This window comes from Amaricoccus sp. W119 (assembly GCF_047275745.1).
GTDB lineage: Bacteria > Pseudomonadota > Alphaproteobacteria > Rhodobacterales > Rhodobacteraceae > Amaricoccus.
Genome location: NZ_JBKQWU010000023.1, coordinates 1 through 56,334, shown reverse-complemented (window position 1 = coordinate 56,334; position 56,334 = coordinate 1). Strand labels below are relative to the sequence as shown.

Annotated in this window: 45 protein-coding genes and 1 pseudogene; 11 read left to right on the top strand and 35 right to left on the bottom strand. The window is 69.6% G+C overall.

Annotated features, from left to right (window positions below):
• Positions 1-106, top strand: a pseudogene (locus ACLJK8_RS13115) (IS5/IS1182 family transposase); the annotation flags it as partial.
• Positions 107-566: 460 nt separating this feature from the next.
• Here the strand turns inward: ACLJK8_RS13115 and ACLJK8_RS13110 are convergent.
• Positions 567-2,309: an alkaline phosphatase gene (locus ACLJK8_RS13110; RefSeq protein WP_413150728.1), complete on the bottom strand. Its 1,743-nt coding sequence runs from the start codon at positions 2,307-2,309 to the stop codon at positions 567-569.
• Positions 2,310-2,543: 234 nt separating this feature from the next.
• Here ACLJK8_RS13110 and ACLJK8_RS13105 point away from each other — a divergent pair, with 234 nt between their 5' ends.
• The 3 genes from ACLJK8_RS13105 (at position 2,544) to purU (ending at position 6,350) form a co-directional block, all read left to right on the top strand.
• Entirely contained in the window at positions 2,544-3,527 is a 984-nt protein-coding gene (locus ACLJK8_RS13105) for a glutathione S-transferase family protein (protein WP_413150727.1), read from the top strand.
• A gap of 64 nt (positions 3,528-3,591) precedes the next feature.
• The gene (gene ade / locus ACLJK8_RS13100) at positions 3,592-5,304 is read left to right on the top strand and encodes an adenine deaminase (RefSeq protein WP_413150726.1); all 1,713 of its coding nucleotides are present in this window, start codon (positions 3,592-3,594) and stop codon (positions 5,302-5,304) included.
• A 161-nt stretch (positions 5,305-5,465) separates the two neighbouring features.
• Positions 5,466-6,350, top strand: a complete 885-nt coding sequence (gene purU / locus ACLJK8_RS13095) for a formyltetrahydrofolate deformylase (protein ID WP_413150725.1) — start codon at positions 5,466-5,468, stop codon at positions 6,348-6,350.
• 139 nt (positions 6,351-6,489) lie between these two features.
• On the opposite strand, the gene modC is transcribed toward purU, so the two are convergent.
• The 5 genes from modC to ACLJK8_RS13070 form a co-directional block, all read right to left on the bottom strand.
• The gene (gene modC / locus ACLJK8_RS13090) at positions 6,490-7,617 is read right to left on the bottom strand and encodes a molybdenum ABC transporter ATP-binding protein (RefSeq protein ID WP_413150724.1); all 1,128 of its coding nucleotides are present in this window, start codon (positions 7,615-7,617) and stop codon (positions 6,490-6,492) included.
• The gene (modB, locus tag ACLJK8_RS13085; RefSeq protein WP_413150723.1) at positions 7,614-8,282 is read right to left on the bottom strand and encodes a molybdate ABC transporter permease subunit; all 669 of its coding nucleotides are present in this window, start codon (positions 8,280-8,282) and stop codon (positions 7,614-7,616) included. Before modB ends, modC begins: the two co-directional genes overlap by 4 nt.
• A gap of 10 nt (positions 8,283-8,292) precedes the next feature.
• Positions 8,293-9,048, bottom strand: coding sequence for a molybdate ABC transporter substrate-binding protein (modA, locus tag ACLJK8_RS13080; RefSeq protein WP_413150722.1), 756 nt, complete (start codon positions 9,046-9,048; stop codon positions 8,293-8,295).
• A gap of 8 nt (positions 9,049-9,056) precedes the next feature.
• Positions 9,057-9,857: a TOBE domain-containing protein gene (locus ACLJK8_RS13075; protein ID WP_413150721.1), complete on the bottom strand. Its 801-nt coding sequence runs from the start codon at positions 9,855-9,857 to the stop codon at positions 9,057-9,059.
• Between the two features lie 155 nt (positions 9,858-10,012).
• Positions 10,013-11,356: a dicarboxylate/amino acid:cation symporter gene (locus ACLJK8_RS13070; RefSeq protein WP_413150720.1), complete on the bottom strand. Its 1,344-nt coding sequence runs from the start codon at positions 11,354-11,356 to the stop codon at positions 10,013-10,015.
• 237 nt (positions 11,357-11,593) lie between these two features.
• Between ACLJK8_RS13070 and ACLJK8_RS13065 the strand changes: the two genes are divergently transcribed.
• Both ACLJK8_RS13065 and ACLJK8_RS13060 read left to right on the top strand, forming a co-directional pair.
• On the top strand, positions 11,594-13,390 hold the full coding sequence (locus ACLJK8_RS13065; protein WP_413150719.1) for a sensor histidine kinase: 1,797 nt from the start codon (positions 11,594-11,596) through the stop codon (positions 13,388-13,390).
• Positions 13,387-14,724 (top strand): sigma-54-dependent transcriptional regulator, encoded by a 1,338-nt coding sequence (locus tag ACLJK8_RS13060; RefSeq protein ID WP_413150718.1) that lies wholly within the window; start codon positions 13,387-13,389, stop codon positions 14,722-14,724. The genes ACLJK8_RS13065 and ACLJK8_RS13060 overlap by 4 nt, the downstream gene beginning before the upstream one ends.
• Here ACLJK8_RS13060 and ACLJK8_RS13055 read toward each other — a convergent pair.
• From ACLJK8_RS13055 to ACLJK8_RS13020, 8 genes are all read right to left on the bottom strand, one after another.
• Positions 14,688-15,917 (bottom strand): glycosyltransferase family 4 protein, encoded by a 1,230-nt coding sequence (locus ACLJK8_RS13055; RefSeq protein WP_413150717.1) that lies wholly within the window; start codon positions 15,915-15,917, stop codon positions 14,688-14,690. The genes ACLJK8_RS13060 and ACLJK8_RS13055 overlap by 37 nt on opposite strands.
• A complete protein-coding gene (locus ACLJK8_RS13050) occupies positions 15,914-16,882 on the bottom strand; it encodes a hypothetical protein (protein WP_413150716.1) in 969 nt (322 codons plus the stop codon). Before ACLJK8_RS13050 ends, ACLJK8_RS13055 begins: the two co-directional genes overlap by 4 nt.
• Positions 16,879-19,947 (bottom strand): P-loop NTPase, encoded by a 3,069-nt coding sequence (locus tag ACLJK8_RS13045; protein ID WP_413150715.1) that lies wholly within the window; start codon positions 19,945-19,947, stop codon positions 16,879-16,881. Before ACLJK8_RS13045 ends, ACLJK8_RS13050 begins: the two co-directional genes overlap by 4 nt.
• A 26-nt stretch (positions 19,948-19,973) precedes the next feature.
• The gene (gene fcl / locus ACLJK8_RS13040) at positions 19,974-20,999 is read right to left on the bottom strand and encodes a GDP-L-fucose synthase (RefSeq protein ID WP_413150714.1); all 1,026 of its coding nucleotides are present in this window, start codon (positions 20,997-20,999) and stop codon (positions 19,974-19,976) included.
• Complete coding sequence (gene gmd / locus ACLJK8_RS13035; RefSeq protein ID WP_413150713.1) at positions 20,992-22,083, bottom strand: GDP-mannose 4,6-dehydratase; 1,092 nt, start codon at positions 22,081-22,083, stop codon at positions 20,992-20,994. The genes fcl and gmd overlap by 8 nt, the downstream gene beginning before the upstream one ends.
• 98 nt (positions 22,084-22,181) lie before the next feature.
• The gene (locus ACLJK8_RS13030) at positions 22,182-23,036 is read right to left on the bottom strand and encodes a WecB/TagA/CpsF family glycosyltransferase (RefSeq protein ID WP_413150712.1); all 855 of its coding nucleotides are present in this window, start codon (positions 23,034-23,036) and stop codon (positions 22,182-22,184) included.
• Between the two features lie 62 nt (positions 23,037-23,098).
• The gene (locus ACLJK8_RS13025; RefSeq protein WP_413150711.1) at positions 23,099-24,355 is read right to left on the bottom strand and encodes a polysaccharide biosynthesis/export family protein; all 1,257 of its coding nucleotides are present in this window, start codon (positions 24,353-24,355) and stop codon (positions 23,099-23,101) included.
• Positions 24,356-24,397: 42 nt separating this feature from the next.
• Complete coding sequence (locus tag ACLJK8_RS13020; protein WP_413150710.1) at positions 24,398-26,785, bottom strand: carbohydrate-binding domain-containing protein; 2,388 nt, start codon at positions 26,783-26,785, stop codon at positions 24,398-24,400.
• 401 nt (positions 26,786-27,186) lie between these two features.
• Between ACLJK8_RS13020 and ACLJK8_RS13015 the strand changes: the two genes are divergently transcribed.
• Together ACLJK8_RS13015 and ACLJK8_RS13010 are read left to right on the top strand one after the other, a co-directional pair.
• Positions 27,187-27,723 (top strand): DapH/DapD/GlmU-related protein, encoded by a 537-nt coding sequence (locus tag ACLJK8_RS13015; RefSeq protein ID WP_413150709.1) that lies wholly within the window; start codon positions 27,187-27,189, stop codon positions 27,721-27,723.
• Positions 27,720-29,030: an O-antigen ligase family protein gene (locus ACLJK8_RS13010; RefSeq protein ID WP_413150708.1), complete on the top strand. Its 1,311-nt coding sequence runs from the start codon at positions 27,720-27,722 to the stop codon at positions 29,028-29,030. The genes ACLJK8_RS13015 and ACLJK8_RS13010 overlap by 4 nt, the downstream gene beginning before the upstream one ends.
• 66 nt (positions 29,031-29,096) lie before the next feature.
• Here the strand turns inward: ACLJK8_RS13010 and ACLJK8_RS13005 are convergent, their stop codons facing one another.
• Together ACLJK8_RS13005 and ACLJK8_RS13000 are read right to left on the bottom strand one after the other, a co-directional pair.
• Positions 29,097-30,887: an SGNH/GDSL hydrolase family protein gene (locus tag ACLJK8_RS13005; RefSeq protein ID WP_413150707.1), complete on the bottom strand. Its 1,791-nt coding sequence runs from the start codon at positions 30,885-30,887 to the stop codon at positions 29,097-29,099.
• Positions 30,888-31,107: 220 nt separating this feature from the next.
• Positions 31,108-31,395, bottom strand: coding sequence for a hypothetical protein (locus tag ACLJK8_RS13000; protein WP_413150706.1), 288 nt, complete (start codon positions 31,393-31,395; stop codon positions 31,108-31,110).
• Between the two features lie 309 nt (positions 31,396-31,704).
• Here ACLJK8_RS13000 and ACLJK8_RS12995 point away from each other — a divergent pair, with 309 nt between their 5' ends.
• Positions 31,705-33,402, top strand: a complete 1,698-nt coding sequence (locus tag ACLJK8_RS12995) for a hypothetical protein (protein WP_413150705.1) — start codon at positions 31,705-31,707, stop codon at positions 33,400-33,402.
• A gap of 21 nt (positions 33,403-33,423) precedes the next feature.
• On the opposite strand, the gene ACLJK8_RS12990 is transcribed toward ACLJK8_RS12995, so the two are convergent.
• The 19 genes from ACLJK8_RS12990 to ACLJK8_RS12900 all read right to left on the bottom strand — a co-directional run bounded on the left by ACLJK8_RS12990 (position 33,424) and on the right by ACLJK8_RS12900 (position 55,090).
• Positions 33,424-33,921: a hypothetical protein gene (locus tag ACLJK8_RS12990; RefSeq protein ID WP_413150704.1), complete on the bottom strand. Its 498-nt coding sequence runs from the start codon at positions 33,919-33,921 to the stop codon at positions 33,424-33,426.
• A gap of 54 nt (positions 33,922-33,975) precedes the next feature.
• Positions 33,976-35,247 carry a hypothetical protein gene (locus ACLJK8_RS12985; RefSeq protein WP_413150703.1) on the bottom strand — a complete coding sequence of 424 codons (1,272 nt, stop codon included), beginning with the start codon at positions 35,245-35,247 and terminating at the stop codon, positions 33,976-33,978.
• Positions 35,244-36,560 carry a TfuA-like protein gene (locus tag ACLJK8_RS12980; protein ID WP_413150702.1) on the bottom strand — a complete coding sequence of 439 codons (1,317 nt, stop codon included), beginning with the start codon at positions 36,558-36,560 and terminating at the stop codon, positions 35,244-35,246. The genes ACLJK8_RS12985 and ACLJK8_RS12980 overlap by 4 nt, the downstream gene beginning before the upstream one ends.
• On the bottom strand, positions 36,557-37,909 hold the full coding sequence (locus ACLJK8_RS12975; protein WP_413150701.1) for a YcaO-like family protein: 1,353 nt from the start codon (positions 37,907-37,909) through the stop codon (positions 36,557-36,559). The genes ACLJK8_RS12980 and ACLJK8_RS12975 overlap by 4 nt, the downstream gene beginning before the upstream one ends.
• A 168-nt stretch (positions 37,910-38,077) precedes the next feature.
• Positions 38,078-38,851 carry a TIGR02186 family protein gene (locus ACLJK8_RS12970; RefSeq protein ID WP_413150700.1) on the bottom strand — a complete coding sequence of 258 codons (774 nt, stop codon included), beginning with the start codon at positions 38,849-38,851 and terminating at the stop codon, positions 38,078-38,080.
• A complete protein-coding gene (locus ACLJK8_RS12965) occupies positions 38,851-39,762 on the bottom strand; it encodes a sulfite exporter TauE/SafE family protein (protein WP_413150699.1) in 912 nt (303 codons plus the stop codon). The genes ACLJK8_RS12970 and ACLJK8_RS12965 overlap by 1 nt, the downstream gene beginning before the upstream one ends.
• Positions 39,763-39,871: 109 nt before the next feature.
• Positions 39,872-40,669 carry a purine-nucleoside phosphorylase gene (locus tag ACLJK8_RS12960; protein WP_413150698.1) on the bottom strand — a complete coding sequence of 266 codons (798 nt, stop codon included), beginning with the start codon at positions 40,667-40,669 and terminating at the stop codon, positions 39,872-39,874.
• Positions 40,669-41,634 (bottom strand): ABC transporter permease, encoded by a 966-nt coding sequence (locus tag ACLJK8_RS12955; RefSeq protein WP_413150697.1) that lies wholly within the window; start codon positions 41,632-41,634, stop codon positions 40,669-40,671. The genes ACLJK8_RS12960 and ACLJK8_RS12955 overlap by 1 nt, the downstream gene beginning before the upstream one ends.
• Positions 41,634-42,737 (bottom strand): ABC transporter permease, encoded by a 1,104-nt coding sequence (locus ACLJK8_RS12950; protein WP_413150696.1) that lies wholly within the window; start codon positions 42,735-42,737, stop codon positions 41,634-41,636. The genes ACLJK8_RS12955 and ACLJK8_RS12950 overlap by 1 nt, the downstream gene beginning before the upstream one ends.
• The gene (locus ACLJK8_RS12945) at positions 42,734-44,290 is read right to left on the bottom strand and encodes an ABC transporter ATP-binding protein (protein ID WP_413150695.1); all 1,557 of its coding nucleotides are present in this window, start codon (positions 44,288-44,290) and stop codon (positions 42,734-42,736) included. Before ACLJK8_RS12945 ends, ACLJK8_RS12950 begins: the two co-directional genes overlap by 4 nt.
• A gap of 11 nt (positions 44,291-44,301) precedes the next feature.
• Positions 44,302-45,303, bottom strand: a complete 1,002-nt coding sequence (locus ACLJK8_RS12940) for a BMP family lipoprotein (RefSeq protein ID WP_413150694.1) — start codon at positions 45,301-45,303, stop codon at positions 44,302-44,304.
• Positions 45,304-45,427: 124 nt separating this feature from the next.
• Complete coding sequence (locus ACLJK8_RS12935; RefSeq protein WP_413150693.1) at positions 45,428-45,880, bottom strand: GNAT family N-acetyltransferase; 453 nt, start codon at positions 45,878-45,880, stop codon at positions 45,428-45,430.
• Positions 45,870-46,547 (bottom strand): tRNA (adenosine(37)-N6)-threonylcarbamoyltransferase complex dimerization subunit type 1 TsaB, encoded by a 678-nt coding sequence (gene tsaB / locus ACLJK8_RS12930; RefSeq protein ID WP_413150692.1) that lies wholly within the window; start codon positions 46,545-46,547, stop codon positions 45,870-45,872. Before tsaB ends, ACLJK8_RS12935 begins: the two co-directional genes overlap by 11 nt.
• On the bottom strand, positions 46,537-47,097 hold the full coding sequence (locus ACLJK8_RS12925) for a NifU family protein (RefSeq protein WP_413150691.1): 561 nt from the start codon (positions 47,095-47,097) through the stop codon (positions 46,537-46,539). Before ACLJK8_RS12925 ends, tsaB begins: the two co-directional genes overlap by 11 nt.
• Before the next feature lie 146 nt (positions 47,098-47,243).
• Positions 47,244-47,699, bottom strand: a complete 456-nt coding sequence (locus ACLJK8_RS12920; protein WP_413150690.1) for a universal stress protein — start codon at positions 47,697-47,699, stop codon at positions 47,244-47,246.
• A gap of 719 nt (positions 47,700-48,418) precedes the next feature.
• Positions 48,419-49,444 (bottom strand): tryptophan--tRNA ligase, encoded by a 1,026-nt coding sequence (gene trpS, locus ACLJK8_RS12915; protein ID WP_413150689.1) that lies wholly within the window; start codon positions 49,442-49,444, stop codon positions 48,419-48,421.
• 60 nt (positions 49,445-49,504) lie between these two features.
• Positions 49,505-51,115 (bottom strand): murein biosynthesis integral membrane protein MurJ, encoded by a 1,611-nt coding sequence (gene murJ / locus ACLJK8_RS12910; RefSeq protein ID WP_413150688.1) that lies wholly within the window; start codon positions 51,113-51,115, stop codon positions 49,505-49,507.
• On the bottom strand, positions 51,112-53,913 hold the full coding sequence (locus ACLJK8_RS12905) for a [protein-PII] uridylyltransferase (protein ID WP_413150687.1): 2,802 nt from the start codon (positions 53,911-53,913) through the stop codon (positions 51,112-51,114). Before ACLJK8_RS12905 ends, murJ begins: the two co-directional genes overlap by 4 nt.
• A complete protein-coding gene (locus ACLJK8_RS12900; RefSeq protein WP_413150686.1) occupies positions 53,894-55,090 on the bottom strand; it encodes a penicillin-binding protein activator in 1,197 nt (398 codons plus the stop codon). Before ACLJK8_RS12900 ends, ACLJK8_RS12905 begins: the two co-directional genes overlap by 20 nt.
• A gap of 100 nt (positions 55,091-55,190) precedes the next feature.
• On the opposite strand from ACLJK8_RS12900, the gene rsmI reads away from it, so the two are divergent.
• The gene (gene rsmI / locus ACLJK8_RS12895) at positions 55,191-56,084 is read left to right on the top strand and encodes a 16S rRNA (cytidine(1402)-2'-O)-methyltransferase (RefSeq protein ID WP_413150729.1); all 894 of its coding nucleotides are present in this window, start codon (positions 55,191-55,193) and stop codon (positions 56,082-56,084) included.
• Positions 56,085-56,119: 35 nt separating this feature from the next.
• Positions 56,120-56,334: YraN family protein (locus ACLJK8_RS12890; protein WP_413150685.1), on the top strand; the 215-nt coding region annotated here is incomplete at its 3' end.

Genomic DNA, 56,334 nt, shown 5'->3' with positions numbered 1-56,334 from the left:
GATCAAGCAGTTTCGAGGCATCGCCACACGCTACGACAAGGACCCGGAGAACTTCCTCGCCGCCGTCAAGCTCACAGCCGCGAGGATCTGGTGTCAGAGTTTATGAGTCGACGCCTTAGTTCGCGGCCGACCGACCCAAGGCTATGAACATTTGTCGTTCTTCCACCCAACCTGCACTGGGGTGTGCCATCGCCTAGCTCGCTCAGCGTGGGAGGAGCAGAACGGGCAGAGCGCCATCGGCCGCTTGGCCAGGACGAAGAAATTCGCCTCCGCCTTCAGGGCGGCGCCATCAAGCCCTCCATCTGCACGGTCTCGCCTTCGAGCGACTTGAGCTTGTCGGAGAAGCTGAGTCCGAGAACGCTGACCTCGCCGTAGAGTTCGTCGAAGGCGAGGCCGCCCGAATCTTCCGCGGCGAAGCCCGTGCCGGCCCCGAGAAGCGTGGAGCCGAGAGGCGCGGTGGAGCCGAGCTGGAAGCCGCGGCGGTCGGAGCGGGCTATCGCGGGTCTCCGGAACAGGTGCGCACGCGCCCCGGGAAGGCCGGGGCGCGTGGACCTCCTGGAGCGGGCCTAATTGCCCGGCTGCGACGGGGCGAGCGCCATCAGCTGGGCGACGATCTTGTAGACGTCGCTCTGCTCCATGTAGCCGCGGAACTGGTCCGCGCCGGCGCCGCTCGCCTGCAGCACCACGTCGTCGACGGCGTGAACCGCCGCATCGGCCGATTTCGGCAGGTTGCCCTCGCGCAGCACCGCGCCCGGCTGATCCTTGTACTGCTCGTTCGCGATATAGTCCTCGTTCCCGGTCTCGACCGCCGGTTCGAACGGGTTGTCGAGCTTCGGACCCCAGGTCTCGTAATGATCGGGGTAGTTGTTGGCGAACATCGCGATCCGGGGCGCCACGTTCAGGTCGTCCGGATAGCCGTCGCCGTTCTCATCCTGGTAGGCGAGGAAGCCCGCGTCGTTGTAGACGCCAACGCTCTCGCGGCCTTCGCCGCGGGCCGGGTCGATCGTGCCGACGAGCGCGTTGCCATGGGTGTGGTCGCCGGTCACGATCAGCAGCGTGTCCGGGTTCTCGGCGACGAATGCCTTCGCCACGCCGACGGCCTGGTCGAATTCGATCATGTCGAACATCGCCCGTTCCCAGTCCATTGGATGCTTCATCTTGTCGACCGTTGCGGCCTCGACCATCACGAAGAAGCCCTCGGGGTTCTTCGAGAGCTGCGTCAGCGCCGCCCCGGTCATCTCGACGAGGCCGGGCTGGTTCGGGAAGTCCTCGACGGTGCCCTTCTTCAGGAACTGCCGGTCGAGCGAGCTATCCATGTTGCCGGTGTGGAACATGCCGAGGATCTTGCCGGAGTTCGATCCCTCGGTCGCCGAGGCCAGCGTCGCCGCGTCGGTCGCGAGCGCGTAGCCGGCGTCCTGGAACTGCTCGATCAGGTTCTCGTCGTCCTTCCGCTTCGAACCCGGCGTGGACTGGGGCAGCAGATAGGCCGAGCCGCCGCCGAGGATCAGATCCGGCTGGCGTTCGAAGAGCATCGTGGCGATCTCGGCCTTGTCGGCGCGCTTGCGGGTGTGGGCGACCAGCGAGGCCGGGGTCGCATCCTGGATCTCGGCGGTCGAGACGATGCCGACCGACTTGCTCCCGGTCCGCGCCAGCGCCTCGGAGATGAGCTCGACCCTCGGATCGTCGAGGCTGTCCTCGGTCCGGTCGGCATAGACGCCGAGCGCGTTCACAGCCGACTTGTGGCCCGACATGTAGGCCGAGGCGGTATTGGCGCTGTCCGTCGCGATCGAGCCGGTCGAGGAAGTGCCGATGAAGGCCGCGTATTCGAGATCATCCATGTTGAGCCGGCCATCGGCCTTGCCCTCGGTCATGCCCTTCGACATCAGCCGCGCCGTGGTGCGGTCGGCGATGCTGAGGCCGTCGGCGATCATGAAGATCACGTTCCTCGCCACGGGCTCGGCCGGGGTGCCGTAGACCTCCCAGGTCACGGTCTTCACCTCGTCGCCGGCCTTCGCCTCGACGGTGTATTCGCCCGGCGCCGCGATCGTCGCCGCTTCGAGGCGAACGGCGGAGGCTTCGACGCCCTCCTCGCGCTCAATGAAGGTTAAGTCCTTGCCGAGCATCTCGGCGGCCGGCTGGCCGTTGATCGTCACGGAAACATCTTCGGCGGCGACGACGCCGTCGAACTCGACCTTCAGATCGAAGGGCGAGCCGGCGAGGATCGTCGCACGGTCGAGCGGCAGGATGGTCGCCGCCTGGACCGCGGGAACGAGGCAGGTGGTGGCGAGCAGGGTCAATAGTGCGCGCATGGGTCTTCCCGGTCTGTTGGGGTTCGAGAGACCGGCTACTCCCGGGCAATGACGCTTCCGCGACGGTTCCGTGACACTCCCGTGTCAGGCGAGCGCCGTTTCGCGCGGGCCTCCGCTCTCGCTCCGGTCGAGAAATCCGGGCCGACGGCGCGCGCGGGTCTGACTCCGGGAGTGGATCGGCCATAAGCTGACCGGAGCGCGGCGCCGCGGAAGAATCGTGCGAAGGGGAATGACATGCTGGTAGACGGCAAATGGACTGAGGACTGGCAGCCGGTTCAGGCGACCGACGAGAAGGGCGGTTTCGTGCGCCAGGTCTCGAGCTTCCGGAACTGGGTCACGCCGGACGGAGCCGCGGGGCCGACCGGCGAGGGCGGGTTCAGGGCCGAGGCCGGCCGGTATCATCTCTATGTCGCCTTCATCTGCCCCTGGGCATCGCGCACGCTGATCGGCCGCGTCCTGAAGGGGCTGAAGGAGGCGGTCTCGGTCTCGGTCGTCGAGCCGGCGCTGACCGATCAGGGCTGGCGGTTCGGAGACTATCCGGGCTCGATTCCCGACACGGTGAACGGTGCGACCTGGCTGCACGAACTCTATACCCGCGCGGAGCCGCGCTTCACCGGCCGCGCGACGGTGCCGGTGCTCTGGGACCGGGACCGCGGAACGATCGTCAGCAACGAATCCGCCGATATCCTGCGGATGTTCAACTCCGGCTTCGGCGAGCTGGCGCGCGGCGACATCGACCTCTACCCCGCCGATCTCGCCCCGGAGATCGAGGCGCTCAACGACCGGATCTATCCGGCGCTCAACAACGGCGTCTACCGGGCCGGTTTCGCGACGACTCAGGTGGCCTATGACGAGGCGTTCTGGGAGGTCTTCGCAATGCTCGACTGGCTCGAGGACGAGCTGGCGGGCGGGGGGCCGTTCCTGCTCGGCGAGCGGTTCACCGAGGCCGATATCCGGCTCTTCGTGACGCTGGTCCGCTTCGACGCGGCCTATCACGGGCTCTTCAAATGCAATCTGCGCCGGCTCGCGGATTATCCGCGGCTCTCGGCCTACCTCGCGCGCGCGCTGGCGCTGCCGGGAGTGCGCGAGACGGTGAACATGGACCACATCAAGCGCGGCTATTACGGGATCGGCAAGCTGAACCCGACCGGGATCGTCCCGGTCGGGCCGGATCTCCCCGATCTCGATCCGGTTCCGGCACCCGCCGCGCCCGCCTGACCGGTGGTGGAAGGCAGCGCGCCCGCCTATGCTGCGCCCCGGCATCAGTCGAGGAGAGCGCAGGGTGCATCAGGATCAGGGCGGCGCGCTGGAGCGCCGGATCGCGCAGGGGAGGGGCGACGAGCCCGCCGATCTCGTGCTGCGCGGGGGCAAGGTCTTCGACCTCGTGACCGGCGTGCTGGTCGAAGGTGATGTCGCGATCAGTGGCGACACGATCGTCGGGACCGAGGCGGAGTACGAGGGCCGCGAGGTGGTCGATGTCTCCGGCCTGACGCTGGTGCCGGGCTTCATCGACACGCATCTCCATGTCGAAAGCTCGCTCGTCACCCCCTTCGAATTCGACCGTTGCGTGACGCCGAGGGGCGTGACCACGGCGATCTGCGATCCGCATGAGATCGCCAATGTCATAGGCCTGGAAGGCATCCGGTACTTCCAGGAGGCGAGCGCCCACACGCTGATGGATCTGCGGGTCCAGCTCTCCTCCTGCGTTCCGGCGACCGACATGGAGACTTCCGGCGCGCGGATCGAGGCCGAGGATCTGGCGGAGGTCATGGGGCATCCCTCGGGAATCGGCCTCGCGGAATTCATGAACTATCCGGGCGTCATCCTGCGCGATCCGCGCGCGATGGCGAAGCTCCGGCTCTTCGAAGGCGGCCATGTCGACGGGCATTGCCCCCAGCTTTCGGGCAAGGATCTGAACGCCTATGTCGCCGCCGGCATTCGCACGGAACACGAGGCGACGACGGCGGAGGAGGCGCTGGAGAAGCTTCGCAAGGGGATGCGCGTGCTGATCCGCGAGGGGTCGGTCTCGAAGGATCTCGAAGCGCTGGCGCCGATCCTGAACGATGCCACCTCGGCCTATCTCTGCCTCTGCACCGACGACCGCAACCCGCTCGACATCGCCGAGCAGGGGCATCTCGACTACATGATCCGCCGCCTGATCGCGCGTGGCGCCTCGCCGCTCGCCGCCTATCGCGCCGCCTCGCTCTCGGGCGCCGAGGCCTTCGGGCTGCGCGATCGGGGCCTGATCGCGCCGGGACGGCGGGCCGATATCGTCGGTGTCCGGAGCCTCGAAGCCTGCGACGCGGAGGTCGTGTTCTGCGCCGGGCGCCGGGTGACGGAGGCGGCCTTCGCCGTGCGCGGCACCGTCGCTCCGGTCGGCCGGCGGTCGGTCAAGGCGCGGGTGCTGGCCCCCGAGGATTTCCGCTCCGCCGCGAACCGGGAGGAAACGGATGTGATCGGGGTGATCGAGGGCAAGATTATCACCGAGCATCTGCGCGAGCGGATCGCGATCGCCGACAACGACAAGCGCCCGGACCCGGCGCGCGATCTCGTCAGGGTCGCTGTGGTGGAGCGGCATGGCCGGAACGACAATATCGCGACGGGTTTCGTGAAGGGCTTCGGCCTCGGCGCGGGCGCGATCGCCTCGACCGTCTGCCACGATCACCACAATATCGCGGTGATCGGGGTCGATTACGCCGACATGGCGCTGGCGGCCAATCGGCTGGCCGAGATCGAGGGCGGGTTCGTCGTCGCGCGGGACGGCGCGATCCTCGCCGAACTGGCGCTTCCGGTCGCGGGGCTGATGAGCCTCGCGCCGTTCGAGACCGTGCGCGACGCGCTCGTCGGGCTGCGCGCGGCGGCCAAGGGTCTCGGCGTGACGCTGGAAGAGCCGTTCCTGCAGCTCGCCTTCCTCGCTCTCCCGGTGATCGCGGCGTTGAAGATCACCGACCGCGGGATGGTCGATGTGTTGAAGTTCGAGCTCATTCCCGGCTAGGGATACCCGCGCCCGGACCCGGGTTTCCGGCCGCGGAGATTTCCGGCGCCAAAGTGTCGGGATTGGAACAGCCGGGCTCGCGGTTTCCCCGCATGGGAAGCGCGGGCGCCATGCCGGGAAAGAGCGGCGTCCGTGCTATCGACGCGGCGTAGGAAGAGGCCATGAACAAGTACATCATCACCGTAGCCTGCCCTTCGCGGCGTGGCATCGTCGCGGCGGTCTCCGGCGCGCTCGCCGATCAGGGCTGCAACATCGTTGACAGCTCGCAGTTCGACGATCTGGAGAACGGCCGGTTCTTCATGCGGGTCAGCATCGTCTCGGAACAGGGCGCCACGCGCGCGGCGATCGAGGAGTCGCTCGCGCCCGTCGGCCAGACCTTCGACATGGAGGTCGCGGTCCATGATTCCGCCGAGCGGGTCAAGGTCATGCTGATGGTGTCGCGCTTCGGCCACTGTCTCAACGACCTGCTCTACCGTTCGCGGATTGGCGCCCTCCCGGTCGATATCGTCGGTGTCGTCTCGAACCATTTCGACTATCAGAAGGTCGTGGTGAACCACGACATCCCGTTCCACCACGTGAAGGTGACGAAGGCGAACAAGCCGGAGGCCGAGGCGCGGCTGATGGAACTGGTCGAGGAGAGCGGCGCGGAACTGATCGTGCTCGCGCGCTACATGCAGGTTCTCTCGGACGCGCTCTGCCAGCGCATGTCGGGGCGGATCATCAACATCCACCATTCCTTCCTGCCGAGCTTCAAGGGTGCGAACCCCTACAAGCAGGCGCATGAGCGGGGCGTGAAGCTCATCGGCGCGACGGCGCATTTCGTCACCGCCGATCTCGACGAAGGCCCGATCATCGAGCAGGACGTGGTGCGCGTCACCCATGCGCAGAGCGCGGAGGATTACGTGAGCCTCGGCCGCGATGTCGAGGCGCAGGTGCTGGCCCGGGCGATCCATGCCTATATCCATCGCCGGGCCTTCCTCAACGGCAACCGGACGGTGATCTTCCCGGCGAGCCCAGGAAGCTACGCCTCCGAGCGGATGGGCTGAGCGCGGGCCGAGCCCGCGCGGCCGCCGTCGCGGCCATGGGGAGCGCGCGGTGCGCGCGAGTTTCTTGCTGGAGCCGGGCCTGTTGGCCCGGCTCTCGACTGCTCTCCAGGTTAGCAAACCTGTATGAAGCCGGCTCGCCTCACTCCTCCGGCGGCGGGACGGTGGCGAGGGCGACCCCCTTGATCTGAGCGAAGATCGGCTGGCCCGGCGCGAGGCCGAGCATGTCCCAGGAGCGGCGGGTGATCCGCGCGAGGATGCGGGCGCCTTCGCCCTCCGCGCCGAGTGCGAGCACGATCGTCGTCATGCCGGCGGCCGGGCCGTCGCCCGTCTCGGCGCTCAGGATGCGCGCGGGAGGCATGTTCAGGATCGATGTGGCCGCCGGCGGGTCCCGCACCAGCGCCACGTCGGAGGCGGCGATCCGGACGCGGTGCGCCGTGCCGGGCGGGCCGAACGCGCCCGGCGCCAGCAGCGTCGCCCCGGAGACCGTGAAACGCGTGATGCCGTAGAGCGGGTCGTGGTCGAGCACCCGCGCCGCCAGAGTAACCGCCGCTTCGGGCAGGCGCGCGAGCGGCAGGTCGGGGCGAGCCTGCAACTCGGCGAGCGGGCCTTCGGCGGTGATCTCGCCTGCGCGCATCAGGAGAAGCCGGTCGGCGAGCCGTTCGACCTCGGCGATATCGTGGCTCACGTAGAGGATCGGGAGCGCCAGCGTGTCGCGCAGCCGCTCGAAATAGGGCAGGATCGCATCCTTCGCGAACCGGTCGAGCGCGGAGAGCGGCTCGTCCATCAGCAGAAGCCGCGGCTGCGAGAGCAATGCGCGGCCGACCGAGACACGCTGGCGCTCGCCGCCCGAGAGCGTCGCGGGCGCGCGGTCGAGCAGGGGGGCGAGGCCGAGCAGGTCCACCACCTCGTCGAACCGGAAGACTTCCCTCGCGCCGCCCCTGAGCGCGCGGCGGCGGCCGTAGTCGAGATTGCCGCGCGCCGTCAGATGCGGGAAGAGGCTCGCCTCCTGAAACACGTAGCCGATCGGGCGGCGGTGCGGCACGAGGAAGAGGCCGGGCCGCTGCCAGATCTCGCCGCCAACCGAAAGGAACCCGTCCTCGAACCGCCTGAGGCCCGCGATCGCGCGCAGGATCGTGGTCTTGCCGCAACCGGAGGGGCCGAAGAGCGCGGTGACGCCCCGGCCCGGCGCGTCGAACCCGGCATGGAGCCGGAACGTGCCGAGTTGCCCGGCGAACCGGGCCGTCAGTCCGGCGTCTTCGTCTTTCACCGCCCGATCCGCCGTGTGCGTTTCTCGAGCAGCATCATCGCCAGGATGACGAGGAAGGAAAAGATGAGCAGGCCGCCCGCGAGGATATGCGCCGGGCGCCATTCGCCGATCTCGACATACTGGAAGATCGAGATCGAGAGCACCTTGGTCTCGCCCGGCACCGCGCCGCCGATCATCAGGACGACGCCGAATTCGCCGAGCGTATGGGCGAAGCCGAGGACGGCGGCGGTCAGGAAACCCGGCCGCGCAAGGGGCAGGGCCACGGTGAAGAAGGCGTCGAGCGGCGAGGCGCGGAGCGTCGCCGTGACCTCGAAGGGCCGCTCGCCGATCGCCTCGAAGGCGTTTCGGATCGGCTGCACCACGAAGGGGAGCGAGGCCACCACCGAGGCGAGGACCAGCGCCTCGAAGGTGAAGGCGAGCGTCCGCCCGCTCCAGAGCCCGGCGATCCAGCCGCCCGGTCCTTCGGGGCCGAGCAGCAGCAGAAGGTAGAAGCCGAGCACCGTCGGCGGCAGCACCAGCGGCAGGGCGACCACCGCCGCCACCGCCTCCTTCCAGCGCGCCTTCGACCGCGCCAGCCACCACGCGAGCGGCGTGCCGATCACGAGCAGGATCGCCGTCGTGATCGTCGCGAGCCTGAGCGTCAGGAAGACCGGCTGCCAGTCCATGCCGTTCGCCTTATCCGGCCGCGGGTTCGGCCACCGGATCGACCGCGTAACCGAAGGACTCGATCACCTTGCGCGCTTCCGGACCTCGCAGGAATTCGAGGAAGGCCTTGGCCGCCTCGTTCTCGGCGCCGGTTTTCAGGAGCACCGCGTCCTGGCGGATCGGTTCGTGCATCTCGCCCGGCACGACCCAGCGCGAGCCGCCCTCGGCCTTGATGACCTGGCTGAGCGCGACGAAGCCGAGCGCGGCGTTGCCGGTGTCGACGAACTGGAACGTCTGGGCGATGCTCTGACCCTGGACGACCCTCGGCGTCAGCGCCTCGTAGACGCCGAGGCTTTCCATCGTCTGAACCGCGGCGGCGCCATAGGGTGCGGATTTCGGATCGGCGATGGCGATCTTCTCGAAGGAAGCGGCCTCGAGCGTGTCGGGGCCGGTCACGAGATCGGCCTCGGTGCTGTAGAGCACCAGCGTGCCGAGCGCGTAGGTGAACTGCGTGCCCTCGACGGCGAGCCCGTCCTCCACCGTCTTCGTCGGCCGCGTGTCATCGGCGGAGAGGAAAACCTCGAAGGGCGCGCCTTGCGTGATCTGCGCGAGGAACTGGCCGCTGGAGCCGAAGGAGAGCCTGGCGCTATGGCCGGTCGCCGCCGCGAAAAGCTCGGCGATCTCGGTCGCGGGCTCGGTGAAATTCGCGGCGACGGCGACCTGCGTTTCCTCCGCATGGGCGGCGGTCGCGGCGAGAAGCGCGAGCGTGGTCAGGAGATGTTTCATCGAAAACCTCATTCGACGGCGAGAATGATATGGGCGGGGTCGATCAGCGCCCGGGCGGGATCGCCCGGTGCGAAGGCGCGGGCGTCATCGGGAAGGACGGCGCAGAGGCTCTTGCCGGCGCCGATCCCGAGCAGGACTTCGGTTCCGCGCGCATCGCGTTCGATGGTCTCGACGATGCCCTCGATCTGGTTGCGGGCCACCGCGGGCGTTGCTGGCGCGGCGAGGCCGATCAGCGGCGCCTTGATGAGCGCGATCGCCGGGCGGCCGGGGAAAAGGCCGAGGTCGCGCAGGCTGCGGCTCGTCAGCGTGGTGACGAGCACCTGTCCCTCGGCGATCTCGAGCGCCACCTCGGCGCTGACCGGTTCGGCATGGGCGGCGACGATGGTGCCGCGCAACTCGTTTCGGGCGCTGGTGCGGAGGAAGCCGCCGAACATCAGCCGCGCGGCGGTGGCCCCCCCGGTCGCATCGTCTCCCCCGAGTTCGGAGTCGAGTTCGGGCGCGAGCGCGTTGAAGGCGCGGGCCATCTCGGTCTCGAGCCGGCGGAAGTTCCGGACCAGCGCGATCCCCTCGGGCGTCAGACTGGCGCCACCGCCGCGCCGGCCTCCGGTCTGTCCGGCGACGAGGGGGCGGCCGACGAGATTGTTCATCGCCCGGATCGCATCCCAGGCGGCGCGGTAGCTGAGGCCGACGGCGCGCGCCGCGCCGGAGATGCTGCCCTCGCGCCCGATCGCTTCGAGAAGCGCGACGCGCTGGGCGCCAAGGGGGATGCCCTCGGTTCCGGTCAGCGAGATTTCGGCGTGGATCGGCATGGGCTTTCGGAAGCTGGGATCGTTATGCGGTTCTTCCGCATAACGGATGCCACCAACCGCGCCGCGACGCAAGCGAAGCCATTCGCGTCAATTGGCCACGAGAAAAAGGCGCGCTCCGAAGAGCGCGCCTCGATTGATCGGGATCAGGCCGGGGATCAGGCGGCGACCGCAGCGCCTTCGAGGATCGGCTCGCCCTGTTCGTCGACCGCGACCTCACCGTTGAGCACGGCGTGGAGCTGGTCCTGGTCAAGCTCGCCTTCCCAGCGGGCGACGACCAGCGTGGCCACCGCGTTGCCGACGAAGTTAGTGAGCGCGCGGCATTCCGACATGAAGCGGTCGACACCGAGGATCAGCGCCATGCCGGCGACGGGGACGGCGGGCACGACCGAGAGGGTCGCGGCGAGCGTGATGAAGCCCGCGCCGGTGATGCCGGCCGCGCCCTTCGAGGAGAGCATGGCGACGAGGAGGAGCAGGATCTGCTGGCCGAGGGTCAGGTCGGTGTTGGTGGCCTGGGCGATGAAGAGCGCCGCCAGCGTCATGTAGATGTTGGTGCCGTCGAGGTTGAAGCTGTAGCCGGTCGGAACCACGAGACCGACGACCGAACGCTTCGCACCCGCCTTTTCGAGCTTCTCCATCAGCGAGGGCAGCGCCGCTTCCGAGGACGAGGTACCGAGGACGAGGAGGAGTTCTTCCTTGAGATAGCGGATCAGCTTCAGGATCGAGAAGCCGTTGAACCGGGCGACCGCGCCGAGGATGACGAGCACGAAGATGAGCGCGGTGAGATAGAAGGTACCGACGAGGAAGGCGAGGTTGACGAGCGAACCGATGCCGTACTTGCCGATGGTGAAGGACATCGCGCCGAAGGCACCGATCGGGGCCGCTTTCATCAGGATCGCGACGAGCTTGAACATCGGCTCGGTCAGCGCCTGCAGGAAGTTCAGAACCGGGGCGCCGCGCTCACCGACCAGCGCGAGGGCGATACCGAACAGGATCGCGATGAAGAGGACCTGGAGGATGTCGCCCTCGGCGAACGCTCCGACCAGCGTCGACGGGATGACCCCGGAGAGGAAGCCCACGATCGTCGTGTCATGCGCCTTGCTGGCATAATCCGCGACCGCCGCGCCGTCGAGCGAGGCCGGGTCGATGTTGAGCCCCGCGCCGGGCTGGACGAGGTTCGCGACGATCAGGCCGACGATGAGCGCCAGCGTGGAGAAGGTCAGGAAATAGGCGAAGGCCTTGCCGGCGACGCGTCCGACCTTGCCGATGTCCGACATGCCGGCGATGCCCGTCGTGACGGTCAGGAAGATGACCGGGGCGATGATCATCTTCACGAGCTTCACGAAGGCGTCGCCGAGCGGCTTCAGGCTGGCGCCGAGTTCAGGCGAGAAATGCCCGAGCGTCACACCGAGAACGATGGCGACGACGACCTGGAAATAGAGCTGGCGGTAGAGAGGCAGGCGGGGTCCGGTCTCCGTCGGTGCCGAATGGGCGATGTGCATGTGTTTCCTCCGTTCGGGCGGGGGTTCGCTCTCGGCGCGCCCCGCGATCCATGTTCCACGCCCGGGCCGGACGTACTCGACATAAAGCAAGCATCGTGCCAATTAGATTGGCTCCACGATTTCAATGCATGAACAACAGGTTAACTCCAGCGCACCGGATCGAAGGGCCGCAGCGGTGCGGAAATCCGCACCATCGCCGCTGGCGGGGGGCGAAATTCCGCACTATGATCGGCGGCCATGGAGAGCGTATCGCGTAGAGCGCCGGTCGCCGCCCCGTCACGGGTCTTTCCGAGGGCGTGGCTGATCGCGCTCGTCGTCGGCCTCGCGCTCGTCACCTCCCTCGCCGCGCTCGCCGGCCGGGTGGTCGAGCGGCGGGCGCTCGCGGCCGAACTCGCGCGGGCCGAGGCGGCCCTGCCGCTTGCCACCGCGGCGCTGTCGGCGGTGATCGAGAAGCAGCGTGTGGTGCCGGTCGTGCTCTCGCGCGATCCGGAGGTGCGGGCGGCGCTCGAAGACGCGGAGGCGGCGCGCGCGCTCGACCCCAAGCTCGCGGGCATCGCCGCCGAGGCGGGATCGGCCGTCGTCTATGTGATCCGGACCGACGGCATGACGATCGCCGCGAGCAATTTCGCCGAGCCGGACAGTTTCGTCGGCAGCGACTACGGCTTCCGCACCTATTTCACCCGCGCGATGCGCGACGGGGCGGCGGCGCAATACGCGCTCGGCACCGTGAGCGGGCGGCCGGGGCTCTATCTCTCGCACCGGGTCGATGGGCCCGGTGGGCCGCTCGGTGTCGTCGTGGTGAAGGTCGAACTCGACGGGCTCGAGGCGCGGTGGCGCCAGAGCGGGATGGTGGTTCACGTCATCGACATGCGCGGCGTCGTGCTCGCGACCAGCCTGCCCGAGCGCCGGTTCACCGCGACGCGGCCGGTCGGCAACGAGGCCGAGGCGCGGCGCGCGCTGCAGCTCGACGACCGCGCGATCCCGGTTCAGCCGATCGACTGGACGAGCGGCGGTTTCGCGCGGCTTGGCGGGCGGCTTCATGCGAGCGCGGGCGGGCCGATCGACGAGGCCGGGCTCGCCTGGCGGCTGATGCTCTTCGCGCCGGTCGGGCCGGAGGTCGCGGGCGCGGCCTGGAACGCGGCGGCCACGACGCTGCTCGCGGGCGTGCTCGGGCTCGCGGGCCTCTCCGCCCTCTGGCGCCGCCGGTCCCGCTCGCAGGAGCGGGCCCGGGCGCTCGCGGAGATGAACGCCGAGTTGGAGCGGCGCGTGGCGCTCCGCACCGACGAGCTTCGCGCCGAGATCGCCGAGCGCGAGAGCGCCGAGAGCCGGGCGCGACGCCTGCGCGACGAACTCGCGCAGGCGAACCGGCTCTCCATCCTCGGCCAGATCGCCGCCGGCGTCGCGCATGAGATCAACCAGCCGCTCGCCGCGATCCGCGCCTATGCCGATACCGGGGCGCGATTCGTGGAGATCGGGAAACCGGCGGAGGCGCAGGAGAATTTCGGCGCGATCGCGCGGGTCACGGATCGCGTCGGCAAGATCACCTCGATGCTGCGCGGCTTCGCCCGGCGCGGCGTCGGCCAGGAGCGGCCGATCGATGTCGAGGAAGCGGTCGACGGCGCGCTGGCGCTGCTCTCCGGGCGGATTCGCGAGGCGGGGGTGGAGGTCGTTCGCGGGCCTCGCCTGCCGGTCGATGTGCTCGCCGGGCGCATCCGGCTCGAACAGATCCTCGTCAATCTGCTCGGCAACGCGCTCGACGCGATGAAGGGCGAGGCGGAGCCGGAGATCGCCATCACCGTCGCCGAGAGCGCGAAGACCGTCGCGATCACTGTGCGCGACAACGGTCCCGGCCTCGGCCCCGAGGCGCGGGAGCATCTCTTCATGCCGTTCAACACCACGAAGGAGACCGGGCTTGGCCTTGGCCTCGTCATATCGGCCGATCTGGCGCGGGAATTCGGCGGCGAGTTGCGGCTCGACCCGGAGGATGGGCTACCGGGCGCCTCGTTCACGCTGACGTTGCGGAGGGCGGAATGAACCAGCCGGTCATGCTCGTCGAGGACGACCCGGATCTGCGCGCGGCGACGCGGCAGATGCTGATGCTCGCGGGTTTCGAAGTGCTCGCCTTCGAGGCGGCTCCTCCCGCGCTCGCCCGGCTCGACGACGGCTTCGAGGGGCCGATCGTGACCGATATCCGCATGCCGCGGATGACCGGCCTGCAGCTTTTCGACCGGGTGAAGGCGCTCGACCCCGATCTGCCGGTGATCCTGGTGACGGGGCACGGCGACATCGACCTCGCGGTCGCGGCGCTGAAGGACGGCGCCTATGATTTCATCCCGAAGCCCTTCGAGGCCGAGCGGCTGGTCAATGCCGCGCGCCGGGCGGCGGAGAAGCGTCGGCTCGTGCTGGAGAACCGGCGGCTCAGGGCGGCGGCGGCGGAACCGCCCGACGACGTGCCGCTCCTCGGCGATTCGCCCGGCATCCGCCACCTGCGCGAGACGATCCGGGGCGTCGCCGACATGGACGTCGATGTGCTGATCCTTGGCGAGACCGGCGCGGGCAAGGAGGTGGTGGCGCGTCTCCTGCACCACTGGAGCCCGCGGGCGCGGCATAATTTCGTGGCACTCAACTGCGGCGCGCTGCCCGAAAGCGTGTTGGAGAGCGAGCTTTTCGGCCATGAGGCGGGCGCCTTCACGGGCGCTCAGAAACGGCGGATCGGGCGGATCGAGCACGCGAACAAGGGGACGCTCTTTCTCGACGAGATCGAATCCTGTCCGCCGGCGGTGCAGGTGAAGCTCCTGCGCGTTCTGGAGACCCGCGAGGTGGAGCCGCTCGGCACCAACGAGCGTCGGGTGCTCGATCTGCGTGTCGTCGCCGCGACCAAGGTGGATTTCAGCGATCCGGTGGCGCGGGGGACGTTCCGCGAGGACCTCTATTACCGGCTGAACGTGGTGACGCTGCGCATTCCGCCGCTGCGGGAGCGGAAGGAGGACGCGCCGCTCCACTTCGCGCATTTCGCCCGCGCCGCGGCGGAGCGGTTCGGGCGTCCGGTGCCCGAGATCGGCCCGGCGGTGGCCGCGCATCTCGCGGGGCATGACTGGCCGGGCAATGTCCGCGAGTTGGCGCATTATGCCGACCGGGTGGTTCTCGGCGTGGAGGGGCCGGCTCCCGCGCGGATCGCGGGCGCCGCGCCGGAACCGACGCTGCCCGAACGGGTCGAGCGGTTCGAGGCGGAGGAGATCCGCGCCGCGCTCAGGGCGAGCGGCGGCGATGCGCGGGCTGCGATGGAAAGCCTCGGCCTGCCGAAGAAGACCTATTACGACAAGCTCCGCCGCTACGGCATCGCCCGGACGGATTTCGCCGAGGGCTGATCCATCGCGTCGAGAAGCGCGGCGAAGCGTATGGCGCGGTTCTCCCAGCCGTGATGCGCGCGGATGTTGGCGAGCGCGGCGCGGGAGGTGGCGGCGTAGGCCTCTGGATCGGCGAGACGGATAAGCGCCTCGGCGAAACCGGCGGTGACGAGTTCGGGCGGGCCGACATCGACGAGGATGCCGCCACCGGTGGGCAGGATCTCGGCGGAACCCTGATGATTGAGGGCCACGACCGGCATTCCGCGCGCGAGCGCTTCGAGCACCACATTTCCAGAGGTATCCTGCAGGCTCGTGAAGGCCAGCACATCCGCCTCGGCATAGGCCGCGCGCATCGCGGCGAAGGGCAGTTCGCCCCGGATCGTGAGGCCGGGAATGCCGGCGGCCTCCGCGCGTATGCCCTCCAGCATCTCGCCGCCGCCGACCATGGTGAAGTCGAGGGCGCCGGGATGCATCGCGGCGAGCCGGCGCGCGATTGCGATGAGGAGGCCTGGAGCCTTGCGCGCCTCGAACCGCCCGACCCAGATCACCCGGAGCGGGCGCGGGGCTGTGCGGGGCGCCGCGGCGATGGTGCCAGGCGCGACGGCGGTCTCGAGCATCCGGTGAAGCTTCCCGCCCCGGGTCAGCGGCGCGAGGCGTGCCTCGGTCTCGGCATTGGCGGTGAGGACGAGAGAAGCGCGGGCGAGCGCGAGCCGGACAACGGGGTTGAATCGCAGCGCGGCCTTCATCCGCCCGCGCCAGAGCTGGCGCGTCCAGCCGTCGCCATAAAGCGCGGCGAGCGCCGCGGGTGGCGTCTGGCCGCCGCCGGCCGGCCCCCAGAGGAAGCGCGGGCCGGGGATGGCGCAGAGGAGTCCGGGGAAATCCACCGCGTTATAGGTCACGTGGTGGATGTCGGTGATCCGCTCCCGCCAGACGATCCAGGCCGCGTAGGGCAGGACCGCGATCTGCCACAGGATGTAGTAGAGCTTCATCAGCCGGTGCCGGTGGTCGAGCCCGGCGAGGAACGGCAGATCGAAAGTGCGGAACGAGAGCCCGTCGCCGGCCCGCCCCGCGAGCGCCGCGCGGTGATGGCGGCGCGTGAGCACGACCCGCTCGCGCCCGGCGTAGACGTCATGCGCCCAATGCCAGCCGACGTAGGGTTCCGATCCGGCGCCGGGGTCGCAGGCGAAGCAGGAGAGCAGGAAGCGGCGGGTCATGGCGCCGGCGCGGGTTCGAACGGGTCGCGAAGCCTCAGCGCGCGCATCGCGCCGTGGTAGCGCGCCTTCGCCCGCTCGCCGCGCTCGAACTCCTCCGGGCTGATGGGTTCGAACGGCAGGAGCCTCGTTGGCGTGAGCCAGGGCGCGCCGCCCCGCAGAATGCCCCGGCGGGACGCTTCCACGAGCCAGTCCTTGGCACCCGAACTGCCGTGGAAGCATTTGAGCCAGCGCACCGGTTCGAGCCGCAGGAGCTCCGGCCCGCCCAGCCCCGCGAGCATCAGAAGCCGCTTGCCCGCCGTGCGCTCCCAGCAGGCCCAGGCGGTCGGGTCGAGATAGCCGCCGCCCATTCGCGCCGCGATCATCGCCCAGAGGATCGATTCGACATGCGCGACCCGCGGCAGGCTCTCGCCGCCGATCCGCCCGATGGCCTCGTCGATCCACTCCCAGGGCAGCGCGCCGTGCTGCGCCACGCCGATATCGGTGTGATGCGTCAGCGCGTAACCGGCGCGGAAGGCGGCGCGCACCACATCCGGCGGCAGCAGGCAGTGGCGGGTCTGCCGCATGAGCAGGAGACCGCCCGGCGGGGTCGCCTCGAAGGTGAAGGGGTTCGGAAAGACGATGTCTGGATCGAGGACGATGGTGGTTTCGCCCGGCTCGGTGAAGAGCGTGGGATCGGTGATCTTGCGCCAGCACGGGTGGCCCCGGCGGAAGGCCCGGACGCGCGGATGGTCGCGGAACACCTCCTCGGCGCGCGCGTCGCAGTCATGCGCGTCGTGGACCGCGCGCGGCACGCCGGGGGGCAGGCGGTCGAGAAGCTCGGCATAGGCGCGCTTCTCTGCCGACCCGTCGGTCAGGACCGTGACCCGGATCTCGTCACGGCAATTGGCGATGAGCGAGGCGAGCGCGAGTTCCGCGCAGCCGAGCGCGTCGCGGCCCGCGACCATGCAGACGGAATGTCGGATCAAGAGGCGATCTCCGCTTTCGGATCGTTGGCGTCGCCCGCGAAACGGAGCCAGTCGCCGAGCCGCGGCCGGTAGGCGGCGAGCAGCCCGGAGACGACGAGCGCGACGGCCCAGGCGACCGCCTGCGCGGTGACGACGCCCCGGACGCCATGCGGCAGCGCGGCGGGCATCAGCGCGACGAGGGTCAGGAGGGCTGCGAGATTGGCGGCCAGAACCGCGCCGGTGCGCTCGCGCGCGCGCAGCGTCACGATGAAGGCCTGCGCCGCGACCAGGCTGGTGGCGCCGCAGCCGCCGATCGCAACCAGCACCGGATCGATGGCGTAGCCGGCGCCGAAGAGGCGCGGCCCGATCCCGGTCCAGCCCGCGACCACGGCGAGCGTATAGGCCGCGGCGCCGCCGGCGAGGGTGAGAAAGGTGGTGATGATCGTCGCCGGGTCGGGACGTGCGCTTCCGGCGAGATGGCGAAGCAGGATGAGGCTCGCCACGGAGGCGACCTGCAGCAGCGGCATGAAGACGAGCGCGAGCATGCGAAGCTCAGCCGAGGCGGCGAGTCCGAGCCAGAGCGGCAGGATCAGGATCGGACCGCTCGTCTGCGCCCAGTTCACCGCCTCCGCCCCGAGCGCCCAGCGGCCATAGCGCAGGTGCCGGGCCGCGAGATCGCGCGGCGCCGGGTCGGTTCTCGCCGGCCAGCGAAGGCGCGCGGTCAGAAAGACCGAGGAGGCGGCGGCGGCGAAGCCGCTGGCGAGGATCGCGCCGGTGACGCCGAGCGCGCCGAAGGCCAGCATGGCCCCGATGGCGCCGAGCGTCGCCCCGGCATAGATCAGCGTCGCCGCGAAGGAGAGGTCGGGCCGCCCGAGCGAGAAGGCCATCCGGCGCAGCAACCAGAGGTGCAGCACGAAGGGCGCGACGGCTGCGAAGGCGGCGAGGGCGGCGCCCACGGGTCCGGCACCGAGCGCCGTCGCGAGCACGGCGAGCAGGAGGGCGCCGGCGCCGCAGGCGAGGCCGAAGACTACCGACCAGCGACCGAGCAGCAACTGGTGATCGCTTGGGAGGGCCCGGCGCAGCCGCCCGGCGGAGAAGACCACCATCGGCTCGACCAGGCAGGTCTGGTGCACGATCGCCGCGATGAAGAAGAAGGTGGAGGCGACGGTATAGGCGCCGAAGGCCTCCGGTGCGACGGCGCGGGCGAGCAGGAGTTGCGAGGCGAGGTTGGTGAGCGCGAAGGCCGCCTGTTCGCCGAGAACGAGGAGCGGCGCCATCCGGCGCGGACGGGCCGCGCGCCGGCCGCTCACGCGCCCGCTCCCGCGTGGTGGGTGTAGTGCCGAAGCTCTTCGGGCCGGACGTCGGAGAGCACCGCTCCGAGCAGGTTCCGGGCGAGCTCCGGATCGTCGCGCAATATGCTCCGGAGCGCCTGGCCGGGCGTCACGCCCCAGCGCGCGACCGCGACCCAGCCGTCGAGCACGGGCAGCGCGCCGCGCGCATGGGCGGCATCCTCCAGCGCGGGCAGGTCGAGGATGATGAAATCGAAATGCCCCCGCTGCCCGTCGAGAACCCGCGCCAGTCTCTCGCCGTAGATGTAGAGCGGCGCGGCGGCGGCGCCGCGCGCGGGCAGGAAGGTGAACCCGCCCTCGCCACCGGCCAGATGCGGCCCGGCGGGGCCGGCGGAAGCCGCGAGATCGGCGAGCGTCACGGTGGCGCCATTGCCGAAGGTGGTCCCGAGCCCCGTGCCCCGCAGGTCGGCGTCGATCAGGAGCACCCTCAGACCCTCCGCCGCGAGCAGGGCGGCGAGATNTCACGGTGGCGCCATTGCCGAAGGTGGTCCCGAGCCCCGTGCCCCGCAGGTCGGCGTCGATCAGGAGCACCCTCAGACCCTCCGCCGCGAGCAGGGCGGCGAGATTGGCGGCGGCGAGCGACTTGCCCTCGCCGGCCCGGGCGGATGCGATGCCGAGGACCGGCGCCGATCCCGGGCCACCGCGCCGCTCGGCGCGGGCGCGGATGAAGCGCAGCGTCTCGGCGTAGCGGCAGCGGGGATGATCCGCCGCGACCCGCCAGACCGGATGATCGGCGAGACCCTCGCGCGTCCCCGCCCCGGGCAGTCGCGGGAGATAGCCGAGGAAGGGCTGGCCAAGGGCGCGGCGGAGTTCGTCGCCGGTCCTGAGCGTGTCGTCGAGATTCTCGCGCGCGAGCGCGATCCCACCGCCGCAGGCGAGGCCGAGGAAGAGGCCGAGCGTCAGGATCATGAAGGGCTTCGGCCCGGTCGGCTCCATCGGCGGCACCGCGTCGCTCAGCAGGCTCGCGCGAAGCTCCGCCGGATCACCGCTCCGATCCGTTTCGCGAAGCTCGGCGAGGGCGCGGGCATGGGCGGCGCGGTCGCTCTCGAGCAGCTGTTCAAGTTCGCCGCGCCGGACCATCGCCTCCTCGAACCGACTGGAATCCCGCGAGGCGGCGACGATCTCCGCCTGCCGCGCGGCCACGGCGGCGCGCAGTTCGGCGATGCGCGCTTCGAGGGCGACGCGGCGGTCCGCGGCGGCCGCGGCGATCTCGGCCTCGCGCCGGTCGACATAGGCCCCGGCGACGGCGTTCGCGAGCCGCGCGGCGCCTTCCGGGTCCGACGCGCGCGCGTCGATGATGAAGATGTGCGATCCCTCGATGCGCGAGACCCGGATCGACTGGCGCAGGCGCTCGTCCATCGCGCGGGTATCCTCCGGCGCGCCGGGCAGGGCGGCGGAGCCGAGCCGCGCGACGACCTCGGCGGCGAGTTCCTTGGAGCGGATCACCTCGAGCTCGTTGCGCAGTTCCGCGTCCGGGATCGCGCCAGGTCCCTCCGCGAGACCGGCGGCGAGCGGCGACGGGCGGCTCATCAGCACCATCGCATGCGCCTCATGGACCGGGCTCGACAGCGCCTGATAGACGAGCGCGAGACCGAGCCCGGCGGCGCCCGAGATCAGGAGCGCGCCCAGATGGCGGCCGGCGAGCAGCCTGAGCCGCCGCAGGTTCGGAACGCCGTCGTCCTCGACCGGAGGCGGCGGCGCGTCGCCCAGCCGGTGCCGCGGGCTCATCGAATTCATGGGTTTCTCCCGATCCGGCGCGGCCTTCAGGCCAGCGCGCTCCTGGCCTCGCCGCGGGTCTGGCGGGTGGTCTCGTGCGCTGCCTCGCGCGTGGTCTCGCGGGCCGCCTGTTCTTCGAACCATCCGATGACGGCGCGGATACCCTCCTCGAGCGTGATCCGGGGGCGCCAGCCGAGGCTGCGGAGCCTCGATATGTCGAGAAGCTTGCGGGGGGTGCCATCGGGTTTCGTCGGGTCGAAGACGAACTCGCCCTGCCAGCCCGAGAGCCGGGTGACGAGCTGGGCGAGGTCGCGGATCGCGATATCCTCGCCGACGCCGACATTCACATGCTCCGGCCCCGACCAGACCTTCATGAGATGGACGAGCGCGTCCGCGCAGTCGTCCACATGGAGGAACTCGCGCCGGGGCGTGCCCGAGCCCCAGACCTCCAACCGGTGCGCGCCCTGGACCCGCGCCTCGCGCGCCTTGCGGATCAGCGCCGGCAGCACATGGCTGGTTGCGAGATCGAAATCGTCGCCCGGGCCGTAGAGGTTGGTCGGCATCGCCGAGATGAAGTCGGCACCGTATTGCGCGCGGTAGGCCTGGCAGAGCTTGATCCCGGCGATCTTCGCGATCGCATAGGCGTCGTTGGTCGCCTCCAGCGGGCCGGTGAGCAGCGCGTCCTCGGCGATCGGCTGCGGCGCGAGCCGGGGATAGATGCAGCTCGATCCGAGGAAGAGCAGCTTCTCCACCCCGGCCTCATGGGCGGCGTGGATCAGGTTCGCCTCGATCATCAGGTTGTCGTAGAGAAAATCCGCCGGCGCCGTCGCATTCGCGAGGATGCCGCCGACCTTGGCCGCGGCGAGGAAGATGGCATGCGGCCGCGTCTCCCGAAGGAAGGCCTGGACCTCGGTCTGCCGCGTCAGATCGACGCCGGGCCGGGGCGCGGTCACGATCTCGCAGTCCTCCGAGCCGAGCCGGCGCACGAGCGCGGAGCCGACCATGCCGCGATGCCCGGCGACGAAGACGCGCTTGCCGGCGAGGTTGTAGCGGACCGGCATCGGCTCAGCCATTGCTGCGCCGGCGGGCGAGCCGGATCACCTCGGCGGGGGCGGCGTCGAATTCGCCGAGCTCGGCCGCGACCATTTCCGCGACCAGATCCTCGAAGCGGAGCTCATGGCGCCAGCCGAGCTTCTCGCGCGCCTTGTCCGGCGCACCGATCAGGAGATCGACCTCGGTCGGGCGGAAATAGCGCGGATCGACCTCGACGAGGCAGCGCCCGGCCGCGTCGTAGCCCTTTTCCTCCACGCCCTCGCCCGCCCATTCGAGCGCGATGCCGACTTCACGGAAGGCGAGGTTGACGAAATCGCGCACCCGGTAGCATTCGCCCGTAGCCAGCACGTAGTCGCCGGGGTGAACCTGTTGCAGCATCAGCCACATGCCGCGCACGTAGTCGCGCGCATGGCCCCAGTCGCGCTGGGCGTCGAGATTGCCGAGATAGAGCCGGTCCTGCTGGCCGTGCGCGATCGCCGCGACGGCGCGGGTGATCTTGCGGGTGACGAAGGTCTCGCCCCTGAGCGGGCTCTCGTGGTTGAAGAGGATGCCGTTCGAGGCGTGGATGCCATAGGCCTCGCGGTAGTTCACCGTCATCCAGTAGGCATAGAGCTTCGCCGCGGCATAGGGGCTGCGCGGGTAGAAGGGCGTGGTCTCGCGCTGCGGAACCTCCTGGACCTTGCCGTAAAGCTCCGAGGTCGAGGCCTGATAGAAGCGGGTCTTCTTCGTCAGCCCGAGGAGCCGGATCGCTTCGAGGAGCCGCAGCGTGCCGATCCCGTCGGCGTTGGCGGTGTATTCCGCCGTCTCGAAACTGACCTGGACGTGGCTCTGCGCGCCGAGATTGTAGATCTCGTCCGGCTGGGTCTCCTGCACGATGCGGATGAGATTGGTCGAATCCGTGAGATCGCCGAAATGCAGGATGAACCGCGGATCGCCCTCATGCGGGTCCTGGTAGAGATGCTCGACACGGGCGGTGTTGAAGGAGGAGGAGCGGCGCTTGACCCCGTGGACGATGTAGCCCCGGGAGAGCAGGAACTCCGAGAGATAGGCGCCGTCCTGGCCGGTCACGCCCGTGATCAAGGCGACCTTCGGTTCTGTTCCCAAGTCGATGTCTCCTTTGCTCGCGGGCTGGCCCCGGTGGGCGGATATGTGCGCGGATCGGTGCGCGCGGATCGGTTATCGGTGAGGATGGTTGACGAAATTCAAACGCCGAGGTCTTCGCCGTGCCGGTGAACCGCGGCGCGGAAGGTCCAGACCGGCGCGGCGCGGAGCCCGCGGGCGAGCAGGCCGAGGAAGGGGAGGAGCGTTCCGAAGTAGCGGCGTGCGAGCCGGGGCTGCTGGATCAAGCGGTAGATCCACTCGCCGCCCGCGACCTGCATCGCCTTCGGTGCGCGGCGCACCTCGCCGGTGCCGTAGTCGAAGGCGGCGCCGACACCGAGGAAGGTCGCCGGGACCTCGGCGATGGCCTTCGCCATCCATTTCTCCTGCTTCGGACAGCCGAGGCCGACGAAGACGATCCGGGGCGCGAAGTCGTTCAGCGCCCGGACGATCTCCGGGCTCGGCCCGTCGCCCTCCACGACCTTTCCGGGCGCGAGCATCAGCACGTCGCGCCGCCGTTCCGCCGGAAGCCGCTCGGCGAGGCGCGCGAGCGTCGCCTCGTCGCCGCCCACGAGCGCGATCCGGGCTCGGCCCTGCGACAGCACGGTCTCGAAGACATCCGAGCCGGTGATCCGGGACACGCGCGACCCGGAAAGAAGCGACAGGAGCCAGGCGAAGGGCTGTCCGTCGCAGATCGAGAAGGCGGCGCCCCGCATCGCATCGGCGAGCGCCGGGTCGCGTCCGGCGCTGACCAGCATGTGCACGTTGCAGACCGCGATCATCCGGCCCCGGACCGGCGCGGCGCCGATCCGGTCGATGAGTTCCGGCATCTCCCCGAGGAAGAAGCGCATCCCCGCCCGCGCGTTCCCGAGGCTCTCGTCGGTCTCGAGGACCGGGTCGTGCCGCCGCGCGGCTGGCCAGCGGCCGGACTCGATGATGGGGGAGGTCCAGTCGGTCATTGCCGTCTCCTCTGGGGGGATGGGTGGGGCCTGGGTGGCGCTTGGGGGGACGCGCCGAGGGGTCAGCGCGGGGCCAGGTCGAGCGTGACGTGGATCAGGTCGCCGGGCCTGAGGATGGGGTCCTCGCCGGCCGGGACCGCGCTCGCGGGACCGGTCCCGCGGCTCACCTCGATCTTCGCGGGACGCGCGCCGGGGGTTTCGGAGGCGTAGTCCGAGAGATAGGCGAGCGTCTTGTGCGCGGCCCCGAGCTCCGCCCGGATCGCGGTGAGGCTCACGATCTCGGCGCCGAGGGCTTCGATCGCCTCCTCGCGCGCGCGGAGCCCGCGCTGGGCGCGCTGGTTGCCGATGAATTCCTGCTCGCGCTCGATGCTGGCGAGCCGGGCCTGCGTCTCCCACTGGCTCGAGCGGGCGAAGAGCAGGCCGCGCCGCGAATCGGCGAGCCGGGCCTGGGTGACGGTACCGCCGCGGGCGGCCTCGCTCAGCCGGGCATATTCCTCCGCGTCGGCCTCCGCGCCATCCGCCTCGGCGGCGAGCTGGCGGGTCAGGGCCGTGTGTTCGGAGGCGGCGAGACCGGCGGCCGCGTCGAAATAGGCGAAATCGGCGCGGACGCGCTCACGGCGGACCGATCCGGTCAATCCTTCGAGGACGGCCGGTCCGGTCTTGCCCACGCCCTCTTCCGCCGTCCGGTCCGGGCCCGGGCCGGGCGTCGGCGCCTCGGCGATCTCCGCGCGCAGCCGGTCGATCTTCGCCTGCGACGCCAGGGCTCGGGCCCGGAGGTCTTCGAGCTGGCTTCTGAGCGCGATCATCCGGAGCGCCGGGTCCTCGGAATCCTCGACCGGCGAGGTCCCTCCCGCCAGTGCGATCACCTGTCGCACGGTCAGACCGGGCACGAAGTCATGCGCCCCGGGCCGCCGTACCGCGCCATCGACATAGACCGGCCGGTAGCCGCGCAGGCTGACGCTGACGAGGCTCGGATGGACATGCTCGGCGCTGCTGAGGCCGCGGTCGTTCGAGACCGGCAGGGCCGTCATCGCGATGCGCTGGCGGATCTCGTCGGAAATCTCGCTGAGCGCGCGGCCGGCGGCGGGCATCACGCCGGCGAGCGGCACGACGATCTCGCCGTCGATATTGACCGGCATGCTCTCGCGGATATTGGCGCGGCCTGCGACGCGGAGCTCCAGCACGTCGCCGGGCTGCAGGCGGTAGCTTTCGGCGCTGGCTGTCACCGGGAGAAGGACGAATGCGAGCAGGGCGAACGCGAGCGGAGCGGCGGCGCGGGCGCGGTTCCGTGCCATGGATCTGGCCCTGGGTCCGACCATGGATCTCTCCCTGCTGGACGCGTGATTGCGTCTCCGTCAGGGCTAGAGAAGGAAGGTTAACCCATCGTTTCGGGGCAGGAGCAGCGCATCGTCGAGGATCTCGACGCTGCCCTCATGGATCGCGCTGACCTTATGGCCGTTGTAGGTGACCTCGCCGATATAGAGATTGCGGTCCCTGCCGGCGCCTTCCCAGGCGTCGTTGACGAATTCGATGCGCGCGCTGACGGCGTCGTCGGGGCCGAGCGCGCCGCGCAGGACGATCTCCTGCCATTCCCCCGCCACGCGCGAGGCACTGACCGTGAAGGTCTGGGCGGGCCCGCCATTCACCGAGAGCCGGAATTCGGGGTCGCCCGCGTGGGAATCGCCCGCGACCCGGAAGATGAGCTCATCCGCCGCCTCCGACGTGTCGAAGGTCAGCGTGCCGTTGGTCACGAGATGGGCGACGTTGGACGCGGCGTGGCCCGTCGAGGTCGCGGTCGCCGCGTCATGGGTCTCGCCGTTCACGGTCAGGTCGCGGAGATAGAGGTTGCGATCCTTGCCCGGCCCCCCCCAGGCGTCGTTGGTGAAGGTGACGGAAACGCTGTCCGGGCGGCCGCCGAAATCGCCGGTGCCAAAATCGCTGGTACCAGAATCGCCGGTGCCGAAATCACCCGTGATGGTGATCTCCTCCCATTCGCCGCGCGCGTGGGAGGCCGAGGTGCCAAGGCCCCGGTAGACGACACCATCGACCGTGACGTCGAACCGGGGATCGCCGTCCCACGAATCGCCCGCGACCCGGAGCACGAGGGTATCCGGGGCGACGGTGAGCTTCGCGAGGCCGATGCTCCCGTCGCCGTGCGCGTCGATCGCGAAATACCGGAACGAATCGGTCCCGGAGAAACCGGCGGCGGGTGTGTAGGTAAAACTCCCGCTGGCGGACAGGCTGACAGTGCCGTTCGCGGGGCCCGCGAGAAGCAGCGCCTCGGTCCCGAGCGTGCCCGTCACCGCCGTGCCGATACGGGTCACGACGGCGAGGCTTTCGCCCAAGGAGACATCGTAATCCGCGAATCCGGCCGTGAGGAACCCGGCGTCCGCGAAGCTTGAGAGATCGGGCCGGTAGAGGAAGCGGCTCGCCGCGTCCATCTCCGACCCGGCGAGTTCCGCCGTTCCGCGCAGGTAGCGGTCCTCCCAGGTGAAGCGCAGGTCATCCGCCGCCTTCGCGACATAGGTATTGCCATCCCAGTTGACGCGCTCGACCGCGCCCGCGACACCGTTCATCCCCTCCCCGGTCATGACGATTGTGTTGCCGGTGACCGTGACGTCCCGCAGCGCATGCGCGCCATGGGCGCCGTCCGCGCGCGGGCTCTGCTCGAGCCCGATACCCTGGCCGATCGAGGAGACGACGAGATTGCCGGTGACCGAGATCCCGTCCGAGGAGGTCGCATAGATGTCGGAGCCCCAGTAGCCGGTCGTATAGCCGTTCCGGTTGTTGTCCCTGACGGTGTTGCCGGCGATGACCGCGTCGTAGGAGGCCTCGTAGAAGATCCCGAGATAGGCGTTGTCACGCACGAGATTGTTCTCGATCGCGACGTTCCGGTTGTCCCAGTCGAGCCACAATCCCATGCCGGCGTTGGCCGCGATCTCCGAATTGCGGATCGTCACATCTTCGGAGGTCAGGATCTTGATGCCGCCGGAATCCCAGGTCTGGCTGAACCCGGCGTAGTTGTTGCCGCTCGCGGTCACCGCGTCGATGACGAGGCCGGTCGTGTCATAGGCATGGATGCCGACCTGCCCGTTGCGGGAATAGACCCCGCCGAGGATCTTCGTTCCGTCGCCCGCCGAGACGCCGGCGCCGTGGTTGCCGGTTGCCTCGATGTCGATCAGGGTCCAGTTCGTCGTTCGGTGCGCCTCGATCGCGCCGTGCTGGGCCGGGCTCGCATACTGGGTGATCCGGAGGTTGATCAGCGTGACGCCGGTCGTGGCCTCGCCCGCGAAGGCCACTTGTCTCGCGGAGGCCTCCACCGCCTTTCCGGTCGGATCGGCCCCGGTGTAGACCCGCTCGCCATCGTAGTAGAACGTTCCCTCCGTCACCTCCGGGAGGCTCGCCACGCGCACGAGAGGCACGCCGTCGATGAAGAGGTCCTCGGTCAGCGCCGCCACGCCGTCGCGACCGTCGCCATGCGACCAACCGGCGGCGGGAAAGCCCGCGGCCGACCAGAGATCACCCTCCCGGCTCCAGCCGGTGATGGCGACCGCGCCGCTCATGACGGCGCCATCCTCGCCGATGAAGGTCTGGTTGTTCTTCGGCGTGATCGTCAGATCGCGGTAGAGACCGGCGGTCAGGACGAAGACCTGACCCTCCGGGCTCGCATCGACGATCGACTGGATGTCGTCGCCGGGACGCAAGAATACCGCCGTGCCGGAGACATCCGGCAACAGATCGTAAACCATTGAACCCACCCCACCGGACGCGCGCCGAAGCCGCGTCATGGGGCAAGATCTATCACTTGTTGCCGATTTGTTCGAGCGCGACCGTTCAGGCTCGTTTCCGCTTCCTTGCGATCCCGGAGCGAAGTTTATCGGCTTTTTAACGGATTTCCCGCTGATCTGGCCCGGCCCGAGAAGGAAATCCCGTTGTGAAACAACGCCACCGATATCGCGAGTTTCGTCAAATCCCACCTGTTTCCCGCCTGCGGGACGCGGCTCCGCGCAGGGTTGCGAGGCGGAGAAAATGAACGCGGCGAGGGCGAGAAACAGTGGAATTGCCCGGGTGAACATCGCGAATCGCCTCTCCGCGCCACGCTCCGGGCCGGGTGAGGACGCGGGTGCGGGCGCGGGGCAAGGCTGACCGGATGTTGGTTTCCAGAAGATTGCGCGCATGGCTTTACCGCCGCCTCGCGGTCGGCGCCCGCGTGGAACTGGGCCCCCGGGTGCATGTCGGACCCGGATCGCGTCTCTGGGCCCCGCGGCGGCTTTCGGTCGGCGAGGATACCTACATCGGTCGCTGGTGCACCATCGAGACCGACGGGACGATCGGCCGGGGCGTGCTGATCGCCAACGCGGTCGGCATCGTCGGGCGGCTCGACCACGATTTCCGGACGCTGGGCGTCTCCGTCCGGCGCGCGCCCTGGGTCGGCGATCCCGGCAACGGCCATCAGGCGGGCGGTGTCGAGATCGGCGACGACGTCTGGCTCGGCTATGGCGCGATCGTGCTCTCGGGCGTGCGGATCGGCCGGGGCGCCATCATCGCCGCCGGCGCGGTCGTCACCTCGGATGTCGCGCCCTACGAGATCCGGGGCGGCAATCCCGCGCGCCGCCTCGGCACGCGCTTCTCGCCGGAGGAGATCGTGAGCCACGAGGCGGCGCTGGCCCGGCGGGGATGGACGTGACGCCCGCCCTGCCGGGGCGGATCTACCGGCCTGTTCTCTACCTGATGTTCGCCACGCTCGCGGGCGACATCATCCTGACAGCGGGCTTCATGCTTCTGCGCGTGCCACCGGGGGGGGCGGGCGTTCCGGTGAACCAGATCGCGCTAGCGATCGGCCTCGCCGCGCTGGTGCTGAGCGGGCGGAGCCTCGGCGATGTCACCGGCACGGCGGCCTTCGCGCCGCTCTACGGGCTCTGGGTGCTGGCGGCCGGACATCTGATCCTCGATGTGCCGCGCCACGGCGTCTGGGCGATCCGCGACGCGGCCAACATCCTCGAAAGCGGCTTCTTCGTCGTCGGTTTCGCGCTGGCAAGCGATGAGCGGTTTCGCTCCGCGTTGACCCGCTGGCTCGATCTGGTCTTCGTCTGCGTCGCCTTCTATGCGCTGCTTTATCCGTTTCAGGGGCAACTCGCGCGGTTCTCGCCGACGATATCCTCGATGTCGGGCTACGAGGCGCCGCTCTTCTTCAATTTCGTCAACACCTCCTCCGTCGCGCTGACTGCCGTCTGTCACATCCTGCTGCGCAAGAGCTGGCCGCCTCTTGTCCGGGCCACGCTCGCCGGGCTGCTCGTGATGTGGCTCATCGTCTTCGTGCAGGCGCGGATCACCTATCTGCAATTGGTCCTCCTCGTCGCCCTGCTCGCGCTCTTCGCCCGCCGGGAGCTTCGCGAATTCGCCGTGGTTACGCTGCTCGCCGCGGTCTTCGCGGGGCTCTTCCTCCTCAGCGGCATCCGGCTGCCGGGGCGGCTCGGACAGACCTTCTCGCTCGATTTCCTGATGAGCCACGTCCAGGCGATCTGGGGCGGAGGCGGCGAGGCGACGCGCGACGCGGCGGAGGGGGTCGGGCTCAGGATGCGCTGGTGGGCGGAGATCCAGGGCAACCTGTCGCGAAGTCCGTTCGACTGGTTCCTCGGTCTCGGATACGGGCAGCCGCTGACGTCGTTCCGGGGTCTGAGCGACGACGTGGTGCGCGAGCCGCACAATTCCTATGTCTCGATCTACGGCAGGCTCGGCGTCGTCGGGATCACGCTCTTTCTCGCCTTTCTCGCGACCATCGCCACCGCCTCGGCCCGGCTTATCGATCTCGCGCGGCGGTCCGGGAACCGCGAGCTCGACGCCGCGGCGCTCACGATGACCTGCTTTCTCGGCGTCCATGTCATCTACGCCGTCGGCGAGGGTGGGATGGAGGTGAGTTTCATCGCCGCGCCGTTCTATTTTTTCGCAGGAGCGATCGCAGCCATGGCGCGGCGTGGAGTGGAAATCGACTGAACCCGGGATACGAGAACGCCGCGCCGAAGATCGGCGCGGCGGTGGAGTTTCCGGGCTTTCGGCCCGTCAGAGCTTTTCGATGACGATGTTGTCCCAGTCGCAATACGCCGTCGTCGCCGGGCTGTCGCAGGCAAGCGAGAGATACATCGCCAAGGCCTCGGCGGTGAACACATGCTCGTACCCGCCGCTCACCGAGACCGGCAGCCGCACGTCCTCGCCGTTCGGCGCCCAGCCGATCCTGAGCACGCCGTTGTGGCCGGTCTTCACGAAGTCATAGGCGACGCGGTAGCGCGCGCCCGGCTCGCAGGGGATCGCGGCGGCGCGGTGCGAGATCGTCCAGGCCGCGCCGTTGTTGGCGCAGCGGAGCCGTCCCTCGACTAGCGAGATCGCATTGCCCGCGCCGGCGCTCCAGCCCGCGAGACCGTCGAAGGTCTCGCTGACCAGCGCCTGCCGGCCGCGGATCACCGCCGTCGCCGAGCTTGCGACGGTCGCGCCCGCCGCGTTCGTCGCCGTGACCTCGAGCGAGAGGATCTGGCCCTCGTGCGAGTCCTCCGGCGTGAATGTCGCCACATCTCCCGCGACCACCGACCCGTTCACCAGCCAGCGATGGCTGAGCGCCGCGTCGGGATAGGCGTCCCAGGCGCCGGTGTTCGCAGTGAGCGTGGCGCCGACGGCGGCCGAGGGCGTCACGGTCGGAGCCAAGACGTTTTCCGGCGCGTAATAGATCACCTGCTGATCGTAGGCCTCATAGACCGCCGGCGCTGCGATGGACCAAGTCAGCGCGGGATTGTTGATCGCCTCGAACTGCAGCGCCAGACCGGCCGCGCCGGGTTCGGCGGCGAGGAACATGCCGCGCGCGACCCGCGCATAGGCCGCGTCGGCGGCGGCGTAGATCGCGCCGCCGCCCGCGCTCTCGCGCAGCCGGACGGAGAGGCCGGCGCCACCGCCCGTCGAGAGCGCCGGCAGGTCCCAGAGCGCGAAGAAACGGCGCCCGGCGGCGCCTTCGGTCAGGAGTTGCTGCGCGAAGCCCTTGAAACCCGCGGGCCCGGAAACCCCGACGGTGCCACCGGATGCCCTGAGCGTGGTTTCGGTCGAGGCGCTCCACCCATTGGTCATGTCGGAGGCGAAATCCGGGTTGGCGAGCAGATTGGCCCGGGGTTCGGTCAGCGCGCGATGCGCGAGGATCTCGCGCAGGATCATCCGCGCCTGCATCTCGCAGCCGGCCGCGTTCAGGTGCAGCGCGTCATTGGCCGAGACGACGAGACTGGCGGAGGGCAGATCGTTCGACGCGCGCGCGACATCCTCGGCCCAGTCGGCGTTGTGCTCGTAGACGGCTTCCGACCGGTGATCGGCGAAGAAGACCGCCTCGCCATCCGCCCGCGCCGCGAGCCCGGCGTTGACCGCGGCCCATTTCGCATGGCCGGCCGATCCGGGGTTCTCGGAGCCGTTGTTGTAGTTGTGAACCGAGCCGAGGATCACGATCTCGCCCGGCTGCCGGTCGGCGAGCATCGCATCGACATTGGCGAGGATCTGGGCCGCCGAGCGCCCGGCGTCGTTGCGGCCCGTGCAGATGTAGTTGTACTGCCGGTGCATCGCGCGCCCGAGCCAGGCTGTGAGCGCCGCCTCGGAGGAGGCGCCGGAGACGGCGTGATTGACCGTGCGATAGCCGGTCCCGGTCGCCAGCAGATAGCGTCGCAGTGTCGGTTGCAGCGCGTTATAGGCGCTGACATCGCCGCCGCCGGAGGAACCTTCGGCGAAACTGTCGCCGTAGAAGGCGACGACGCCCGCCGAGACGGGCCGGGCGGGCGTGGTGGCGGGCAGCGGCAGGCGCTCGATCGTGATGCCGATATTGATCATCGCGGGTCCTCGGGGCTGAAGGGCGGAAGAAACGGCCCTTGGAGGACGGCGCTGGCGCGAGACAAGTGGGGAGAGGCCTGGCGCAAGGGGGCCATCCTGTGCTGACGGGCGGTTTTTCTCGGGAGATGCTGCGCGATCCGGGACAACGGACGGCGCGGGCCGCGCGGGGCGGCCGGTCCGGGACTGATAGACCGTCGAGGTTAACGCGCCGTAAACCGCCTCACTCGCAGCCGGCCTCGTCCGCGCGCTTCCACCAGCCGAGCGCGGCCGCGGCGTAGCGGTCGCCGCGCTTCTCGGCGGAGCGCAGGGCGTGGGAGATCCGCGCCGGTTCGGTTCGCTCCGCCGCGGAGAGGCCAAGCGGGCGTACGACTTCCTCCGCGAGCACATCACCGCGCGCGCGGTAGAGCGCGCAGACCCATAGCGGGTCCGAGCGAAGCTCATTGAGGGTCAGGGCGCTCGCGGGGACCGCGGAGCAGAGCAGCACAGCAAAGGCGATCGGGCGTATCATCCGGAAGGCCTCCTCTCGTCACACCACACCCCGGTTCTCTCACCGGCCCATTGACGCGGCCTTAAGCCAAGTCGGGCGTGAACGCCAATATCATCACGAGAACGTGAGCCGCTTTCGTTTGGGGGCGGCGGATCACCGCCGATCGGTTATCCTTGCCGCCGCGGCGCGGTGATCGTCGTTGCGGCGCGGCAAGCCGCCGCGAAATGTTCTGGTAGCGGGCGGGAAGCACCGGACGGGGTCGCCTCGCGCTCAATTCGTGTTGGAAATCGGCGCCGGAGACGCGCACCGGGGGTAGCGCAGTTGAATTTCATGGTCAGCCACGAAGGCTCGGACTTCGAACTGGAACTCCGTCTGGCGGGACGCCTGCGGCTCCTCAGGAGTGACGGCGCGGACATCACGCCGACCGGGCGCAAGGCGCAGGGGCTGCTCGCGCTGCTGGGCGCCGCGCCCGATTACCGGCGGAGCCGCGTCTGGCTTCAGGACAAGCTCTGGAGCACGCAGCCGGGGGATCTCGGCGCCGGCAGCCTGCGGCAGGAACTGGCGCGGCTCCGCCGCATCCTCGGCGACAGCCGCGACTGCATCCTCGCCGACCACGGCGGGCTCGGGCTCGACCCGGATCGGGTGCGCGTGCGACTGGACCCCGAACCGGGCGAATGGGAGTTGACGGGAGAGCCTCCGGAATTCGTCGAAGGGCTCGATATCGCCGATCCCGAGTTCGAGGACTGGGTGCGGGACCAGCGTCTCGCCTTCTCCGAACGCTACGAGGCGCTGGAGCCGCCGGCGCCGAAAGCCGAGGTCCGGACGCGGCCCGAGCCCCCGGCGCGGGAAGAGAAGGGGCTCGAGCCGCCGTCGATCGCGGTTCTGCCGATCGCGGTGCTCGGCGATCACGAGGACGGCGCGATCCTCGCGACCTGTCTCGCCGTCGACATCATCGGCCACCTGACCCGCTTCCGCCGCGTCGATGTGATCGCCTATGCCACCACGACGAATTTCGCGGGCGCCGGTCTCAGCGCCGCCGAGATCGGCGCTCGCCTCGGTGCGCGCTACATCACCCAGGGCACGCTCTGGCACATGGGCGCCAAGATGCGGCTCAAGTTCGATCTGATCGAGGCCGAGACCGACCGCGTCGTCTGGAGCGAGAACGTCGTCAACGACTGCCAGGACCTGTTCGAGATCGAGGCGGAGATCGCGACCGCCGTCGCCGCCGGGCTGATGGTGGAGATCGACCAGATCGAACGCGCGCGCATCCGCGCCCGCGACCCCGAATCACTCGCGGCCTACGAGCTTTGCATCCGGGGGATCGACGAGATCCTGCGCGTGGACCCCGACGGCTGCCTGAGGGCGATCTCCTATTTCAACCGCGCGGTGGAGCGGGAGACCGGCTATGCCCGGGCGCTCTCGGGGATTTCCCGCGCGCACGGCTTCCAGTGGAAATACCGTTGGGCGCAGGACCGGATGGCCGCGCTCGATCGGGCGGAGGAATTCGCCCTCAACGCGGTCGATTGCGACATCAACGATGCGAGCGCCAACGCGGGGCTCGGCTGGGTCGCGCTCTATCGGCGCGAGCACGATCGCTCGCTGGCCGCGTACCGCCGCGCGATGCAGTTGAACCCGAGCGACGCCGACATCCTCGCCGAATATGCCGACGCGCTGAAGCACAGCGGATCGGCGCTTGAGTCGGTGCCGCTGTTCGAGCGGGCGATCAGGCTCAACCCTTACGCTTCGGACCACTATCTCAAGGATCTCGCCCACGCCTATTTCATCGGCGAGGACTATGAGACCGCGATCAGTACGGTGCAGCGCATGCGCAGGCCGCGCCTGTCGAGCCGGGTTCTGGCGGCGAGCTACGCGCTGGCGGGGAGCCTGGACAAGGCGAAACGCACGGCCATGGAACTCCGGCAGGTCTTCCCGGATTTCACGGCGGATACCTGGGTGGCTTCGGTGCCGGATCGCCGACCAGAGGACAGCGAGCGTTTGCTGGAAGGATTGAAGCGCGCGGGTCTCTAGCCGCCGCGCGCTTCGCGGCGCTCACTCGTCGTCGGAGCGGAAGAGGCGCGAACGCGGTCGCCGTGCCGCGCCGAGCGAGGTCGGCGTGCCCACATCGGCCCCGCCTCGCACGTAGTCCTGCAGGCTTTCCTTGCCAACCTCTTGCTGGATCAGCACCCGGCCGAAGGTTCCCGAGGTCGGATCAAGGCGGAGGGTGATGTCGTCCCGCTCGTACTGCCAGATCTTGAAATCCTGTGCGAAATTCGCCGCGGTGATCGCCAGTCCGATCCCCGCCAGCGTCTTGTCTTCTATCTTGTCGCCATCACCGTGCACGAGAAAGATCGCGGGCTTCGCCAGGGTGATCAGATTACCCTCGAAGGCGAAGCTGTAGATCCGGGCGAATTTAGCCTCGGCCTGCTTCAGCGCGCCGGCAAGCTGGCCATCCGGCTTCGCCGGTGTCTTCTTGCCGTCGAGGGTGATGTCCTTCATGACCCGGCCGAACAGCCAGATCGTCGACCCTGCCAGTAACGTTTCATCCATGTCTCAAATCTCCTTTCCATTATGGGAATTTCTTCGCGGCGGTGGGAAACTCGCTCAATCGGGCATGACGGTCCTCACGGAATGCACGTGGCTCGATTCGTCGGGCGGGCGGAGCCGCGGGCCAGGGCGGACGAGGCCGATCCCGCGCTTGCCGAGGCAGCCGCGCACGATCGGGTAGAGCTCGCCCTCGAAGTCGCGCCAGTCCACCTCGCGCAAGAGCTCCGGCAACTGCGCGAAGCTGAAGTCGCGCGGGTCGGCGAGATCCCAGACGCCGACCAGCATCAGCGCGGCGACGTCGCGCGCCTCGGCCAGCGCGTCGTGGAAGGCTTCGGGCCGGCGCGCGTGCCAGTGGGCGAAGTGCCGGGAAACTTCCGGCCGCAGCGGCGGCTCTGCCTCGGCCTGCTCCGCAAGTCGCGCCAACCCGCGCGGGATGACGCCCTCGCGCACAAGGATCGCCTTGTAGATCTGGACGAAGGCGTCGAAAAGCGCGGCGATGAGCGGCAGCGCGAGGTCGTGCTCGCTGTCCCAGCCGTCACGGAAATCCCACATCGTGCGCGTGTTGTTCGCGAGCCGGATCTGCCGGTTCGGGCTCAACTCGCCGAACCGGGTCAGCTGGTTGAAGCCTTCGAGATAGCCGCCCGTCGTCCCGAGCAGCCCGGCGACCGCCTGTTCGAAATGCAGCGATGCGACCAGCGCGGCCCAGTCGGCGGAGGCCTCGTGGAAGGCGCCGTATTCCGCCGTCCTGCGGCTGAACGGAACCTGCCCGGCGAAGCTCATCATGATCGCATGGCCGATCTCATGCGCGACGACATCGAAATCGAGCGCGTAATCGGCCAAGGTGCCATCTTCGAGCTGGTAATCCCCCGCTTCGAGATAGCCGTAGCCGATATGCGCATTGTCCCAGCCGCGCAGCGCCAGCACTTCGAGCTTCGGGAAATGCCGTTCGAAATGCCAGGGGATGCGCTCGTCGAGATAGCCTTCCCAGATGTCGAGTGCCATGCGCGCGCAGCCGTAGAGATGCACCTGCCGGAATCCCGCCTCGCCGGGGCGCAGATGATCGAAATGCCCGTCCGGCCCCGGCGCGACCGCGATGCCGGCCTTGCCGCGATAGGGTGGGAAGAGGTCGCGCCATTGCGAACCGACCTCGCCATACGGGCGCTTGTCCGGCGCCTCGGTCACGTACATCCGGTCGTCTTCCGGCCCCGTTCCGACCATGCCGCGGCGCGGGAACAGCTCCACCGTCTCCAGCCGCGCCTCGCCCGCGCCCGGCGATTGCGGGAAGAGCCGCACCCGTGTCCGTTCCGGCCGGACCCTCGCGTAGCTCATGCGGTTCTCTCCCTTCGCGCGGCGGTGGCGAATGTTTCCTCGGCCCGGAGCAGGCGGTGGAGCGCGCGCCGGTCCGCGAGGCCGAGCGATCGGGCGAGCGCGTCGAGGTCGTCGGTCTCGAGCGAGAGCCGCCGCCGGGCGCAGAGATCTCCGAGCAACGCCCGAAGTTCCGCCTCGTCGTAGCGCGGCTGTGGGCCGTGGGCTGTCGCCGCGCGTTTCGCCTCGGCCCGCGCGGCCAGCGCCTCGAATTTCCCGTCGATCCGAGCCTCGTCCAGAATCGCAGGCGCGAGCCGGGGTACCGCCGCTTCCAGCGCGGTCTGGAGCGTTTCCTCGTCATCGAGCGCCTGTGCCAGCGCCGCCGGCTCCGCCTCCACCTCCGCGAGCCAGGCGCGGAACGCTCCGGCCGTCGGCAGGTCGAGCCGCAGGCGAAGGTCCTCGATCAGCTCGCCACTCGCGCTCGCCGCTGACGCATCGCTCCCCCGGGCCGCGCGGCGGGCGAAGGCGCGGATGAGCGCGCGTTCGAAGCGCGCCGGGTCGAGCCGCATCTCGTCGAGCACCGCTTCCTCGATCGGGGAGAGCGCGCCGCCGCCGTCGCGCTCGAACCATTCCACGGCCCGGCGCCATGCCCGTGTCTCGGCGAAACGGAAGCCGGGGAGCGCTGGCGGGGCCTCGTCGAGCGCGGCGGCCACCGCGTCGATCAGCGCGAGCGCGTCCTCGCGCTTCAGATCGACCTCGCCCCCGGGAAGCCAGCGTTCCATCCGGTCCGCCGCCTCCGCCGTCCAGCTTGCCCGCGGGTCGGAGAGCAGGCGCGGCCAGGTCAGGTCCTTGAAGAAGATGCCTCGCGCGTGTCCAAGCATCTCCGCCGCTTCCGCCGCGACGAGGACACCCTCCGCCTCGGCGCGTTCGATCGTGGCGCGGATGTTGACGAGCGGGGTGCTCAGCGCGGGGTAGGACATTTCCGCCGGACCGAAGATCAGCGCGAGTTCCGCGTCGTCCTCAAGCCGCCCGTCCCGAAAGCGCGCGTGGATCTCGCCGATCCCCTCCATGCCGAAGGGCGCGCATTCGACCGCGCGCAGCGCGCCGAGGCTCGCAGCGCCGAGAACCCGGACGCCCTGCGACAGCGCGAAGAGGATCTCCTTGTGCCAGACCGTCGCGCGATCCTCGAAGGCGCCGTCGATGAGCCCGATCACCTCGGCGCCGTCGCGCGCCGCCGCGTAGAGGTCTCCGGCGACGGCGGGAGGCTTGAGAGTGATACCCGGAACCGGCGCGGGCGGCGTGCCGAGGCTCGGCCCGACGAAGACGACCGCCCTCATGCCATCACCTCCGCCGCCCGCGCGGCGCGGCGGCCGGGCCGGACCTCGGCCGGTCCCGCCGCCTCCAGCCAGGGGACGATCACCCGGACCACGCTGATCCCCGGTTCGTGCGACAGATCGACCGCGAAGACCGCCTCCGTCACCCCGGCCGTCGCGGCGATCACGCGCGCGAGATCCGCGCGGATGCAGTCGCCGGCGAGGTTGGGCAAGGTGGCCCAGTCGCGGCCGGCGCCACCGGTGTCGCGGACCGCCCAGCGGAAGCGCAGCCCGGTCTCGCCCGCGAAGATCGCCGGTCCGAGATCGTCGCGGGTGCCGGCGATGGCGATCAGCCGGGTCTGCGCCGCCTCGGTGATCGCCCGGGCCGCTGCGACCTCTGGGTCGGGATGCGAGCCGGACCCGAAGCCCGAGGGCGTCTCGGGCGCGTGCGTGTCGATGAGCGCGGCGAGCACGACGGGCACGCCGATGTCACTCGTCGCGTCCCAGAGCGCGAGCCGGAAGCCTTGGGCTTCGGCGCGTTCGATCAGCCCGCGGACCGACGGCCCGGCGACGCTCTCGACCGTGAGCCGCCGCCGGGCGCGATGCTCCGCCGGCAGAAGGTCGAACAGCGCGCAGGAATCGCGTTCGATCACCTCGCAGAGCCCGTGAAGCGCCGCCTCCACCGGATGCGTGCCCGAGGCAAGCCCGTTGGTCGAGCCGTGGAAGCCGTGGGTGGGCACCGCGTCGAGCCAGTCGCAATGCACGAGATCGAACGGCACCAGGGCCGTGCCACCCGAGATGAGGTCGCGCGCGCGCGCCCAGAGGATCGGACCGGGATCGGCCGCGCTGTCCGGCCGCCGCGGCAGCCCGTCGAGCCAGGCCGGGCAATCCGCCGCGCCGACGTCCTCCGGAAAGCCGAAGCGGAGCGCGAGATCGGGCCGCTCGGCATGCCAGGTCTCAATGGCCTCCATCAGCGCCGAGACCTTGGCCGAGGTGGCGCAGAGACCCTTGCCGTTCGCGACCGAGACACAGCGCGCGTTCGGCCGCGTCGCCATCATCACTTCCATGCCGAGCCGGTCGAGCCCGGTCAGGCGGCCGAGCCGGGTCACGCCGAACTCACCCATGCGCGGAAGCAGACGCGCCAGCGTCACCGCGAGCGCCTCGGCGCGATGCGTCCCCTCGGCATGGCGCTTCGGAAGCGGGATCATCCGATGGGGCAGGATGTCCTCGAACATGTCCGCCATGAATGGCCCCGGCGACTGCCCCAGCGACTGCCCCGGAGATTGCTCAATGTATCGCGCCCGCGACGGCGCGGTCGTGTCCGCTCCCGCGTGGTCCGGCTGCCCCCCCGCCTCGACCATTGCGATGGTCATTCAGAACCTGCCTTTTCGCGGTCCGCCTGTTCGCAGGAGGTAACCGCGTTGAAATATACTTGCCGGGAACCGAGTCGGACCCTTCGCCAAATTGCCGCGATATTGTCCCGCGGGTCACGGTGTTTTGGCAAGCCTTGATCCGGGGCGGGTCCGGAACGGCCCGGGCGCTCAGCGTCGGCGGTAGGCGAAGGCCGCGTTGGCGAGCCAGCCGCAGACGAGCGCCAGCCCGACGGCGAGCAATCCGTAGAGGAACGGCTTGCGATGCGCGAGATTGTAGAGCCAGCGCTCGATCCCGGCCTTTTCGACGGTGATGATCGTATTCGCCGAGCTGATAACACGCCTGTCGCGGACCAGGAAGAATTCCGCGTCGTAATCGCCTTCGACGAGGTTCGCCGGCAGTACGAACCGTGCCTGGAACAGCGTCTCCTCGGCCAGCGAAACCCCGCCGTCCTGCTGGCTGTAGAGCCCCTGACCGTACCGGATACGGCTCAGCGCACGGGTGAAGTCACCGGTATCGGTGAGGCCCGCCACGCCTTCCACGCGCCGCGCCGCCTGATCCATCCCGATCTGGTGGCGCAGCCGCTCGGTTTCGGTCAGGAGCCCGGCGAGCGGCTGGGTCGCCGCGACCGCGTAGTAGCTCGGGGCGCCGCGCACCCGCACGGCGTCGGTGTTGAGCCAGATGCCGAACATGCGCTCCTTGCGGCGGATGATGACCGATCGCGGCGGCCCCTTCAGCGTGACGATCACATCGGGCGGCGGCGTGCCGGGTGGGTTCGGGGCGTCACGCCGGATCGCGCCGAAGACGAGGATCTCGGACCCCTCGTAGCGGGCGGTCAGCGCGATCCGGTCGGTCGAGAGGCCCGTGACCACGGACTCCTGCGCCACCGCCGGGACGGAGAGGCATGCGAGCCAGAGCCCGAGGAGGATCAGTCCCCGCCGCATCAACTCGCCAGGATGGAATAGACCTCGGAGGGCCGGATCACGAGATCGACGAGCAGCTTCAGGCAGACGAGCAGCACCAGCAGCGCGAGCAGGATGCGGAGTTGCTCGGCGCGGAGCTTCGCCGCGAAACGCACGCCGATCTGCGCGCCGACGACACCGCCGACGAGCAGGATCAGCGCGAGGAACACATCGACCGACCGGTTCTCGATCGACTGCAGGATCGTCGTGAAACCCGTGACGAAAAGGAACTGGAAGACCGACGTGCCGACCACGACCTGCGTCGGCATGCCGATGATGTAGATCATCGCCGGCACCATGACGAAGCCGCCGCCGACGCCCATGACCGCGGCGAGGATGCCCACCACCGCGCCGATCACGAAGGGCGGAATCGCGCTTACATAAAGCTGCGAGGCGCGGAAGCGCATCTTGAGCGGCAGGCCATGCGCCCAGGTATGGCGCCTGCGCCGCACGAGGGCGGCGTTCGGGTCCTTTGCCCTGCGGAGCGCGCGGATGCTCTCGGCCAGCATCAGCCCGCCGATGGTGCCGAGCATGACGACGTAGAGCAGGCTGATCACGAGTTCGAACTGCCCCGCCTTGCGCAGCACCGTGAAGATCTGGACGCCGATCCAGGAGCCGAGCACACCGCCGATCATCAGGATCGTTCCCATCCTGAAATCCACCGTCTTGCGCCTGAGGTGGGCGAGCAGCGCCGAGAAGGAGGACCCGGCGATCTGGTTGGCGGCGGAGGCGACGGCGACGGTCGGGGGGATGCCGATGAAGAAGAGGAGCGGCGTCAGGATGAACCCGCCGCCGACCCCGAACATGCCCGAGAGCACGCCGACCATCGCCCCGATGCCGAGCAGCATCAGGATATTGACGGAAACCTCGGCGACGGGGAGGTAAATCTGCATGGCAACCCTGTTCCGGTGCCATCGGGATAGCCGGTCCCGAGCCGGATTTCACCTCCAAACTCGCGTGAAGGGGCGCGAGGTCAGGGCGGCGGGATCTGGGGGGCGGGGATCAGGGTGGAGGGCAGGCGCGCAGGAAGGCGCGGAGGATGCGTTCGAGCTTCGCGGCGCCAAGCGGGGCCATGGCCTTGGTGTGTTCGTGACTGATCTTCTCGTCGCTCATTCCGGCGGCCATGTTGGTGATGGTCGAGATCGCGGCCGCCTTTATCCCGAGGAATCGCGCGAGGATCACCTCGGGCACCGTCGACATCCCGACCGCGTCGGCGCCGAGGATACGGAGCGCCCGGATCTCCGCCGGGGTTTCGAAGGAGGGGCCCGAGTACCAGGCATAGACGCCATCCTCAAGCGCGATCCCCTCGTCCCCGGCCGCGCGCATGAGCGCGGCTCGAAGCATGGGATCGTAGGCGTCCACCATGTTGACGAAGCGCGCGTCAGTCGGCTCGCCGATGAGCGGGTTGCGCCCGGAGAAGTTGAGGTGATCGCGGATCAGCATCAGATCGCCCGGGGGAATGTCGGGGCGGAACGACCCGGCCGCGTTGGTGAGAAGCAGCGCCTCCGCCCCGAGCGCCTTGAGGGTTTCGAGCGCCGGGCGCATGACCGCCGGATCGCCATGTTCGTAGTAATGCGCCCGCCCGCCCAGCACCGCGACGCGCTGGCCCTCCAGGAGTCCCACGACGAGCTTCGGATTATGGCCGGAGACTCCGGTCTCAGGGAAGCCGGGCAGATCGGCGTAGTCGATCGCGACGCCCTCGACCGCCGCGCTCAGATGGCCGAGGCCCGAGCCGAGGATCAGTCCGAACCGGACCGGCTCCGCGCCCGCGCGCTCCCGGATGATGTCGATCGCCTCCATCAGCGTTCCTTCACATAGGGCCGGCCGCCCGCCCTGGGCGGGATCGCCTTGCCGACGAAACCGGCGAGGATGACGACGGTCAGGATATAGGGCAGCGCCTGCATGAGCTGGACCGGCACCCGCCAGCCGAGCAGGCTGATCGCCTGATAGCGGATGCCGATGGCTTCGAGCAGGCCGAAGAGCAGACAGGCGCCGAGCGCCGGCCAGGGGCGCCATTTCGCGAAGACCAGCGCGGCGAGCGCGATGAACCCCTTGCCGGCCGTCATCTCCCGCGTGAAACCCGCCGACATGGCGGTGGAGAGATAGGCACCGGCGATACCGCAGAGCAGCCCGCAGATCAACGCCGCGCCGTAGCGCAGCCGCGTGACCGAGATGCCCGCGGTATCGACCGCGCCCGGATTCTCACCCACGGCGCGGAGCCGAAGCCCGAAACGCGTCCGGTGCAGCACCCACCAGGTGAGCGGCACGGCGGCGAGCGCCACATAGAGCAGGATGTTCTGCCCGGAGATGAGCCCGCCGTAGACCGGGCCGAGGACTGGTACGTCGCGCAGGGCCTCGGCGAAGGGCAGGCTGATCGGCTGGAACCGCGCCGCGCCGGAAAGTTGCGGCGTGAGCCCGCCCTGCTGGAACCAGTTCTGGCCGATCAGCGCCGTCAGCCCGGAGGCGAGGAAATTGATCGCGACGCTGGAGATGATCTGGTTGCCCTTGAGCGTGATCGAGGCGAATCCATGCAGCAGGCCGAGCAGGACCGAGACGCAGACACCTGCGAGGAGGCCGAGCCAGGCCGAGCCCGTCACCGCTGCGAAGGCCCCGGCGGTGAAGGCCGCCGCGAGCATCTTGCCTTCGAGCCCGATGTCGAAGATCCCCGCCCGCTCCGAATAGAGCCCGGCGAGGCAGGCGAGCAGGAGCGGCGCCGCGAGGCGCAGGCTCGACCCCGCGAGCTGGAGGATGGTGTCGAACTCCATCACGCCGCTCTCCCTCGCCGGCCACGCCGCGCGAAAATCCGTTCGATCGGATCTCGCGCGAGGTTCTCCAGCGCGCCGGCGAAGAGGATGACCAGCGCCTGGATGACGACGATCATGTCGCGGCTGACATTCGGCATCTCGAAGGCGAGTTCGGAGCCGCCCTGATAGAGAATGCCGAAGAGGATCGCCGCGAGCACGATCCCGACCGGATGGTTGCGGCCCATGAGCGCGACCGCGATGCCGACGAAGCCCGCGCCGCCGACCGAATCGAGCACGAAGCGGTGCTGCGAGCCCATGATGACGTTGAGCGCCATGAGTCCGGCCAGTGCGCCGGAGAGCATCATCGCGACGATGATGGTTCGCGCCGGGTCGATGCCGGCGTAGACCGCCGCCGGCTCCGAATGGCCGAGTGCGCGCATCTCGTAGCCGAGCCTTGAGCGCCAGATGAGCGCCCATGTCAGCGCCGCGGCGGCGAGGGCGATCAGCGCGGAGAGGTTGAGCGGCGTCCGCGAGACCCTGACCCCGACCGCCGCCAGCATCTCGTGGAAGAACGGCAGATGCGCGCCCGCCTCGAAGGTCCGCGACTCGGGCGCCATCGAGCCGGGCACCTTCAGCGTATTGACGAGCAGATAGACGATGAGCGCCGAGGCGATGAAGTTGAACATGATCGTCGTGATGACGATATGGCTGCCGCGCTTCGCCTGCAGGTAGCCCGGAATGAAGGCCCAGGCACCGCCGAAGGCGCCGCCGGCGAGGATCGCGACGGGAAGCACGACGATCCAGTGCGTCCAGTCGAGCGCGAGACAGGCAAGCGTGACGCCGAGACAGCCGAGCTGCGCCTGGCCCTCCGAGCCGATGTTGAAGAGCCCGGCGTGATAGGCGACCGCGACCGAGAGCCCGGTAAAGACGAAGGTCGTCGCGTAATAGAGCGTGAAGCCGATCCCGTAGGAGGAGCCGAGCGACCCGGTGACGAGGAGTTGCACCGCGCGCAGCGGGCTCTCGCCGATCAGGAGCACCACCAGCCCGCCGACGAGCAGCGCCAGCGCGAGGTTCACGGCGGGGATGAGGGCGAGATCGGCCCAGCGGGGCAGGGCGGGTTTCACGCGGCGCCTTTCGCGCCCGGATCGACGCCGGCCATCAGCAGGCCAAGCTCGCGCTCGTCGGTCTCCGCCGCGGCGCGCTCGCCGGAGATGGCGCCGTCGAACATCACGATGACCCGGTCCGAGAGCGTCCGGATCTCGTCGAGTTCGACCGAGACGAGAATGATGGCCTTGCCCCGGTCGCGGAGTGCCACGATCTGGCGGTGGATGAACTCGATGGCGCCGATATCGACGCCCCGGGTCGGCTGGCCGACGAGCAGCACGTCCGGGTCACGGCCGATCTCGCGCGCGATCACGATCTTCTGCTGGTTCCCGCCGGAGAAACTCGCCGCCCGCAGGTCGCAGGAGGGCGGGCGGATGTCGAACCGCTCGATATCGGCGCGGGAGGAGTCGCGGATCGCGGCCCGGTCGAGAAGCCCCAGCGCCGCCGAGAAGCGGTCTTCGCCCTGATAGCCGAGGCAGGCGTTCTCCCAGGCCGGGAAGGGCATGACGAGGCCACGGCGGTGCCGGTCCTCGGGCACATGGGCCATGCCGTCCTCCCGGCGCGCGGCGCCGCTCGTGGCGCGCGAGATGTCGAGCGGTTCGCCCCGGAGCAGCACCTCGCCCGAAGTCGCCGGCCGGATTCCGGCGAGGATTTCCAGAAGCTCCGACTGGCCGTTCCCCGCCACGCCCGCGATGCCGAGGATCTCGCCCGCGCGCACACTCAGCGAGACATCCCTGAGGCGGCGCACGCCCCGCGCATCGGTGAGGGACAGGTTCCGCGCTTCCAGGAGCGTTTCGCCGGGCTCGGCGGGGGCCTTCTCGACACTGAGCAGGACCCGGCGGCCCACCATGAGCTCGGCCAGTTCCTCGGGCGTCGTCTCTCCCGTTCGCAGCGTCTTCACGATCTCGCCGCGCCGCATCACGCTCACATCGTCGGTGATCGCCATGATCTCGCGAAGCTTGTGGGTGATCAGGATGATCGTCTTGCCCTCGTCCCTGAGACCGCCGAGGATGCGGAAAAGGTGATCCGCCTCGGCCGGCGTCAGCACGCCGGTCGGCTCGTCGAGGATCAGGATATCCGCCTGGCGATAGAGCGCCTTCAGGATCTCCACGCGCTGCTGCAGCCCGACCGAGAGGTCGCCGACGACGGCGTCGGGATCGACCTCTAGCTCGTAGTCGCGCTCCAGCCGCCCGAGCTCGTCCCGCGCCTTGGCGAGCGACGGCCGGAGCAGGGGCCCGTCCTCGGCGCCGAGCACGATGTTCTCGAGCACGGTGAAGGGTTCGACCAGCATGAAATGCTGATGCACCATGCCGATCCCGGCCGCGATCGCCGCGCGGCTGTCCGGGATCGATCTCGGCCGGCCGTTGACGCGGATCTCGCCCGCGTCGGCCTGATAGAAGCCGTAGAGGATCGACATCAAGGTCGATTTCCCCGCGCCGTTCTCGCCGACGATGCCGTGGATCGTGCCCCGTCTGACCGCGAGGTCGATGTCGCGGTTCGCCTGTACGGGTCCGAAACTCTTCGAGATGCCGATGAGTTCGATCGCAAGCCCGGTATCGCCGGCGGCGCGCATGCGAGCCGCGCTCACCGCGCCGGGCAGGCGCCGTCGGTCGAGTAGTCGTGCACCTCGATCTCGCCGGCGATGATCTTCTCCTTCGCGCCCTCGGCGGCGGCCAGCATCTCCTCGGTCAGGAGCTCGGCGTTGTGCTCGTCGCTGGCATAGCCGACCCCATCCTCTGCGAGCCCGAGCACCTCGACGCCCGGCGTCCAGGCGCCGTTCCGCTCGTCCATGAGCGCGGCATAGGTCGCCACGTCGACCCGCTTCACCATCGAGGTCAGCATGTGGCCCGGATGCAGGTAGTTCTGGTTCGAATCGACGCCGATCCCGAGCGCGCCCGCGTCCACCGCCGCCTGGAGCACGCCGATCCCGGTGCCGCCCGCCGCGTGATAGACCACGTCCGCGCCCTGGTCGATCTGGCTCTTCGCCAACTCACCTCCCCGAACCGGGTCGTTCCAGGCCGCGCCGGTCGTTCCGGTCATCGCCTGGAAGACCGTCGCGTCGGGATTGGTGGCCTTGACGCCCTGAACGTAGCCGCAGGCGAATTTCTGGATGAGCGGGATGTCCATGCCGCCGACGAAACCGACCTTGCCGGTCTCCGAGGCCATCGCGGCGAGCAGGCCGACGAGATAGGAGCCCTCCTGCTCCTTGAAGACCACGGAACGCACATTCGGCAGGTCCACCACGGCGTCGATGATGACGAAATGCGTGTCGGGATAGTCGGGCGCGACCGCCTTCATCGCGGATTCGTTCGAGAAGCCGGCGACGACGATGGGGTTGTATCCCTGTTCGGAGAAGCGGCGCAGCGCCTGCTCGCGCTGGGCGTCGGACTGAAGCTCGAATTCATGGTAGGCGATGCCGGTCTCCGCCTTGAACCGCTCCGCGCCCTCGTAGGAGGCCTGGTTGAAGGATCGGTCGAACTTGCCGCCGAGATCGAAGATCACCGCCGGTTCGCTCTCCTGGGCGATGGCTGGAACGACGCCGAGCAGAAGGGCTGCGAGGGGCGCGAGGGGTCTTGCGTTGATCATCTGGGGCTCCACAGCTGGTGAACGCGTTAACCGCGCCCGGACCGAAACCGTTCCGGTGGGCCGGATCGGGCGGCAAAACCGCCTTGAGCCACGAGTTAAGGCGAAAGCCGCGAAGCCGGTCAATTCATTTCTGCGACGCTGTTCCCCGCGCGTCTCCGGGCTCTCCGAGATCCTTCGCGAGCACCAGCGCGTCGATCGGCGGGGCTTCCCGGCGGCGGTAATAGCGCGGGCGCCGCCCCCGCTCGGTGAAGCCGAGCGCGGCGTAGAGCGCGCGGGCGGGCAGGTTCGTCTCGGCGACTTCCAGGAAGATCTCCCGCGCGCCCTCGGTCTCCAGCGATGTCATGAGGCTCACGAGCAGGTCCCGCCCATGACCGCGCCGGCGTTCGCCGGGCTCGACCGCGATGGTCAGAAGCTCCGACTCGGGTCCCGCGATCTGGGCGATGGCGAATCCGCCCGGCCGGGTGACGAGCCGCGCGCCGGGAAGCGCCAGCAGGAGCGAGAAGGCCCGCGCCGACCAGGGCGCGGGCGTGTCGTCGAAACAGCGCGCATGCAGCGCCGCGAGCGCCTCAGGCGTCATCGAGGATCACGGCTGGCGCCTCGGAAGGCGGCGCGGCGTCGGCGCGGCGGAGATAGAGCGGCGCGGGGCGGGCCGTCACCCCGTCCGCGTGGAGCCGTGAAGCGGCGCGGGCGAGCGCGACCGGATCGGCCATGACCGCCTCCGCGCCCGCCCGCGCGCCAAGCTCGGCCGCGACTTCCGCCGCGCGATGCCCGAGGCAGACCGTGCCGGGGCGCATGGCGCCTAGATCGGCGGCGAGCCGGCCCGGCCACGTCTCGACGGCCGGCCCGGCGGGCCGTCCGTCGCGGAGCGATTGCGCGAAAAGCCCGCCGCGGCGGTCGTCCAGCGTGACCAGCGCAGGCCCGGCATGGCCGTGCGCGAGCGTCTCGAAGAGGCTGACGCCGATCGCCGGGATGCCCCGGCCGAGTGCCAGCCCGCGCGCCGCGGCGACTCCGATGCGGAGGCCGGTGAAGTTGCCCGGCCCGGTGCCGACCGCGATCAGGCCGAGATCGCCCCAGTCCGCGCCGGCCTCCGCGAGCAGTTCGGCCAGGAGCGGCACCAGCCGCTCGGCCTGCCCGCGCGCCATCGGCTCGACACGGCTCCCGCGCAGGGCGGCGCCCTGAACCAAAGCGGCCGCGCAATGCGCGGCCGCCGTGTCGAATGCCAGGACGAGCGGATCAGCCGGCAACCGGCCGCACCTCCGTCACCTCCGGGATATAGTGGCGGAGCAGATTCTCGATCCCCATCTTCAGCGTCATCGTCGAGGACGGGCAGCCGGCGCAGGCGCCCTGCATGTGCAGATAGACGACACCGCGCTCGAAGCCATGGAAGGTGATGTCGCCGCCATCCTGCGCCACGGCGGGGCGGACGCGGGTATCGAGCAGTTCCTTGATCTGGCTCACGATCGCCTCGTCGGGCCCGTCATGCTCGGCATGGCCCACGGCGCCCGCCTCGCCATTCATCACCGGCTCGCCGGACTGGTAATGTTCCATGATCGCGCCGAGGATGCCGGGCTTGATATGGGCCCAGTCGGCGTCTTCGGCCTTGGTCACGGTGACGAAATCCGGCCCGAAGAACACGCCCGCGACGCCGCCCGCGCCGAAGACACGGCGCGCGAGGGGCGAGGCGGCGGCGGCTTCCTCGGTCGGAAAATCGGCGGTTCCGGCGCCGAGCACGGGCCGTCCGGGCAGGAACTTCAGCGTCGCCGGGTTCGGAGTGGATTCAGTCTGGATGAACATCGTCGGAGCACCTCCGGTCTCTTGGCCGGTTAGGTGGACCTCCCGAGTGATCAAGTCAAGAATATTCTGGAATCTTTCTAAGTCGGGAAGGCTCGCCTCGGGGCTTGCGTGGAAACCTGCGCTTGCGTGGGGACCGGGCCGCAGGGTCAACTGACGGCGGTGATCTCCTCCTTGGTCATCCCGCCCGGAACGATGGTGATCGGTACGTGCAGTTCGTTCATCCGCCGCCCCGTCAGCGCCGCCACGAGCGGCCCCGGTCCCTTCTCGGTTCCCGCGCCGAGCACCAGAACCCCGATCTCGGGGTCCGACCTGATGTGCTCGATGATCGCGTCGATCCTTTCGCCCTCGCGAATCACCAGCGTCGGCGTCAGGCCCTCGCGCTTCTCGAGCCGGCTCTTGAAGATCTGGAAATGCGCCTCGAGCTTCTCGCGCGCCTCCGCGCGCATGACATCGGCGACACCCATGAAGGGCTGGAAGTCCTCGGCCGAGATGACGCCCAGCATCTCGATCGCCCCGCCCGTCTTCGAGGCGCGGATCGCCGCGTAACGGATCGCGTTCAGCATCTCGGGCGTGTCGTCGAGAATGATCAGGAACTTGCGCATCGCGGCTCCGGGCGGAAAGGGCGGGCGGATGATCGGCGAAGGAATGGCAGGGCGCAATGCAGATTCGCTGGCGCTTCGGGCTCCCCGCCCGAGCCGCGCGGCTCAGTCATGGGCGAAAACGGAGGCTGCACTCGTGGGCCGCGCCACCGCCGGGCCCGAGGAGCCCCGATCCCCTCAGACATCGGCCGCGTCAATCAGTCGCCCGAGGACGAACGGCATCGTGGAGCGGATCGCGGACCGGAGCCGGGCCGAGTGGGCGCGGGAACGCCCGATGCCCGGCGGCGCCGCGGCGCCGGGCGCGAAACTCCGCTTGAAAGGCACCTCCCACGACATATCTTGATGTCATCCCCGCCGTCGCTTCGGGCGTTGGAGAGCAGGGTGGCAGCGATGCTATCGAAATCTTTCGCGGCGGGGTGCTTTCTCATCGACATCTCTGCGACATCGGGCCCCGTCCCGTAGCCTGGCCTTGATATGGCCGGTCTCATCCTGTCCTCGTGGAGACGTGGCCCGCATGAGGATTGCATCCGGATTTGCGATGGGCTCCGGCGTCATGTCGAAATCACCCGTTAGCGACGGCGATCCGGCTGCGCGCTGCGCGCAGCCTCTACCTTCTGGTTTTCATGCTGTCGGGGAGAACGGCGCACGGTTGATCCGTCGAGTGCGTGCGGGAAGCCAGCAACGCCCGAACGGCTCGCCCATCTGGCCTCCCCGCATCCGCGTCAGCGGCTCTGCACGAACCCGACGATCTCCTTGGCCCGCGCGAGAATCGGGTCCGCGATCTCCGCCGCCCGTTCGGCGCCCCGGCCGAGGATGCGGTCGATCTCCGCCGGATCGGCGAGCAGGTCGCGCATCCGCCCGCTGATCGGCGCGAGCCGGGCGACCACGACCTCGGCGAGCGCGGGTTTGAAGACCGAGAAGGCCTTGCCCGCGAATTGCGCCATCACCGCCTCTCGCGTCTCGCCCGAGAGCGCGGCGTAGATATTGACGAGGTTGCGCGCCTCCGGCCGCTCGGCGAGACCCTCCCAGGTCTCGGGCAGCGGCTCGGGATCGGTGCGGGCCTTGCGGATCTTCGCGGCGATCGTGTCGGCGTCGTCGGTCATGTTGATCCGGCTCTGGTCCGAGGGATCGGATTTCGACATCTTCTTCGTGCCGTCGCGCAGGCTCATCACCCGCGTGGCCGTGCCCTCGATCACCGGCTCCGGCATGGGGAAGAAATCGACGCCGTAGTCATGGTTGAACTTCGCCGCGATGTCGCGGGTGAGCTCGATATGCTGCTTCTGGTCCTCGCCGACCGGCACATGCGTCGCGTGATAGAGCAGGATGTCGGCGGCCATCAGCGAGGGATAGGCGAGCAGGCCGAGCGAGGAATTCTCGGTGTTCTTGCCCGCCTTGTCCTTGAACTGGGTCATCCGGTACATCCAGCCGATCCGGGCGACGCAGTTGAAGATCCAGGCAAGCTCCGCGTGCCCGGAGACCTGGCTCTGGTTGAAGAGGATCGAGCGTTCCGGGTCGATGCCGCTCGCTATGAAGGCCGCGGCGAGCTCGCGGATCGTCCCGCGCAGCTTCTCCGGCTCCTGCCAGACCGTGATCGCGTGCATGTCCACGACGCAATAGACCGAGTCGACACCGCGCTCCTGGCTCTCGACGAAGCGGCGGAGCGCCCCGAGGTAGTTGCCGAGCGTCAGGTTGCCCGAGGGCTGGATGCCGGAAAAGACGCGCGGAGTGCGAGGGGCCGCGTCGGACATGGGGGGAACTCCGGGAGCTTCGTTGAACGCGCGGGGTTATCGCCCCGCGTCCCGCCCGCGTCAACCGGCGCCACCGTCGGGTCCAGCCGGAGGCTCGGGGGAGCCGGACGCGGGCGTGGCCGGTTTCGCGCCCCCGCGCCGCATTGCGCCGCGCAGGTCCGAGAGCGACATCGCCCCGGTCGCGAGGATGCCCAGCGCGTAGGTCACCATGCCGACCGCGACCAGCAGCGCGAGCGCCGGGTAGCGGACGAGATCGGTCGCGAGCCAGTCGCGCGTGAGATGCGCCACCACGACGAGCACCGCGCCCATGACGAGCGAGGCGACGATGATCCGGGGCGCGGATCGGCGCAGCCGGGCGTCCGCGCGGGCCGATCCGTCCATCTTCCGGGTGCCGCGCCAGAGCTGCCAGAACATCGTCCAGCCGGCGACCGTGGTGCCGAGCGCCGCCGCCTCGAAGCCGAGAACCGGCGCGAGCCCGAGGGCGACGACGACGTTCACGATCATCGCATGGACGGCGAAGCGGAAGGGCGAGCGCGTGTCCTCGCGCGCGTAGTAGAGCGGCGACAGCACCTTCTGCATCACGAAGGCCGGCAGTCCCGCGCCGTAGATCGCGACCGCGACGGCGGTGGCGGCGGTGTCTGCCGGGCCGAAGGCGCCGCGCTCGAAGAGAACCGAGACGAGCGGTCCGGGGATCGTCACGAGTGCGACGGCGGCGGGCAGGGTCAGCGCGAGCGTGAATTCCGCGCCGCGGTTCAGCGCGTCCTGCCCGCCCTGCGTGTCGCCCGCGTGCAGCCGGCGTGAAAGATCGGGCAGCAGCACGACGCTGATCGCGGCGCCGACCACGCCGAGCGGCAGCTGATAGAGCCTGTCGGCGTAGGAGAGCCAGGCGACCGCGCCATCGAAGAAGGAGCCGACCTGCCGGCCCACGAGCAGGTTGATCTGCACCACGCCCCCCGCGAGAACCGCCGGGGTCGCGACGACGGCGAGCCGGCGCAACTCGGGCGTGAGACGCGGCAAGCGCGGCCTGATCCGCATTCCCGCCCGGTCGCAGGCCCACCAGCAGAGCCAGAGCTGCGCGATGCCCGCGATGGGAACCGACCAGCTCTGCCAGAGCCCGACATCGAGGTTGCCCCGCGCACCGATGATCAGGAAGGCGATCATGATCAGGTTCATCAGGACCGGGGCCGCGGCGGCGACGGCGAACCGGCCGAGCGAGTTCAGCACGCCCGAGAGCAACGCGGTCAGCGAGATGAAGAGGATATAGGGGAAGGCGATGCGTCCGTAGATCACCGCGAGATCGAACCGCTCGTCGCCCGCGAAGCCCGAGGCCATCGCATAGACGAGCCAGGGCATGACGAGATGGCCGAGGATCGAGAAGGCGATCAGGACCGAGCCGAGGCCCGAGAAGGCGTCCTCCGCGAAGCCGCGCGGGTCCTCCCCGGTCTGCACGCGCTTGGCGAACATCGGCACGAAGGCGAGGTTGAAGGCGCCTTCGCCGAAGAAGCGGCGGCACATGTTCGGCAGCGTGAAGGCGATCAGGAAGGCCTGGGCGACGGGGCCGGTGCCGAGGATGGCGGCCATCAGCACGTCGCGGACGAGGCCGAGCACGCGGCTCAGCATCGTCCAGGAACCGACCGAGAGAAAGGCGGGCAGCAGGCGGATTGGGTTCAACGTTCGGGTCCGGAATGCGGCGCGATCGCGGCGCGCAGCCGGTTCTCGAGCGCCCGCCGCCGGCTCTCGGCGTGCAGTTTCAGCCCGAAGAGATCCTTGACGTAGAACACGTCCACCGCCTGCTCGCCGTAGGTCGCGATGATCGCCGAGGCGATCGAGATGTTGTTGGCCGTCAGCGTGCGCGCGAGGTCATGCAGGAGCCCCGGACGGTCGCGCGTCTCGACTTCGATGATCGTATAGAGGTCGGAGCCGATGTTGTCGAACCGGATGCGGGTCGGAACGATGAAGTCGCGCTGGCGCTTCTTCACCTGGTCGCGGTCCTTGAGCGCGCTGCCCGCGCTGACCTTGCCGGCGAGAATTCGCGAGACGCTGTCGCGCAGCCGGTTGAGGCGGGCCCGCTCATAGGGGCGCCCGTCGTTGTCCTGTATCCAGAAGGCGGCCGTCGCGATCCCGTCCTTGGAGGTATAGGTCCGCGCATCGACGAGATTGGCGCCGGCGAGCGCCAGCGCGCCTGCGAGGCGGGCGAAGATGCCCGGATGGTCCGGCATCGCGAAACAGGCCTCGGTCGCGTCGCGCGAGGCATCGAGCTCGATCCGCATCGCGGGCGCGCCCTCGGGCATGGAGCGGACGAGCTCGGCGAAGATCGCATGTGTTCCGGTGTCGAGCCCGATCCAGTAGGGCGGATAGTGCCGCGCCATCTCGGCCTCGACCTCCGCCTCCGGCCAGTCGGAGAGGGCGGCCGCCAGCGCCTCCTTGGCGGCGATCTCCCGGTCGCCGCGCCCGGCCGCCTGTCCACCGCCGGTCAGATATTCCATCGTGTTCTGATAGAGCGCGCGCAACAGCACGGCCTTCCAGTTGTTCCAGACCCCGGGACCGACGCCGATGATGTCGCAGACCGTCAGGACCGTGAGCAGCCTCAGCCGCGTCGGGGTCTTCACGATCTTGGCGAAGTCGCGCACCGTTCGGGGTTCGGCCAGATCGCGCTTCTGCGCCACGTCGGACATGACGAGGTGGTTGGCGACCAGCCAGGAGACGAGCTCGGTGTCGGATTCGTCGAAGCCGAGGCGCGGGCAGACTTCGAGCGCGATCTCGGCGCCGTAGTCGGAATGGTCCCGGCCCGAGCCCTTGCCGATATCGTGCAGCAGGAGCGCGACATAGAGCACCCGGCGGTTTACGCTGGCGCTCATGATCTGGCTCGACGTCGGCAGGGCCTCGGCGTATTCGCCGGCCTCGATCTTGCTCAGCGTGGCGATCGTCTGGATCGTATGCTCGTCCACCGTGTAGTGGTGGTACATGTTGAACTGCATCATCGAGACGACGCGGCCGAATTCCGGCATGAAGGCCCCGAGCACGCCGCATTCGTTCATGAGCCGCAGCGTCCGCTCCGGATCGCGGCCGAGAAGCAGCGAGAGGAAGATCCGGTTCGCCTCCGGGTCCTTGCGCGCCTGGTCGTCGATCAGCCGGATGTTCGCGGAAACGAGGCGCAGCGCGTCGGGATGGATCGGTATCCCGGTCGTCATCTCCTCGTGGAACAGCCGGAAGATGTTGACCGGTTTCTCGAGGAAGGCGTCGTAGTCGATGAGGTCGAGCCTGCCGTTGCGAAGGCGATAGCCCTGCCGGGCAGCCTCGCGACCGAAGGTGAAGACGCGGCTCATCGACCGGATGCTCGGGCGCGGCTTCACATGGCGCGCTTCCAGAACCGCGAGGAAGATGCGGGTGAGGTCGCCCACCGATTTCGCATGGCGGAAGTAGTCGTGCATGAACCGCTCGACCGCGCGCTGGCCGTCGGTCGCGTGATAGCCGAGGAGCGAGGCGATCTCGACCTGGGCGTCGAAGGTGAGCTGCTCGACAGCCCGGTTGGCGAGCAGATGCATGTGGACCCGCGTCATCCACAGGAAATCCGCGGCGTCGGCGAAGACGCGGTATTCGGCGGGTGTGAAGGCGCCGACCTTGACGAGTTCGCCCGGCGTCTGGGCGCGGTTCAGGTATTTGGCGATCCAGAACAGCGTCTGCAGGTCGCGCAGGCCGCCCTTGCCCTCCTTCACGTTCGGTTCCAGCAGGTAGCGCGACCCGCCCTGGCGCTTGTGCCGGTCGGCCCGTTCGGTGAGCTTGAGCTGGACGAACTCGGGACCCGTCCGCTGGAACAGCTCGGACCAGAGTCGGTCCGAAAGCTCGGTCGCGAGCTGCTGCTCCCCGACGAGAAAGCGCTGCTCCAGCAGGCTGGTGCGGATCGTGACATCGCTCTTCGCGAGCCGGAGGCAATCCTCGATCGTTCGCGCCGAATGCCCGACCTTCAGCCGCAGATCCCAGAGGCAGTAGAGCATGCTCTCGATCATGCTCTCACCCCAGGCGGTCTGCTTGTAGGGCGTGACGAAGAGGAGATCGACATCCGAGAAGGGTGCGAGTTCGGCCCGGCCGTAGCCGCCGACCGCGAGAAGCGCGACACGCTCGGCCGAGGTCGGGTTGGGGTTGGGGTGGAGCCAGGTGGTCGCGAGTTCGAAGGTCAGGAGGACGATCTGATCCATGAGCCAGGCATAGTCGCGCGTCGCGCGATGCGCCTCGCGCGGCCGCGCCGCGACCTCGGCCGCGATCGTCGCGCGGCCGGCCTGGTAGGCCGCGCGCAGGATCGGCATCGCGGCGCCCCGGATCGCTCCCCGGTCGCCGGCGCCGAGCGCCGCCTGGCTGATCGCGGCGTGCACGGCCTCGGTATCGATGATCGCGCCCGGCGTGCCGATCAGCCCGGCCCAGTCAGGGGGCGGCGGCGGGGCGACCCGCCGGTCAGTAACCGACAGTGTCAAAGGACCTCGCCGCGCCCTGAGCCACGCTGGCGACCCCGTTCTGCACCGTCATGATCGCCAGATTGCGCTGGATCGTGCCGTCCGGCAGCAGGCGGAAGGGCCCGGAGGCGCCGGCGAAGCCCGACATCTGCGTCACCCTGGCAGGATCGAACGGCTCGCCGCCCTGGTTCCGGGCCTCGGAGATCAGCGCGCCGATCGCCGCCACGCCATCGAAGGCGAGGCTCGCGAGCTCATGCGGGACCTCGCCATAGGCGGACTGGTAGCGGCCGACGAAGGCGCCGGCATAGCTCGGATCGGGCGCCACGAAGGCGCCGCCCTGCAGCGCCGGATCGCTGACCGCCTCGGCCGAGACGTCCCAGCGCTGCATCCCGAGGAACTGCGCCGCGTCCTGCGGCAGCCCGCCGTCGCGGAGCCCCTTCGCCATCAGCCCGAGGCCGCCGGTCGGACCGTCGGTCAGGATGACGGCGTTCGCGCCCGCGCGCCGCAGCTGCTCGGCGGCCGCCGGCGCCGCCGAGTTGATGCTCTCCACCGAGAGATTGTAGGGCTGAGAGGCGACGAGAACCCCGCCCCGGCGCTGGATCGCCACCTCGGCCGCGGCCCGCGCGGCATCGCCCTCGATCCCGCTCGGGTAGACCACGCCGAAGCTGTTCAGCCCGCGCGACTGCGCGAAGGCGACGATCTGGTCGGCGGAATTGGCGAAGGTATTGCCGAGGATATAGACGTTGCCGCCCGCCACGTCGGGATTGTTCGAGAGGCTGAGCACCGTCAGCCCGGCGGCGCGCGCGACCGGCTCGGCGCCGGCCGTGGCCGTCGAGAACAGCGGGCCGAGGATGATCTGCGCGCCCTCGTCGATCGCCTGCTGGGCCGCGCTGGCCCCGCCGGAGGAGGTGCCGGCGTCCGGGTAGACGACGAGGTCGATATCGGCGTTTGTGAGGTCGGCCTGGGCGAGTTGCGCCGCGTTGACGAGATTCGTGCCGATCCGTTCCCTGCCCGGATCGCCGGAGCCGAGCGGCGCCAGCAGGGCGACCTTGACGATCTGGTTCGGGTCCACGCTGATCCCGGGCTCTCCGGTCGCGATCGGCTGCCTTGGAGCGCAGGCGGCGACGAGGGCCAGCGCCGCCGCGCCCGCGAGGTTTCGGAGGCTGAACCCGCCCCGTGAAATACGTGTTGACAGCATGGTTCCCCGTCGTGACCTATTCGTGCGAACTCTACCGGTGGCCGGCTCCCCAAGCTAGGGTCAAGGCCCCTTGAAGTAAACCGGATTGGCCGATCGGATCATGGAAACGGGGGAGGCGAAACCGCGCGTGGACCCGGACGCCGCGGCGCCGGGCGGCCTCGCGCCCGGCCTCTACCTCGTCGCGACGCCGATCGGCACCGCGCGGGACATCACGTTGCGCGCGCTCGATATTCTCGGTTCCGCCGATCTGCTCGCGGCGGAGGACACGCGCCGGACCCGGCACCTGCTCGACATCCACGGCCTGCGCCGCGATCCGCGAAGCCTCGTTCCCTATCACGATCACAACGGCGCGGCGCAGAGGCCCCGCCTGCTCGCGGCGCTCGCCGAGGGCCGCTCGGTCGCGCTGGTCTCGGACGCGGGCACGCCGCTCGTCGCCGATCCGGGTTATCGTCTCGCGGTGGAGGCGATCGCGGCGGGGTATCCGGTCCATGCCGCGCCCGGGGCCTCGGCGGTCCTGGCGGCGCTGAGCGTCGCCGGGCTGCCGACCGACCGGTTCCTCTTCGCGGGGTTCCCGCCGCCGAAACACGCCGCGCGGGTCCGTTTCCTCGGCGAGGTGGCGGCGGTGCCGGCGACGCTGGTCTTCTATGAATCGCCCCGCAGGCTCGCCGGGTCGCTGGCGGATATGGCCGAGGCGCTGGGCGGCGCGCGTCCGGCAGCGATCTGCCGCGAACTGACCAAGCGGTTCGAGGAAACCCGGCGCGGAAGCCTGTCCGATCTCGCCGGCGCCTACGCGGCCGAGCCGGAGCCGAAGGGCGAGATCGTCGTCGTGGTCGGCCCCCCGGTCGCCGAGGAGATCGGCGAGGCCGCGCTCGACGCCGCGCTCGACGCCGCGCTCGAACGGCTCTCGGTCCGGGACGCGGCGGCGGAGGTTGCCCGCGCCCTCGGCCTGCCCAGGCGGGTGGTCTATGCCCGCGCGCTGGAGCGGGCGGAGTGAGCCGCCCGGCCCGGGCGACAGGTGCAGCGGGAGGCATGGCCGCCAGACGCTCCGCCGAAGGCCGCGCCGCGGGCCTCGCTGGACGCGCGGCGGAGGAAATCGCGGAGCGGCTCTATCTCGACCTCGGCGGGCGGATCGCTGCCCGCCGCTGGCGCTGCCCGGGCGGCGAGATCGATCTCGTGGTGGAACTGGGCGGCGAGACCGTCTTCGTGGAAGTGAAAGCCCGGCGGCGGCGCGCCGCCGCGGCCCT

Coding starts and splice junctions, on each gene's coding strand:
- ACLJK8_RS13110 (WP_413150728.1), bottom strand. CDS start 2,309: ATGCGCGCACTATTGACCCTGCTCGCCACCACCTGCCTCGTTCCCGCG.
- ACLJK8_RS13105 (WP_413150727.1), top strand. CDS start 2,544: ATGCTGGTAGACGGCAAATGGACTGAGGACTGGCAGCCGGTTCAGGCG.
- purU (WP_413150725.1), top strand. CDS start 5,466: ATGAACAAGTACATCATCACCGTAGCCTGCCCTTCGCGGCGTGGCATC.
- modB (WP_413150723.1), bottom strand. CDS start 8,282: ATGGACTGGCAGCCGGTCTTCCTGACGCTCAGGCTCGCGACGATCACG.
- modA (WP_413150722.1), bottom strand. CDS start 9,048: ATGAAACATCTCCTGACCACGCTCGCGCTTCTCGCCGCGACCGCCGCC.
- ACLJK8_RS13075 (WP_413150721.1), bottom strand. CDS start 9,857: ATGCCGATCCACGCCGAAATCTCGCTGACCGGAACCGAGGGCATCCCC.
- ACLJK8_RS13070 (WP_413150720.1), bottom strand. CDS start 11,356: ATGCACATCGCCCATTCGGCACCGACGGAGACCGGACCCCGCCTGCCT.
- ACLJK8_RS13065 (WP_413150719.1), top strand. CDS start 11,594: ATGGAGAGCGTATCGCGTAGAGCGCCGGTCGCCGCCCCGTCACGGGTC.
- ACLJK8_RS13060 (WP_413150718.1), top strand. CDS start 13,387: ATGAACCAGCCGGTCATGCTCGTCGAGGACGACCCGGATCTGCGCGCG.
- ACLJK8_RS13055 (WP_413150717.1), bottom strand. CDS start 15,917: ATGACCCGCCGCTTCCTGCTCTCCTGCTTCGCCTGCGACCCCGGCGCC.
- fcl (WP_413150714.1), bottom strand. CDS start 20,999: ATGGCTGAGCCGATGCCGGTCCGCTACAACCTCGCCGGCAAGCGCGTC.
- ACLJK8_RS13030 (WP_413150712.1), bottom strand. CDS start 23,036: ATGACCGACTGGACCTCCCCCATCATCGAGTCCGGCCGCTGGCCAGCC.
- ACLJK8_RS13025 (WP_413150711.1), bottom strand. CDS start 24,355: ATGGTCGGACCCAGGGCCAGATCCATGGCACGGAACCGCGCCCGCGCC.
- ACLJK8_RS13020 (WP_413150710.1), bottom strand. CDS start 26,785: ATGGTTTACGATCTGTTGCCGGATGTCTCCGGCACGGCGGTATTCTTG.
- ACLJK8_RS13015 (WP_413150709.1), top strand. CDS start 27,187: ATGTTGGTTTCCAGAAGATTGCGCGCATGGCTTTACCGCCGCCTCGCG.
- ACLJK8_RS13005 (WP_413150707.1), bottom strand. CDS start 30,887: ATGATCAATATCGGCATCACGATCGAGCGCCTGCCGCTGCCCGCCACC.
- ACLJK8_RS13000 (WP_413150706.1), bottom strand. CDS start 31,395: ATGATACGCCCGATCGCCTTTGCTGTGCTGCTCTGCTCCGCGGTCCCC.
- ACLJK8_RS12995 (WP_413150705.1), top strand. CDS start 31,705: ATGGTCAGCCACGAAGGCTCGGACTTCGAACTGGAACTCCGTCTGGCG.
- ACLJK8_RS12990 (WP_413150704.1), bottom strand. CDS start 33,921: ATGGATGAAACGTTACTGGCAGGGTCGACGATCTGGCTGTTCGGCCGG.
- ACLJK8_RS12985 (WP_413150703.1), bottom strand. CDS start 35,247: ATGAGCTACGCGAGGGTCCGGCCGGAACGGACACGGGTGCGGCTCTTC.
- ACLJK8_RS12980 (WP_413150702.1), bottom strand. CDS start 36,560: ATGAGGGCGGTCGTCTTCGTCGGGCCGAGCCTCGGCACGCCGCCCGCG.
- ACLJK8_RS12975 (WP_413150701.1), bottom strand. CDS start 37,909: ATGACCATCGCAATGGTCGAGGCGGGGGGGCAGCCGGACCACGCGGGA.
- ACLJK8_RS12970 (WP_413150700.1), bottom strand. CDS start 38,851: ATGCGGCGGGGACTGATCCTCCTCGGGCTCTGGCTCGCATGCCTCTCC.
- ACLJK8_RS12965 (WP_413150699.1), bottom strand. CDS start 39,762: ATGCAGATTTACCTCCCCGTCGCCGAGGTTTCCGTCAATATCCTGATG.
- ACLJK8_RS12960 (WP_413150698.1), bottom strand. CDS start 40,669: ATGGAGGCGATCGACATCATCCGGGAGCGCGCGGGCGCGGAGCCGGTC.
- ACLJK8_RS12955 (WP_413150697.1), bottom strand. CDS start 41,634: ATGGAGTTCGACACCATCCTCCAGCTCGCGGGGTCGAGCCTGCGCCTC.
- ACLJK8_RS12945 (WP_413150695.1), bottom strand. CDS start 44,290: ATGCGCGCCGCCGGCGATACCGGGCTTGCGATCGAACTCATCGGCATC.
- ACLJK8_RS12940 (WP_413150694.1), bottom strand. CDS start 45,303: ATGATCAACGCAAGACCCCTCGCGCCCCTCGCAGCCCTTCTGCTCGGC.
- ACLJK8_RS12935 (WP_413150693.1), bottom strand. CDS start 45,880: ATGACGCCTGAGGCGCTCGCGGCGCTGCATGCGCGCTGTTTCGACGAC.
- ACLJK8_RS12925 (WP_413150691.1), bottom strand. CDS start 47,097: ATGTTCATCCAGACTGAATCCACTCCGAACCCGGCGACGCTGAAGTTC.
- ACLJK8_RS12920 (WP_413150690.1), bottom strand. CDS start 47,699: ATGCGCAAGTTCCTGATCATTCTCGACGACACGCCCGAGATGCTGAAC.
- trpS (WP_413150689.1), bottom strand. CDS start 49,444: ATGTCCGACGCGGCCCCTCGCACTCCGCGCGTCTTTTCCGGCATCCAG.
- ACLJK8_RS12900 (WP_413150686.1), bottom strand. CDS start 55,090: ATGCTGTCAACACGTATTTCACGGGGCGGGTTCAGCCTCCGAAACCTC.
- rsmI (WP_413150729.1), top strand. CDS start 55,191: ATGGAAACGGGGGAGGCGAAACCGCGCGTGGACCCGGACGCCGCGGCG.